The sequence below is a fragment of the Citrobacter sp. CK185 genome (genome assembly GCF_030333565.1).
Classification (GTDB): Bacteria; Pseudomonadota; Gammaproteobacteria; order Enterobacterales; family Enterobacteriaceae; genus Citrobacter_B; species Citrobacter_B koseri.
On record NZ_JAOWFR010000023.1, the window covers coordinates 1 to 57,671 of the forward strand.

Sequence of the window (57,671 nt, forward strand, 5' to 3'; positions counted from 1 at the left end):
TTTTTGCCGTCGGCAACGCGGTCATGACAGCCGTCGCATTTGGTCATGTGGCCTTTGGCGGCGTTGTACTGCGGCGCACCGTACGGGCAGGCCATATGGCAGTAGCGACAGCCGATGCAGACGTCCTCATCCACCACCACAAAACCGTCCTCGCGTTTGTGCATCGCGCCGCTCGGGCACACTTTCGTGCAGGCCGGGTCTTCGCAGTGGTTGCAGGAAATGGAAAGATAGTAGGCAAAGACATTCTGGTGCCAGACGCCGTTATCCTCCTGCCAGTCGCCGCCCGCATATTCATAGATGCGACGGAAGCTGACGTCCGGGGTTAAATCTTTGTAGTCTTTGCAGGCCAGTTCGCAGGTTTTGCAACCGGTGCAACGACTGGAGTCAATAAAAAATCCATATTGGGTTGTCATCGGTTACTCCTTATACCTTCTCAACCTGAACGAGGTTCGTATGGGACGGATTCCCCTTAGCGAGAGGAGAAGGACGCTGGGTCGTCAGGACGTTAATACATCCCCCCTGATCCACGCGTTTTGCATCCGGGTCATACCAGGCGCCTTCGCCCAACGCAACGACGCCCGGCATCATGCGCGGCGTCACTTTCGCCTCAATATGCAACTCGCCGCGACCGTTGAAGATACGCACTTTGTCGCCGTTGCTGATGCCGCGTTTTTGCGCGTCCATCGGGTTAATCCACATCTCCTGGCGGCAGGAAGCTTTCAGAACGTCCACGTTGCCATAGGTAGAGTGCACGCGAGATTTGTAGTGGAAGCCCGTTAATTGCAACGGATAGTCTTTGGTCAACGGATCGCTGTAGTTTTCGAAGCCCGGCGTATAGATCGGCAACGGATCAATCACATCGCCTTCCGGCAGTTCCCAGGTTGCCGCAATCTCTGCCAGCGCCTGCGAATAGATCTCGATTTTGCCCGACGGCGTTGTCAGCGGGTTAGCCTGCGGATCGTCACGGAACGCTTTATAGGCAACGTGATGACCTTCAGGATCGCGCTGCTTAAAGATGCCCTGCTTGCGGAATGCTTCGAATGTCGGCAGTTCGGGAATTGCCTGACGCGACTGTTCGTACAGATGACGCATCCACTCTTCTTGCGTACGCCCTTCGGTAAACTGCTGCTCCACGCCGAGACGCTTCGCCAGCTCGCTGGTCATCTGATAGATAGTCTTGCACTCAAAGCGCGGTTTAATGGCCTGGTCGGTGAAAATAACGTAGGACATGTTCCCGCAGGAGGCATCCAGCGCGAAGTCCATCTGCTCAGAAGCGGTGCAGTCCGGCAGCAGAATATCGGCATATTTCGCTGAAGAGGTCATATGACAGTCGATAACGACGATCATTTCGCACTTCTTGTCATCCTGCAAAATTTCATGCGTGCGGTTAATTTCGGAATGCTGGTTAATCAGGCAGTTACCGGCATAGTTCCAGATCATTTTGATGGGAACGTCGAGTTTATCTTTGCCGCGAACCCCATCACGCAGCGCCGTCATTTCCGGCCCGCGCTCAATGGCATCGGTCCATAAGAACATCGAAATGCTGGTCTCGACCGGGTTTTCCAGCGTTGGCATACGCTCAAACGGCAAATCGTAAGATCCCTCACGCGCACCGCTGTTGCCGCCGTTAATGCCGACGTTGCCGGTCAGGATCGCCAGCATAGAGATTGCGCGAGTAACGATTTCGCCGTTGGCATGACGCTGCGGCCCCCAGCCCTGGCTGATGTAAGCGGGTTTGGCGCTACCGATTTCACGCGCCAGTTTTACAATGCGCTCCGCCGGAATACCGGTGATCTGCGACGCCCACTCCGGCGTCTTCGCAATACCGTCTCTACCCTGTCCCAGAATATAGGCTTTGTAGTGACCATTTTTCGGCGCGCTGGCGGGTAAGGTTTTTTCGTCATAACCCACACAGTATTTGTCGAGGAACGGCTGATCGACCATATCTTCGGTGATCATGACGTATGCCAGCGCATTTACCAGCGCCGCATCCGTACCCGGGCGAATCGGAATCCACTCATCCTCACGACCCGCGCCGGTATCGGTATAACGCGGATCGATAATAATCATCCGCGCATTTGATTTTTGCCGTGCCTGTTCGAGGTAATAGGTTACCCCGCCGCCGCTCATACGGGTTTCCCCCGGATTGTTACCAAACAGCACAACCAGCTTACTATTTTCAATGTCGGAAGGACTATTACCGTCCGCCCAGCCGCCGTAGGTGTAATTTAACCCGGCGGCAATTTGCGCGGATGAGTAATCGCCGTAGTGGTTGAGGTAACCGCCGCAGCAGTTCATCAGCCGGGCAACCAGTGTTTTTCCTGGCGGCCAGGAGCGCGTCATCGTGCCGCCAAGCGTACCCGTACCATAGTTTAAATAGATGGATTCGTTGCCATAGTCTTTGATAAGACGCTGCATATTAGTGGTGATAATGTCATAGGCTTCGTCCCAGCTGATGCGCTCAAACTTACCTTCACCACGCTTGCCAACGCGCTTCATTGGATACTTCAGACGATCGGGGTTATAAACCCGGCGGCGCATAGAACGCCCGCGCAGACAGGCGCGAATCTGATGCAGACCGTCATAGTTATCATCGCCCGTATTGTCCGTTTCAACATATTTGATTTCACCGTCCACCACATGCATGCGCAGCGGGCAGCGGCTTCCACAGTTAACGGTGCAAGCGCTCCAGATAATTTTTTCGCTGGATGCGCTGGGGCTGATAGCGTCAGCCGCATTGGCGATCCGGGTAAATGGCAGAGTCAATGCGCTACTGGCGATTGCCAGTCCGCCTATTGCTGTCGTTTTTACCAGGCCTCGACGAGTTACCTCAGCTGCCAGTACAGCATCGGGGATATTCGTTTTCATGATGACTCACTTTGCTTGCTCACGATTGATAAAAGCCAGACACTTCGTTATGTAGTTATTTATACAGCGAATAAATCGCTATATAGTTTTGTATATAATGAATATGAGAAAAATCAGCGATAAATGCTAATCTTCATTCGAAGGTAGTATTACCCCCAAAGGGGTAACCATTCTTGTCCGGTGTCAAACAGGCATAAAAAAAAGCGCCCGGAGGCGCTTTTTAAGCAGAGAGAAGCGGGGATTAGCCGATATATTCCAGTCCGTTCATATACGGACGTAATACTTCTGGAACTTCGATGCGGCCATCAGCCTGCTGGTAGTTTTCCATCACGGCAACTAAAGTACGCCCAACCGCCAGACCGGAACCGTTCAGGGTATGAACCAGACGGGTTTTCTTGTCGGACTTACTGCGGCAGCGTGCCTGCATACGACGCGCCTGGAAATCCCATACGTTCGAGCAGGAAGAGATTTCACGATAGGTGTTCTGCGCCGGGATCCATACTTCGAGATCGTAGGTTTTACATGCGCCAAAGCCCATGTCACCAGTACACAGAACGATTTTACGGTACGGCAGACCCAGCAACTGAAGCACTTTCTCAGCATGGCCGGTCATCTCTTCCAGCGCATCCATTGACTCTTCTGGACGCACAATCTGCACCATCTCAACTTTATCGAACTGGTGCATACGGATCAGACCGCGCGTGTCACGACCGTAAGAACCCGCTTCAGAACGGAAGCATGGCGTATGCGCAGTCATTTTGATCGGCAACGCATCTTCGTCGATGATTTCATCACGCACCAGGTTAGTCAGCGGCACTTCCGCCGTCGGGATCAGCGCATAGTTGCTGCTGTCAGCCTCTTCTTCCAGCGGGCGAGTATGGAACAGATCGCCCGCAAATTTCGGCAACTGCCCTGTACCGTACAGCGTGTCGTGGTTCACCAGATACGGCACGTAGTTTTCACTGTAACCATGCTGTTCAGTGTGCAGATCCAGCATGAACTGCGACAGCGCGCGGTGCATACGGGCAATCTGCCCTTTCATTACCACAAAACGAGAACCGGTCAGTTTAACCGCAGCCGCGAAGTCGAGACCGGCGTGCATTTCACCCAGCGTCACATGATCGCGGACGTCGAAATCAAACTCACGCGGGGTTCCCCAACGGCTGACTTCAACGTTGTCGTTTTCATCTTTACCTACCGGTACATCATCAGCCGGTAAGTTAGGAATGGTCAGCGCGATATCGCGAATTTCAGCCTGTAAGCTCTCCAGCTCGGCTTTTGCCGCATCCAGCTCTTCGCCCAGCTTGTTCACTTCCAGACGTAAAGGCTCGATATCTTCCCCGCGCGCTTTCGCCTGGCCGATGGATTTCGATCGAGAGTTACGCTCTGCTTGCAGGTTTTCCGTGTTGACCTGCAAAACTTTACGACGCTCTTCAAGAGCGCGCAGCTTATCTACATCCAGCTTAAAGCCCCGGCGTGCCAGTTTTTCAGCGACTGCGTCTGGCTCATTACGCAGCAGATTGGGATCGAGCATGCTTATCCTGTGCTTATCGAATTAAAATAGGAAACGTGACCACAGCCTGCAGTCACAGGGATACAGTGCCAACATTACCGCAACGATCGCGCTAACGGTAGCGTTTTGTGGGGCTATTTTGATCCTGTTCAGCCAGCCAGGCGAGCTTTTCGCCAATCTTGCCTTCAAGCCCCCTGTTTGTGGGATGATAATAGCGTGTTTGCGCTATTTCCGGCGGGAAATAAACCTCGCCTGCGGCGTAGGCGTTTGGCTCATCATGCGCGTAGCGGTATTCCTGGCCATAGCCCATTTCTTTCATCAGTTTCGTCGGCGCATTGCGCAGATGCACAGGCACATCATAATCCGGGCGTTCACGGGCATCGGCCAGCGCCGCTTTGAACGCGGTATAAACCGCGTTACTTTTCGGCGCACAGGCCAGATAAACAATCGCCTGGGCTATCGCCCGTTCCCCTTCCGCAGGGCCAACACGGGTAAAGCAATCCCACGCAGAAATCGCCACCTGCATTGCGCGAGGATCGGCATTGCCGACGTCTTCAGAAGCAATCGCCAGGCAACGTCGGGCGACATACAGCGGGTCGCCGCCAGCGGTAATGATCCGGGCATACCAGTAAAGCGCCGCGTCCGGGGCGCTGCCACGCACCGATTTATGCAATGCGGAGATGAGATCGTAAAAGCGATCGCCTTTATTATCAAAGCGCGCGCTGCGCTCCCCGGCGATTTCGGTCAGTAATGCGGGCAATAATACTCGCTTACCGCTGTCATCCACTTCCGCCATGTCTGCCATCATTTCCAGCGTATTTAACGCCCGACGCGCATCTCCGTTCACCAGTTCGGCGATCGCCCGGCGCGTCTCGTCCGGCAGAACGATATCCTGGCCGCCATAACCACGCGCTTTGTCATCCATCGCCTGATTCAGCACCTGCTCAATATCTTCAGTCGTTAAGGATTTGAGGAGATACACGCGGGCGCGTGACAGCAAAGCCGAGTTCAGCTCGAAGGACGGGTTTTCGGTCGTCGCGCCAATAAACGTAATCGTGCCGTCTTCGATATGCGGCAGAAACGCATCCTGCTGGCTCTTGTTGAAGCGATGGACTTCATCGACAAACAGAATAGTGCGGCGCCCGGCATTACGGTTCTGGCGGGCGCGTTCAATGGCTTCACGGATCTCTTTTACGCCAGAAGTCACGGCGGAAATGCGTTCGACGTCAGCATTGGCATAGCGGGCAATCACTTCGGCCAGCGTGGTTTTGCCCGTACCGGGCGGCCCCCACAAAATCATCGAGTGCAGGTGCCCGGCCTCAATTGCACGAGGCAAAGGCTTACCCGCAGCCAGCAGATGCTGCTGACCAATATACTGCGCTAAATTTTCTGGCCGCATACGCGCGGCCAGTGGCTGAAAGGTATTATCAGAAAAATCGAGCGACAGATTGCTCACTCATGCGCCTCTACTTACGTTGGTCGTCTACCGTTACACCTTGCGGCGGAGTAAAGGTAAATTTTGATGCATCGACAGCGCTATTCTGCTGAGATTTCAGCTGATAGCTGCTGCGCTGATCGTCTTGTTCCACTGCGCTGAACTGATGAATAGTCCCGTCACGACCCACATTAATGGTGAACTGTTTCAGGTTACCGCTACTGCTTTTTGGCGTCAGCACAAAGTCATCGCCATTTTGTTTGATGTTGTACTGCTGCCAGTCGCTGGACTGGTTGCGGGCTATCAGCATAAACGGCGTATTGCCCGTCGCATCTTTTAACCAGGTCGCCGTTGCCTGCTCGACAAACGGGTTAAAGAACCATAGCGTTTTCCCGTCAGAGACCAGAATGCTCTCGTCGGGCTGCGTCATATGCCAGTTAAACAGATTAGGACGCTTAACCCATAAGTCGCCCTGGCCTTCCTGAACGGCGGCGCCGCTGCCGTCAGTCACTTTTTGTGTAAAGCTGGCGTGGAAGCTGCTGACTTTATCCAGACGGCTTTTCAGATCGCTGGCGGCATCCGCCCATACGCTGCTCACCACAAAGCCGGAGAGTAATGCGCAGGTGATTGCGATTTTTTTCATCATTATTCCTCAAAATACGTCACTCCCGATGGGGAGTTCCCTCTGCTCTCTATTCCAGGCCAAAAATCAGCATGAGGAAAGAAGAAAATACTGAATTCTTATTTATTTACCGATCTTTGCAATCATTCGAACGGCGGTGGCGCCAGCACCTCGCGGTTCCCGTTATGGCCTTGTTCGCTGACAATGCCTTGGGCTTCCATCTGCTCGACAATACGTGCCGCACGGTTGTAACCGATACGGAACTGACGCTGAACGCCAGAAATGGACGCTTTGCGTTTTTCGGTCACAAAGCTCACCGCCTGATCGAATAACGGATCCAGCTCCTCGCCGCCGTCAAAGCCGCCGCCGCCCCCTTCGCTTTCGCTATCCGAGGTGATGCCATCAATGTATTGCGGGCGACCACGCGCTTTCCAGTCCTGCACCACCGCATGCACTTCCTGGTCGCGGACAAACGCGCCATGAACACGTACCGGCATGGTCGAGTTCGGGCCGGAATAAAGCATATCCCCCATCCCCAGCAGGGATTCCGCGCCGCCCTGATCGAGGATCGTGCGTGAGTCGATCTTACTGGATACGGTAAAGGCGATACGCGTCGGAATGTTGGCCTTAATCAGACCGGTAATAACGTCAACCGACGGGCGCTGAGTCGCCAGCACCAGGTGAATACCTGCGGCACGCGCTTTCTGCGCCAGACGCGCAATCAGCTCTTCAACTTTCTTACCGACGGTCATCATCAGATCGGCGAATTCATCGACCAGAACCACGATATACGGCAGTTTTTCCAGCACCGGATGCTGGGCATCCATGCTGTCGCCCGGCTTCCAGTACGGGTCTGGAATCGGACGCCCCATCCGTGCCGCTTCGGCAATTTTCTCGTTATAGCCTGCCAGATTACGCACGCCAAGCGCCGACATCAGCTTATAGCGGCGTTCCATTTCATTAACGCTCCAGCGCAGTGCGTTGGCGGCGTCTTTCATATCCGTGACCACTTCGGTCAGCAGATGCGGAATGCCTTCATAGACCGAAAGTTCCAGCATTTTCGGGTCAATCATGATGAAACGCACATCTTCTGGCTGCGCTTTATACAGCATGCTGAGGATCATGGCATTGACCCCAACCGATTTACCGGAACCCGTCGTCCCCGCAACCAGCAGATGAGGCATTTTCGCCAGATCGGCCACAACCGGATCGCCAGCGATATCTTTACCCAGCACCACGGTGAGCGGCGACGGATTCTCGCGGAATTTAGCGTTATCCAGCACTTCACGCAGGTAGACGGTCTGACGTTTTTTGTTCGGCAGTTCGAGGCCCACGTAAGGCTTACCAGGAATCACTTCTACCACGCGTACCGCAACGGTTGACAGTGAACGCGCGAGATCGCGTGACAGGTTAGAAATACGCGCGGCTTTCACGCCCGGCGCCAGATTCAGCTCAAAACGGGTAATAACAGGCCCTGGGGAATAGTTCACCACATCAGCTTTAATGCGGAAATCCGCCAGACGCGCTTCGACCAGGCGTGCCATTTGTTCCAGCGCGAAAGTATCGACCGGTTCCACTGCGCTCGGCGGCGGCGTCAGCAGATCCAGCGACGGCAACGGCGTGGTAGGTTTCTGCAACGGACGACTGTCGCCATTACGCATCAACAACGGATGGATCAGGCTTTCCTGCGGCTGTGGCGCGGCCGGTTGTTGCGGTTGTTGATACAGTTGCTGCGGCACAACCGGCTGCTGCGGTTGTTGATACGGTTGCTGCGGTGCAACCGGCTGCTGCGGCTGTTGATACGGTTGCTGCGGCGCGACGGGCTGTTGCGGCTGCTGATACTGTGGCTGCGGCGCAACAGGCTGCTCAGGCATCACACCGGGAGTAAACAACGGCTCATGCGGGCCTTCATCCACCAGCGCTTTCATCGGCGAGAATTCAAAATCATCCAGCGAGAACGGATGGGCTCCCGCAGGCTGTTCCCCGGCATAGCGCTGCTGCTGTGAAGAGGCAAACTGGCGAGCCAGTTCAGCTTCTGCTGCATCCTCATCTTCTGCCTGAGGAGCATCATGTTGATATTCGGAACCATAACGATGCTGCTGAGACTGGGCGAACTGACGTGCCAGCTCATCCTGCTGCATCTCATCAATTTCATCATCGCTATACTGCGTTTCGGCATCATACTGATGACGCCCCGCCGCACGCGCTTTCTCTTCCGCGATACGCTGAGACGGTAATTTTATGCCATACGAGGCCAGCTCACGGCGGGTCGGAACGCGAACGCGGTTAGGGCGAGGCAGTTGCGGGCCAATCCCCTCTTTAACCTGTGGGCGTGGCGCACCACCGCTTACCGGGCTAAACGCAGGTGCAGCGGATGCCGCCGCTCCTGCGGCCAGCGTTGCATCTTTGACGCCTGCCGCCAACGGCGCAACCGCGGCAACGGATTCAACAGGCGGCACAGAAGCTGCTGTCGGTACCGATGGTTTAACCGGCTCCGGCGCTTTCGCTGGCTCAGGAATCGGCTGATACCATGCAGCCAGTTGCTCACGCTCACGCGCGCGTTTCTCTTCCACTTCTTCAAAGTAGTAGAGCGGCGGACGGGCGGGTTTAATTTCTTCTGCTACAGGCTCAGGCTCCACCGCAGACGGCGGCTCAACAGCGGGCTGCTGCTGATAATACGTATCCTGAACCGGTTCCTGCGGGTAAGCCGGCTGCGGCTCGAAAGTCGGCTCGTGTTGATAAACAGGCTCTTGCGGATAAACCGGCTCAGGATGCCAGGGTTGTTCCGCCGCAGGTTCCTGCGGCACAGGCTGTTCATACGCGTGTTCAGCGTAATACTGCGCTTGCGGCTCGGTCGGCGCAGGCTGCTGCCACGGTTCATGATGTGGCGCTTGCGGCTGCGCATATTGTGGTTGCGGCGGATAACTTTCCGGCGCGGGCGCAATGACCGGTTCGCCGGTTTGCGGCCCCGGAACAGGCTGCCATTCCACCACCGGTTGCGCAGACGCGGCTTCAGCACCCGGCACCGACGGTGCAGACATAACCGGATCAACAGGCGCCGCCCAGGCTTGCGTTGCCGTTGTCGCCGCAGCAGCGGAGGCAACAGGCTCCGTGACCGAATGCCCATTCAGCAGAGGATCGTATTCCTCATATTCCGGCTGCGTCGCACGATGGCCGGAGAACAGCACATCATCAGGATCGGCAGCCACGCCACGCGCGCTGTATTCGATATCGTCTTCATCATCCATACGCTTGCCGGAGAAAAGCGCCGCATCCGTGTGTCGCCCACGCGGATTGCTGAACTTCTCTGCCAGCCGCTTACGGCGCGCCAGGGCGCCACGAAGGATGCGCGCACGTCGGGATTCGCGCTGTGCGCCCACCGCTTCATCTTCTTCGTATTCGTCATCATCTTCATACTCGTCGTCATCGACCCAGGTGTCATCGCGGCGAGTACGGTTGCTGGCGAAGGTGAGAATATTCAGCAGCCAGCCACCCAGTTTTTCTGCAATGCTCACCCAGGACCAGCCGGTGAAGAGCGTCAGACCGGCTGCCCAGACGCACAGCAGCGTAATCGTTCCCCCGCTGCTGTGCAGCAGAGGCTGAAGCGTGGTGCTTAACAGGCTGCCAATGACGCCGCCAGACGCGAAGTACCAGATATCATCAGCATTAATTGCGGCTAATCCGCAGGAGGTAAGAATCAACGCCAGGACGCCGATAATGCGCAGCGACACGGCAAAATAGTCAATGTAATCGTCGTTGCTCTGGTGCCGCCAGGCAAACCAGCAGCCGCCAACGATAATCACCGGGATGGTGTAGGCCATCACGCCAAAGATAAAGAACAGCGTGTCAGCCAGCCATGCGCCCGGCGCGCCGCCCAAATTATGGATAGGCTCATGCCATGCGGTTTGCGACCAACTGGGATCTGAAGGGTTAAAGCTAAGTAAGGCTGCCATCAACCAGACGGCAAAAAGGGCAATAAGGATCAGCAACGCTTCCAGAAGTCGGCGCCCGCTGCTTAACTTTTTCAATGTGACTTCTTTGTCTTCAGTGTATTCCTGGCTCAAAAAAGGCTCTCCAGGTTTCGGGCTTTTCCTGCCCGATGCTAAAACGGACAACAGCACCGGGTTGCCCCGGCACTGTTGCTGTATGGATTAACAGGAGTGTAATCAAACTACGTCGATTTTGCACCTGTTCCGTGTTAGCGCGTCTTAATTACCAGACGATTGCTCTGTTTGACTTCTTCCATTACCACGTAAGTACGTGTGTCATTCACGCCAGGCAGACGCAGCAGGGTTTCACCCAGCAGCTTACGGTACGCTGACATATCCGGCACGCGTGTTTTCAACAGGTAGTCGAAATCACCGGAAACTAAATGACACTCTTGAATTTCTTCAAGTTTTTGTACTGCGGCGTTAAATTGTTCAAACACATCTGGAGCGCCACGATTCAGAGTAATCTCAACAAAAACCAGAAGTGATGCATCCAGATAATGCGGGTTTAACAGCGCCGTATAGCCCTGAATAAAACCCTGTCTTTCCAGCCGACGGACACGCTCAAGGCAAGGCGTCGGTGAAAGTCCCACTCGTTTAGAAAGCTCGACGTTAGAAATACGCCCATCCTTTTGCAACTCATTAAGAATGTTACGATCGATACGGTCGAGATCTTTGCCAGGGCGCTTCTTGCTATCTACCATTATTATTGTCTCTCTGTATTCCTTCCCTACTCCTGCCTGACTCTACTAACATCACTGTTCAGAGTCGATGCCCATCACAATAGACCGAACCCAGAGGGATTAACGGCGCGCAATGCCAGGGCCTATGGTGAGAAGACCGTTGCCGGATGGCAGCTATCGACATCACGAATGGCGTCTGTCCACGCCATGCGTAGATTTCACTAGCCCGGTAAACATGGTGCTTATATGCATGATTATGCAGCACACACATAACACTGTTTTTTTCTTCCAGAAGATGTTTTCGCAAAACAGCAGGGGATTGTCAAAGCAAAACATCGATTTTTAGTACAACATGCCAGTTATTCATTAAGAGCGGCGCTAAATCGTCATTTTATCACCTTATAACTGGCCGATTTTAAGTAGAAAGCGTTATATCGCAGCCCTAAATCCGCCCATTCATCGGTTCCTGCTATTACACATATTGTTAACAAAATCGCTATACTCTTTTTTTACGTCTGCAAATTCCCTACAATCCTGCCCATTGTCTGCCAACAACTATGGGGATCTCATGGGCACGACCAAACACAGTAAACTGCTTATCCTGGGTTCTGGACCGGCGGGATATACCGCTGCGGTCTACGCTGCGCGCGCAAACCTGCAACCGGTTCTGGTTACCGGTATGGAGAAAGGCGGTCAACTGACCACCACGACGGAAGTGGAAAACTGGCCTGGCGATCCGAACGATCTGACCGGCCCGCTGTTGATGGAGCGCATGCACGAACATGCGACGAAATTTGATACTGAAATCATCTTCGATCACATCAATAGCGTGGATCTGCAAAACCGTCCTTTCCGTCTGACCGGCGACAGCGGCGAATACACCTGCGATGCGCTGATCATCGCAACCGGCGCTTCCGCACGCTACCTCGGCCTGCCGTCTGAAGAAGCGTTTAAAGGCCGTGGCGTGTCTGCCTGCGCCACCTGCGACGGTTTCTTCTATCGCAACCAGAAGGTCGCGGTCATCGGCGGCGGCAACACGGCGGTTGAAGAAGCGTTATACCTGGCGAACATCGCCGCTGAAGTGCATTTGATTCACCGTCGCGACGGCTTCCGCGCCGAAAAAATTCTGATCAAGCGCCTGATGGATAAAGTGGAAAACGGCAACATCGTGCTGCATACCCACCGCACTCTGGAAGAGGTGACCGGCGATCAGATGGGCGTTACCGGTTTGCGTCTGCGTGATACGCAAAACCCGGACAACATCGAATCCCTTGACGTTGCAGGCCTGTTTGTCGCCATCGGCCACAGCCCGAACACCGCGATTTTTGAAGGTCAGCTTGAACTGGAAAACGGCTATATCAAAGTCCAGTCCGGCATCCACGGTAACGCCACGCAGACCAGCGTTCCCGGCGTGTTCGCCGCAGGCGACGTGATGGACCATATTTATCGTCAGGCAATCACCTCAGCGGGCACAGGTTGCATGGCGGCGCTGGACGCTGAACGCTACCTTGACGGTCTGGCTGACGCGTGCAAATAGTTTTTACAAATCAGTAACAAAAGTAAAAAAGGCGACTATAAGTCGCCTTTATTTTTGCCCCGTTGTAACATTGCCGTGCCAAAAATTCCGATAACTCACCTGCTAAGCGTGCAATGAATAAAACCCGTCAAAAAGAATTGACCCGCTGGTTAAAACAGCAAAGTGTAATTTCCCAACGTTGGCTGAACATTTCACGCCTGTTGGGTTTCGTGAGTGGCGTACTGATTGTCGCTCAGGCCTGGATCATGGCTCGCATTCTCCAGCATATGATCATGGACAATATTCCCCGCGAAGCCCTCCTGCTCCCCTTCATCGTACTGATGTTGGTGTTTGTCCTGCGCGCCTGGGTGGTCTGGCTGCGCGAGCGGGTGGGTTTTCATGCCGGGCAGCATATCCGATTTGAGATCCGCCGCCAGGTGCTGGATCGCCTGCAACAGGCAGGGCCAGCCTGGATTCAGGGTAAACCGGCTGGTAGCTGGGCGACGCTGGTGCTGGAGCAGATTGACGATATGCATGATTACTATGCCCGCTATCTGCCGCAAATGGCGCTTGCTGTCTGCGTTCCCTTGTTGATTGTGGCGGCGATTTTCCCGTCAAACTGGGCCGCCGCGCTGATTTTGCTCGGCACCGCACCGCTGATCCCATTATTTATGGCGATGGTGGGAATGGGCGCCGCCGACGCTAACCGCCGTAATTTCCAGGCGCTTGCCCGCCTGAGCGGGCATTTCCTCGACCGCTTACGCGGTATGGAGACGCTGCGCATCTTCGGGCGCGGTGAAGCAGAAACGGAAAGCATTCGTGTCGCTTCACAAGATTTTCGCCAGCGCACAATGGAAGTCCTGCGTCTCGCCTTTTTATCCTCCGGGGTACTGGAGTTCTTCACGTCGCTGTCCATTGCGCTGGTCGCGGTTTATTTCGGTTTCTCCTACCTCGGCGAACTTAATTTCGGCCATTACGGGACAGGCGTCACGCTTGCCGCCGGCTTCCTGGCGCTGATTCTGGCGCCGGAGTTTTTCCAGCCACTGCGCGATCTGGGCACCTTTTACCATGCCAAAGCGCAGGCGGTAGGTGCGGCTGACAGCCTGAAAACCTTTATGGAAACGCCTCTCGCTCACCCGGAACGCGGTGATGTCGAACTTTCCGGGAAAGAACCGGTAACCCTTGAAGCGCAGGATCTGATAATTACCTCGCCGGAAGGTAAACCGCTTGCCGGACCGCTGAATTTCACACTGGCCGCAGGCCAGCGCGCCGTACTGGTTGGTCGCAGCGGTTCAGGAAAGAGTTCACTGTTAAACGCGCTGTCTGGCTTTCTCTCTTATCAGGGCTCCCTGTGCATTAACGGCGTTGAACTTCGTGATTTATCCCCGGAATCCTGGCGAAAACATCTCTCCTGGGTGGGGCAAAACCCACAATTACCGGCAGGCACGCTCCGTGAAAACGTCCTGCTTGCCCGCCCGGATGCCAGTGAACAAGCGTTACAGGCGGCTCTCGACAGCGCCTGGGTCAGTGAGTTTTTACCTCTGCTGCCGCAAGGTGTAGACACGCCGACTGGCGATCACGCGGGTCGCCTTTCCGTCGGTCAGGCGCAGCGGGTTGCGGTTGCCCGCGCCCTGCTGAATCCCTGCAAATTGTTGTTGCTGGATGAACCCGCCGCCAGTCTGGATGCCCACAGCGAACAGCGTGTAATGCAGGCGCTGAATGCCGCATCAAAACGCCAGACCACGCTGATGGTAACGCATCAGTTAGAAGATCTTGCCGACTGGGACGTGATCTGGGTTATGCAGGATGGGCAGATCATCGAGCAAGGTGATTATGCCCAACTCAGCAGCGCCAACGGCGCGTTTGCGACACTATTGGCTCATCGTCAGGAGGACATTTAAATGCGCGCCTTGCTACCGTATCTGACGCTGTATAAACGTCATAAGTGGATGTTAACGCTCGGTATTATTCTGGCCATCGTCACGCTACTGGCCAGTATCGGTTTGCTGACGCTCTCTGGCTGGTTCCTCTCCGCTTCAGCCGTAGTCGGTGTGGCGGGTATCTATAGCTTTAACTACATGCTGCCGGCTGCTGGCGTACGCGGTGCGGCGATCACCCGTACTGCGGGCCGGTATTTCGAGCGTCTGGTCAGCCATGACGCCACCTTCCGCGTATTGCAACATTTGCGTATTCATACGTTCAGCAAGCTGCTGCCGCTCTCCCCTGCTGGCCTTGCCCGCTATCGTCAGGGCGAGCTGCTGAACCGCGTCGTCGCCGATGTCGACACGCTGGATCACCTCTACCTGCGCGTTATCTCTCCGCTGGTTGGCGCGTTTGTGGTGATTATGGTGGTCACGCTGGGGCTGAGTGTTCTCGATTTCACCCTTGCGATTACGCTGGGCGGCATTATGCTGCTGACGCTGTTTATTATGCCGCCGCTCTTCTATCGCGCCGGAAAAAGCACCGGGCAGAACTTAACCCATTTACGCGGTCAGTATCGCCAGCAGTTAACCGCCTGGCTACAGGGTCAGGCGGAACTGACTATATTTGGCGCCAGCTCGCGCTATCGGGCGCAAATGGAAGCCACGGAATTACAGTGGCATGAAGCCCAGCGACGTCAGTCTGAATTAACGGCGCTATCCCAGGCCTTAATGCTGCTTATTGGCGCACTGGCGGTAATGCTGATGTTATGGATGGCTTCCGGCGGCGTCGGCGATAACAGCCAGCCTGGCGCGCTGATAGCGCTGTTTGTCTTTTGCGCGCTGGCGGCATTTGAAGCGCTTGCCCCCGTTACCGGCGCGTTTCAACATCTTGGCCAGGTCATCGCCTCTGCGCTGCGTATTACCGAACTGACCGAGCAGCAGCCTGAAGTGACCTTCCCGGATGGCGAAGCAGCGGCTCCCCGGCAGGTAACGCTGACGCTGCGTGACGTTTCATTCAGTTACCCGGAGCAGCCGCAAAAAGCGCTGGATGCCCTTTCTCTGCAAGTCGCGCCCGGAGAACATATCGCTATTCTCGGACGCACCGGCTGCGGGAAATCGACATTGCTGCAACTGCTCACCCGCGCCTGGGACCCGCAGAGCGGCGATATTCTGCTTAACGATCAACCAATTTCAACGCTGGATGAAGCGGCCCTGCGTCGCACCATTAGCGTGGTGTCGCAGCGAGTACACCTGTTCAGCGCCACATTGCGTGACAACCTGCTGCTGGCAGCGCCAGACGCAAACGACGATACGCTCTCAGAGATGCTGCGCCGTGTCGGGCTGGAAAAGCTGCTGGAGGATGGCGGACTTAACAGCTGGCTAGGCGAAGGCGGACGTCAGCTGTCAGGCGGCGAGCTTCGTCGTCTGGCTATCGCCCGTGCCCTGCTGCACGATGCGCCGCTCATGCTGCTCGATGAACCCACTGAGGGGCTGGACGCGACAACCGAAAGCCAGATGCTTGAATTGCTGGCAGAGGTTATGCGCGGGAAAACCGTTTTAATGGTCACGCACCGTCTGCGCGGGCTGTCGCGTTTTGATCAAATAATAGTGATGGACAACGGACAAATTATTGAGCAAGGTAATCACGCAGATCTGTTAGCCAGGCAGGGTCGTTATTACCAGTTTAAGCAACGTCTGTAAGCTATTATTGAACGATCCGACTTGCGTACTGGAGTTCTGCGGTCATGCGCCTGGTTCAGCTTTCTCGCCACTCAATCGCCTTCCCCTCGCCGGAAGGCGCGTTACGTGAACCCAATGGTTTATTGGCGCTTGGTGGCGATCTCAGCCCTGCCCGCTTATTGATGGCCTATCAGCGGGGTATTTTCCCGTGGTTTTCACCGGGCGACCCGATTCTTTGGTGGTCACCCGATCCTCGCGCTATTTTGCAGCCTGAAACATTACACATCAGCCGCAGCATGAAGCGTTTTCACAAACGATCGCCCTATCGCGTCACGCTTAATTATGCGTTTGGTCAGGTTATTGAAGGCTGCGCCAACGATCGTGACGAAGGAACCTGGATCACGCGCGATGTGGTGGAAGCGTATCACCGCTTACATGAGCTGGGGCATGCGCATTCCATCGAAGTATGGCGACACAACGCGCTCGTCGGCGGCATGTATGGCGTTTCGCAAGGCACCCTGTTTTGCGGCGAATCGATGTTCAGTCGCCAGGAGAACGCCTCCAAAACCGCGCTGCTTGTTTTTTGCGCTGAATTTATTCGTCAGGGTGGAAAATTAATCGACTGCCAGGTGCTGAATAGCCACACGGCATCGCTTGGCGCTGTCGAAATTCCCCGCAGGCAATACCTTGAGCATCTGGGATCATTACGGCAACAGCGATTACCGGGTCATTTCTGGGTGCCGCGCACGTTATTTTCACCTCAGGCGTGAATGTTTTCGGCACATTTTTTGTCAGGGTGTTATAATTGTGCCGCAGAGCAGGTTATGCCCATTACCCCGCCGCCGTTAAGGAACCGTTCGCGTCAGGTAACGCCCATCGTTTATCTCATCGCTCCCTTATACGTTGCGCTTCAAGTGCGGCTTTGCCGTGTTTTTCGGAGTAATGCGCCAAACCTGATTTGCTGCGTTTTAAACGCGCAAATCTTTACTTATTTAAAGAACTTCGGCATTATCTTGCCGGTTCAAATTACGGTAGTGATACCCCAGAGGATTAGATGGCCAAAGAAGACAATATTGAAATGCAGGGTACCGTTCTCGAAACGTTACCTAATACCATGTTCCGCGTAGAATTAGAAAACGGTCACGTGGTTACTGCACACATCTCCGGTAAAATGCGTAAAAACTACATCCGCATCCTGACGGGCGACAAAGTGACTGTTGAACTGACCCCGTACGACCTGAGCAAAGGCCGCATTGTCTTCCGTAGTCGCTGATTGTTTTCACGCCCGGGTGGCGTAAAGATAAAAAAAGGTCGGTTTATCCGGCCTTTTTGTTGTCCCTTTCCTGCATGAATACCGTTGATGCGAATTAACGTTATTTTTATTCCCCGCAGCGTCCCTTCCTTCTACATTAAATACTGAACTGCCTGTACGGCAGTGAACGGAGCGTTCCGCCGTGGTTCTCCACGCCTGTTTTTCTAAGCTGCCTGTACGGCAGTGAACTTACTAACGTGCAGGATATGACGTTTGCGGGTTTTCTAAGCTGCCTGTACGGCAGTGAACAATGAATCCCCGATAAACATCATTGCAGCGGTATTTTCTAAGCTGCCTGTACGGCAGTGAACGCAGAGGGAATGCTGCTGTAGTCAAAGCTACTTTTCTAAGCTGCCTGTACGGCAGTGAACAGGAATAATATCAGACAATCACGTTGATTTATTGAAGAAAAACGCAACGTCTTCCTGTCAGCCCCTTTTTCACCCCAAGTTGTATATATAAAATAAAATCAATAAGTTAGTAACATAAAATAAAAAAGGGTATATTGCGCTCTGTTTTAATCTTCCACCATCCGCGCATACTCTTCTGTCAAAAAATCCACCAGTGCGCGTACGGACGGCAATAATCCACGGCGGGACGGGAATACCGCATGAATCACCTCTCTTCTGGGTTCCCATCCTTCCAGCAAGGCAACCAGCTCCCCCGCAGCCAGTTGGTCTTTCACCATTAAAACAGGTAACTGAACGAGACCGACGCCCGCAACGGCCGCTTCACGCAGCGCCAGCATGTCTGTAGTGATCAAACGCGGTGTAAAGTGAACTTCAGCACGCGCGCCCTGTGGACCAAAGAGTTCCCAGCGGTGGATATGTTTACCTGAAGCCAGGCTCAGTCCGGGCCAGTGATGCAGTTCTGCTGGCGAAGAAGGATTCCCCATACGCTGTACCAATGTCGGGCTGGCAAACAAACGGTGCCCCCTGTCCGCCAGCACGCGCATCACCAGATCGCTGTCTTCAAAAGGACGCGGCCGGACGCGAATTGCAACGTCAATGCCCTCGCCAACCACGTCAACACGGCGGTTGGTTGCTTCAAGTTGTAACGACACATCGGGATAACGCGCCATAAACTTCGCCAGCATTGGGCCGATATGAACATGTAGCAACGTCACTGGACATGTCAGTTTTACAATGCCGCGCGGCTCGACCTGTAAGGCGGCTATCGCATCCTGCGCCGCCTGTGCTTCCACCAGCATTGCCTTACAATGTTCATAAAAGGTCTGCCCGACTTCAGTGACATTAAATTGCCGCGTGGTTCGTTGAATAAGGCGAACGCCCAGCCGTTCCTCCAGTTGCGCAATACGTCGGCTAAGCTTTGACTTTGGTTCATCCAGCGCTCGCCCTGCCGCCGCAAATCCCCCCTCCTCGACGACATGAACAAACCACGCAAAATCATTGAGATCCGGTTTTGTCATTACATTGTCCTGTTTATAGAACGGTAAGGTCTATTTTAGCGACTACTCAGATCATTGTCATAGATATAAGCTTATTTACATCAAGACAACGCCACCGAGGAGACCACCATGAAACAGATTACAGGCGTCTATACCGCACCTCGCCCGCACTGGGTTGGCGATGGATTTCCGGTTCGTTCGCTATTCTCTTATCAGTCCCATGCAGAGCAGTTAAGCCCGTTCCTGCTGCTGGACTATGCCGGGCCGCATACCTTTTCCCCTGGCGCCGAAAACGAAAAACGTGGAGTGGGAGAACACCCGCATCGCGGTTTTGAAACCGTCACGATTGTTTACAGCGGCGAAGTTGAGCACCGCGATTCAACAGGCCGCGGCGGCGTCATCGGCCCTGGCGATGTGCAGTGGATGACCGCAGGCGCAGGCATTTTGCATGAAGAGTTTCATTCTTCAGCCTTTACCCAACAGGGAGGCGAGCTGGAAATGGTGCAACTGTGGGTGAACCTGCCCGCGAAAGACAAAATGGCGGTGCCGGGTTATCAAAGCATCAGCAGCGATCTCATCCCTGCCGTAACGCTGCCTGACGAAGCCGGAACCGCGCGCATTATTGCGGGCCGCTATCAGGATGTGAAAGGCCCGGCGCATACCTTCTCGCCGTTGAATGTCTGGGATATGCGCCTGCAACGCGATCGTCATCTTACGCTGCCCGTCGCTGAAGGGTGGAGCACCGCGCTGGTCGTCCTGAAAGGAAGTATTACGGTGAATGGCACAACACCGGTAAATGAAGCGCAACTGGTGGTGTTAAGCCAGGAAGGTGAAAACCTGTATCTCGAAGCCAGTAGCGATGCCAGCGTTCTGCTGTTATCGGGCGAGCCGCTGAATGAGCCCATTGTCGGTTACGGCCCATTTGTCATGAACACAAAACAAGAAATCGCAGAAGCCGTACGCGATTTCAACTCCGGCCGTTTTGGCCAAATCTAAAAACATTGAGGAGTACACAATATGTCCAGTCCTGCTAATTTTAATGGTTTGCGCCCGGTAATTGACGTTAACGATTCCGTTATGCTGTTAATCGACCACCAGAGCGGGCTTTTCCAGACCGTTGGCGATATGCCGATGCCTGAATTGCGCGCCCGTGCGGCCGCGCTGGCCAAAATGGCAACCTTGTCGAAGATGCCGGTCATTACGACGGCATCTGTACCGCAGGGACCGAACGGCCCGCTGATCCCGGAGATCCACGCCAATGCACCGCACGCGCAGTATATTGCCCGTAAAGGCGAGATCAACGCCTGGGATAACGCTGATTTCGTCCAGGCGGTAAAAGCGACCGGCCGTAAAACGCTGATCATCGCCGGCACGATTACCAGCGTTTGCATGGCATTCCCGGCGATTAGCGCAGTCGCGGAAGGTTATAAAGTGTTTGCTGTTATTGATGCTTCCGGCACCTACAGCAAAATGGCCCAGGAAATCACGCTGGCACGCGTTGTTCAGGCTGGCGTCGTACCGATGGATACCGCCGCAGTGGCTTCCGAGTTGCAGGGCACCTGGAACCGTGAAGACGCAGCAGAGTGGGCTGAGGTCTACACCAAAGTGTTCCCGGCGTATCAGTTGTTGATCGAGAGTTACAGCAAAGCGCAGGAAGTGGTGAAAAACGGTGAGATACTGGATTCACAGCGCTAATCGTATTCCCTGCTCCCCCAGGGCAGGGAATATGTTCATTGCGTAACCAAACGATAATTAAAGCGTAAATTCTGCTTGACCGTTTTAGCGCAACTCCCTATAGTAGCGCCCCGTTGCCCCCCAAGCGGTCAGGCAGCAATACAATATGGTGAGGTGTCCGAGTGGCTGAAGGAGCACGCCTGGAAAGTGTGTATACGGCAACGTATCGGGGGTTCGAATCCCCCCCTCACCGCCATATTCGGAAAAAGAGCTCGTACGAAAGTACGGGCTTTTTTTTCGCATATTGCACGTACTGTGGGGGGATGAGAACCCACGACCGGGGTTCGACAACTGGCGGCAGCCAGTTGGACAGACCGCGAACGCAGAGAGCGGGCTGCCCGCAGGGCGAGCGAAGCGAGTCAATCCCCCCTCACCGCCATATTCAGAAAAAGAGCTCGTACGAAAGTACGGGCTTTTTTTTCACCTGTTGCACATCGCCGGATGGCGGCGCACACGCCTTATCCGGCCTACGAGTGGCGCTCTGTAGGCCTGATAAGCGAAGCGCCATCAGGCTTCTCAGAACCAGGGAATGGTCGCCGTAGAACTTAATCCATAGCTTGTGAATGTCCCGCTAACAGGTTCAGAACGCAGTTCGCCGTGACGAATAAACACCCGAAATTGTTGCTGATTCGACAAGCTCTTAACGTTCAGGTAAGGCAAATCGCTATGCTGTTCGGTTGACTCCACCAGGCGCAGTTGCGCCTGCTCTTCCGTTAACCATCCCTTCCTGACGGAACGCCGCAATAACCGTTGTGGACTGCTTTTCACCTGCACCCGACTCACCGTGCGCCAGCCTTTTACAGCCGGAACAGGCGTTATCGCCATACACTGGCAATAATCATTCAGTCCCTTACGCCATGAACCGGCCTCAAGTTCCTGTAACGCTTTTCTAAGCTATCTGTACGGCAGTGAACTGAAGCTGTTCGTCGCTATCATGGTGTTAATAAAGAAAAATATAAACACATAAAAATCATAGCGTTAAAAAACACTCAAAAAAAGGGTTTCCAGGTATCCGGGGCATGGCGGCAAAAAAAATCCGTAACCTCAAAAGAGATTACGGATTTTAACGAGTTTATCTGAACGCGACTGGCGTTCAGATTTTACCGGTTACGAGATTAATGCGCAGCTTCCGGTTTGTGCTTTTGCGCACTCTGGAAGCCATACGTCAGCTCATTTTTCTCTTTATCCAGCGCAACGGTCACCTGGCCGCCGCCAACCAGCGAACCGAACAGCAGCTCGTTTGCCAGCGGTTTTTTCAGGTTGTCCTGGACGACGCGCGTCATTGGACGTGCGCCCATCGCGCGGTCATAGCCTTTCTCTGCCAGCCAGTCACGCGCTTCCTGACTCACTTCCAGGGAGACGCCTTTCTGATCCAGTTGAACCTGCAACTCGACGATAAACTTATCAACAACCTGATGGATCACTTCAGTAGACAGGTGATCGAACCAGATAATGTTGTCGAGACGGTTACGGAACTCCGGCGTAAACACTTTCTTGATTTCACCCATCGCGTCCGTACTGTTGTCCTGATGGATGAGGCCAATCGATTTACGCTCAGTTTCACGCACACCGGCGTTGGTGGTCATCACCAGCACCACGTTGCGGAAATCCGCTTTACGCCCGTTGTTGTCCGTCAGCGTGCCGTTGTCCATCACCTGCAACAGCAGGTTAAAGACATCTGGATGCGCCTTCTCAATTTCATCCAGCAGCAGAACCGCATGCGGATGTTTGATAACCGCATCGGTCAGCAGACCGCCCTGGTCGAAACCGACATATCCCGGAGGCGCGCCGATCAGGCGGCTTACGGTGTGGCGTTCCATATACTCGGACATATCAAACCGCAGCAGCTCAATACCCAGCGCTTTGGAGAGCTGTACCGTTACCTCGGTTTTCCCTACCCCGGTAGGCCCCGCGAACAGGAACGAACCGACAGGTTTATGTTCATGACCGAGACCCGCACGGCTCATTTTGATCGCTTCGGTCAGCGCTTCAATTGCCTTATCCTGCCCGAAGACCAGCATTTTCAGGCGGTCGCCGAGGTTTTTCAGCGTATCGCGATCGCTCTGCGAGACGCTCTTCTCAGGAATACGCGCGATGCGCGCCACCACGGACTCAATATCCGCCACGTTGACGGTTTTCTTGCGCTTGCTGACCGGCATCAGACGAGCACGCGCACCAGCTTCGTCGATGACGTCAATCGCCTTATCCGGCAGATGACGGTCGTTGATGTATTTCACCGCCAGCTCTACCGCCGCACGCACCGCTTTCGCCGTGTAGCGAACATCGTGGTGCGCTTCATACTTCGGTTTCAGGCCGTTGATGATCTGCACAGTCTCATCCACGGACGGCTCAGTGATATCAATTTTCTGGAAGCGACGCGCTAACGCGCGGTCTTTTTCGAAAATGTTGCTGAATTCCTGATACGTCGTGGAACCAATCACGCGGATCTTACCGCTGGAGAGCAGCGGTTTAATCAGGTTTGCGGCATCCACCTGGCCGCCCGACGCCGCACCCGCACCGATAATGGTGTGGATCTCATCAATAAACAGGATGCTGTTGGTGTCCTGTTCCAGCTGTTTGAGCAGCGCTTTAAAACGTTTTTCGAAATCGCCGCGATACTTGGTGCCCGCCAGCAGCGAGCCGATATCCAGCGAGTAGAGGGTGCAATCCGCCATCACTTCCGGCACATCGCCCTGGACAATACGCCAGGCCAGACCTTCGGCAATCGCCGTCTTACCGACGCCGGACTCACCCACCAGCAGCGGGTTATTTTTCCGGCGGCGACACAGCACCTGAATGGCACGCTCCAGCTCTTTTTCACGACCAATCAGCGGATCGATTCCGCCCACGCGAGCAAGCTGGTTAAGGTTAGTCGTGAAGTTCTCCATACGTTCCTCCCCGCCAACTTGTTCTTCGCTATTTGGCTGATTGCCGGGGTCAGAAGACTGACTCGGCTCGTCCTTTCGCGTCCCATGAGAAATAAAGTTCACCACGTCGAGGCGGCTGACTTCATGCTTACGCAGCAGATAGGCCGCCTGGGATTCCTGTTCGCTGAAGATAGCCACCAGCACATTCGCGCCAGTTACCTCACTGCGCCCGGAGGACTGAACGTGAAAGACCGCACGTTGCAGCACGCGCTGAAAACTCAACGTCGGCTGTGTGTCGCGCTCTTCTTCGCTGGCAGGCAGTACGGGTGTGGTTTGTTCAATGAAGGCTTCAAGTTCCTGACGGAGCGCCACCAAATCCACGGAGCACGCTTCCAGCGCTTCGCGGGCCGATGGGTTACTGAGCAACGCCAGTAACAAGTGCTCGACGGTCATAAACTCATGTCGGTGCTCGCGCGCTCTGGCGAAAGCCATGTTTAAACTGAGTTCCAGTTCTTGATTGAGCATAGGCACCTCCCCCAATTTTTACGCCTGCATTCAGGCTTTTTCCAGCGTACACAGCAACGGATGCTCGTTCTCCCTCGCATACTTGTTCACCATCGCCACTTTGGTCTCCGCGACCTCGGCGGTAAATACGCCGCAGATAGCTTTACCTTGATAGTGAACCGCAAGCATCAGTTGCGTTGCACGTTCTACATCATAAGAAAAGAATTTTTGTAACACGTCAATAACAAACTCCATTGGAGTGTAATCATCATTGACTAATATCACTTTATACATAGATGGCGGTTTTAGCGCGTCGCGCACCTTATCTTCCGCCAGCTGGTCAAAATCCAGCCAATCGTTCGTCTTACCCATTGTCAGTCGTCATCTTCGGTTACGGTTACCGGCAGAACGTACTGCCGCTGACAAGAGCCTATGCACGCAATCAATCTACCCCAATTAATAGATAACTATCATCTATCTCTGTCATCCGCGACATCTGTCACATTACCGGCAATAGCGTTAACTGCTTCAAATTTTTGATTCATTTTTACCCCATCCACCCCGCCTGGCGCTTGACGCCCCGCCTGATTTCTCTAAATTGTAGTTTCGAGAGTTGGCGAGGTTTTGAACAGCCCCCACTCCGCCACCGGTTCATTCCATCTTACTTATATAAGATTTACGAAGGATGTCGAAGCATGGAAACGGGTACTGTAAAGTGGTTCAACAATGCCAAAGGGTTTGGTTTCATCTGCCCTGAAGGCGGCGGCGAAGATATTTTCGCCCATTACTCCACCATTCAAATGGATGGTTACAGAACGCTTAAAGCCGGGCAGTCTGTCCGGTTTGATGTCCACCAGGGGCCAAAAGGCAATCATGCCAGTGTCATCGTGCCCATCGAAGCAGAAGCCGTTGCATAGCTCTTCTGTCTCATTGTGTACATCCCGCAGTCAAAATGCCAGTCCGATCGGCTGGCATTTTTATTTCTGCGCCATTGCTTTTTGCCGGATGGCGACGCTGACGCGCCTTACCCGGCGGACAAACATCCGGCAAGATTCACTCCCGCGCCAGCGCATCTACCGGATCGAGTCGTGCCGCATTACGTGCGGGCAACCAGCCAAACAGTATCCCGGTAAACGTCGAGCACAAGAACGCCGTCAGGAGCGCAACGGGCGAGAAGCCGATTTCCCAGCCGGGTAAAAACATCTGTAGCGTAAAGGCGATCAGCATCGACAGCCCGATCCCCAACGCGCCGCCGACCAGACACACCAGCACCGCTTCAATTAAGAACTGTTGCAGCACATCGCTGGCGCGCGCGCCTACCGCCATACGGATGCCAATCTCCCGGGTTCGTTCAGTGACGGAAACCAGCATAATGTTCATTACGCCGATCCCCCCAACCACCAGTGAGATCACCGCAACCAGCGTCAGGAACAGTTGAAGAGTACGTGTGGTCTTTTCGGCGGTTTTCAAGACGCCGTCCATATTCCAGGTAAAGAAATCCTTCTTCCCGTGGCGCAGCGTCAGCAGGCGGGTAAGCTGCTGCTCAGCCTGCGCGCTGTCAAATCCCTCTTTCACCCGAACGGTGATGGAGTTCAGCCATGACTGCCCCATCACCCGCCCGGACATCGTGCTGTACGGCAGCCAGACGCGGAGGATCTTACTGCTGCCGAACATAGACTGTTTCTCTTCGGCCACGCCGATCACCGTTGCAGGCATATTACCGACCAGGATCACTTCGCCCACCACTTTCGCTTTATTGGGGAAAAGTTGACGCCGCGTGTTGCTGTCGAGCACCACCACCTGTGCCCGGCCATTCAACTGCTCTCTGTTGAACGTGTTCCCCTCGCTAAAGGTCATGCCGTAGACGTTAAAATAGTCGCCGCTGACGCCATTGGCGCTGGCGGCCACGTCGATGTTGCCGTAGCGAAGCCGCAGATTTTGCGATACGGCAGGCGTCGCGGACGTTACCCACGGCTGCTTCTGAATCGCGTTCAGATCGTCATATTTCAGCGCCTGCTGATATTGCGGATCGTCGTCGCCGAAGTCTTTACCGGGGTAAATATCGATAGTATTGGTGCCAATGGCGCGAATATCCGCCAGTACCATCTGTTTTGCCGCATCGCCGACCACCACGATCGACACCACCGACGCAATCCCGATAATAATCCCCAGCATGGTGAGTAAGGTGCGCATTTTATTGGCGGCCATCGCCAGCCACGCCATCGTGAGCGCCTCACGAAATCCGCTGACAAACTGGCTCCAGCCAGAGGCCGTTTTGACGACGGGCTCCGCAATGCCTTGCCCCGCTTGCGTTTTCTGCGACGGCGGATTACGCACGATCTCGCCATCGTGGATTTCAATCACCCGTTCGGCCTGATCGGCAACCTGCGGGTCGTGGGTCACGATAATGACCGTATGCCCCCGATCGCGCAGTTGATGCAGAATCGCCATCACTTCATCGCCGGAATGGCTGTCGAGCGCCCCGGTCGGTTCATCGGCGAGGATCACCTGCCCGCCGTTCATCAGCGCGCGCGCAATACTCACCCGCTGCTGTTGCCCGCCGGAGAGCTGCGAAGGCTGATAATCCACCCGATCGCCCAGCCCCAGCCGTTGCAGCAACTCTTCGGCCCGCTCCAGCCGTCGTTTGCGCTCCGTACCGGCATAAACGGCGGGCACCTCAACGTTTTGCGCCGCCGTCAGATGTGAGAGCAAATGATAACGCTGGAAGATAAAACCAAAATGTTCGCGGCGAAGTTGCGCCAGCGCGTCGCTGTCGAGCGTGGAGACATCCCGCCCCGCAATCCGATAGGTGCCGCTGGTGGGTTTATCCAGACAGCCGAGGATATTCATCAGGGTCGATTTACCGGAACCGGACGCGCCGACAATCGCCACCATCTCTCCGGCATGAATTTGCAGGGAGATGCCCTTCAGCACCTCGACCTGTTCTTCACCTGACGGATAACTGCGGCGAATATTGCTCAGCTCAAGCAATGCCGTCATTGCGCGGCTCCAGGTTTGCTCTCGCTGATCACCACCTCATCGCCCTCTTCCAGTCCCTTGACGATCTCCACGTCGGTATCGTTACGCGCGCCAATCGACACCTCGCGTTCACGGGTTTCGCCGTTACGCAACAGCGTGACTTTGTAGCGGTTGTTGCCGACCGGGTCGCCAAGCGCCGCCAGCGGAATCGTCAACACGTTTTTAATGTCTGTGAGCTGAATATGCACCTGTGCGGTCATGTCCAGGCGCAAAATCCCTTTCGGGTTAGGAACTTCAAAACGCGCGTAATAGAAAATAGCGTCGTTCACTTTTTCAGGCGTGGGCAGGACATCTTTCAGCGCGCCTTCATAGCGGGTCTGAGGGTCGCCCAGCACGGTAAACCAGGCTTTTTGTCCGGGACGCAGGTGAATAACGTCCGCTTCGGAAACCTGCGCCTTCACCAGCATGGTGCTCATATCCGCCAGCGTCAGGATATTTGGCGCCTGTTGAGCGGCAATCACCGTCTGTCCCTGCAAGGTGGTGATTTGCGTCACCTCGCCTGCCATCGGGGCGACAATGCGGGTGTAATCCAGGTTGGTTTTTGCCGTATCAAGAGAAGCCTGATTACGTTTAATCTGCGCGTCAATCGTGCCGATCTGCGCCTGTTTGACGGCCATTTCCGTCGCGGCCGTATCCAGTTCCTGTCGCGAAATCGCCTGGGTTTTCGCCAGCTGTTGCTGGCGTGACAGGGTGACGCGCGCCAGTTTCCACTCGGCTTCAGCCTGTCGGCGCTGAGCGCGTAATTCCATCAGCGTGGCTTCCACCTCTTTGATCTGGTTTTCCGCTTGTTCAGGATCGATAACGCCAAGCAGCTGATCTTTTTTCACCTTGTCGCCAATTGCGACCGACAGCGTTTTAAGCTGGCCGCTGACCTGCGCCCCAACATCCACTTTGCGCAGCGCATCCAGTTTCCCCGTCGCCAGCACACTCTGCTGGAGGTCGCCCGGACGGACAATCAGCGTTTGATAGTGGGGTAGCGGCGCATTTAACGTTCGCCAGAGCGTAAACATCGCCACGATGATAATGAGGGCGATGAGAAGATAGCGCTTTTTCATTTTTCCCTTGAGCTTCATAACGATCCAACATTCCCCGAGATATCCACCAGAGTGGGAAGATAAACCTTAACGGTAAATAAACAAACACTGAAAAACGCGCCGAATATCGCCGTCGCTATCCATTGCTGGACTGCATTCCGCCACAGATGTCGCGGCTGTTTCGCCGTTAATCCGCTCTCCCGCGCGCCAGCCAGAGTACGCGGGAGAACATTTTTTTGAACAGCGTCGGCACCGCGTCAACGCCGCGTCGCCCGGCCTCCATCGCCACTTCAATGGCTAAATCAGGCTTTGACGAGCGGTGGATCGCCTTCGAGATAATTTTCCGCATATTCATTGGAACGTTTTCCGGTATTTGCGCCACCCGATGAAAGACATCAGCAAATCCTGACCGATACATAAAATGTTCCATATCCAGAGCAGGCAATGCCGTCAGGTGCTCACGCTCTTCTTCCCGGTCGTTATTCAGCAAACCGCGCACCGTTGCGGCATATTTTTTCCCGGCTTCGTCGCCATCCACCAGCACATGCCACTCAATCCCCATCCGGCGGGCGAATTTTACCAGCGGTCTCAGGCCTGACTGGGCGAATTCGATCACTTTAATCCCTTCGGCATCGAAGTGGTGCCCACACTGGCGCGCCAGTTCGTTGATAACCCAGGTTTCCGTTTCGCCCTCCACCAGCAGCCAGCAGCGGGAAAACAGCGACGAGGCCCGGTTAAAACGAATATGAAAGGCGATGCGGCGACCATCTTCCGCGCTCAGCCCGCCAGGCCCCAGTCGCCAGGCCGCGACCCGTGAAGATTCACGCACCAGACGGACAACGTGCTCCACAGGCGTCAGCGACAGCAGCTCGCCGGAATTGGTCGTTGCCACACGTTGCAGCGGTAAAAGATTCAACAACTGCCATGCCACCGACAGCATAATCGGATGCAGACGCGTTTCCGGGTCTTCAACCAATAATAATGGTCGGGCATCTTTATCCAGCCGCAGCGTCCCTTTCGCCTGTAACAGCGTGGAGAACAGCCCCAGCAGGATCACGCGATGCGTTCGGCCGCCGGGTTTGTCGATCATCCGGTTAATAATGTCCAGATAGCGCCAGCTACGCTGCTCGTTGTTCGAACGGCGACGCATCAACCGATGACGGGATTGCCCCGCGCCTTGCTCGGAAAAGTAGTGCTCCAGCAGCTGTACCATCGCCGAAAGCCCCTGGCGGATCTGCCCGTCCGTTAAATTCTGCGGACGGGTCGCCAGCTCTCGCGCCAGAAAGTCCAGCTGGCAGGCGGTAACTTCAACATCGGGAACATCGGGCACCGTACCGTTACGGATGCGTCGCATAAAGCGCGCATCGCGCAGGCGCAGTACCGGCATCAAACGAATGAGATGGTGTGCCTGGCGATTAATATCATCGATCGGTAGCGGGTGGCCGTCGCCATCAAGGAAGCTGCGCAGCGTCATCACGCTGCCATCTGCCGCGCTCTCCCCCTCCAGACGGTAGAAAATACGGTGAAAGCCATCCTGACAGGGAGACCAGCATGCCTCCAGCGGGCGGTATCGACGCACCCGATGGCGGCCTGGCTGAGATTCACGGAAAGTGAGGATAATATGCAGATGATGTTCACGTCCCTGAATATCTCCGGGGGGAAACCAGAAATCCTCGCGGATGAAATGATACAGTTCCGATTCTGGCGACAGCAGCAGAGTTAAGGCATCCAGCAGGCTGGATTTCCCCCACGCGTTCTCCCCAATCAGCACGTTGTTTTGCTCCAGCATCAACGATAATCGATTGATCCCGCGAAAACCCACAATCTCAACGCGTTCGAGAATCATGTATCCTCCAGAAATGAACAACTTATCCTTTCCGCAGTATAACGACAAAATCCGTTGCATGGCGTGATAATTGCAGCATTAAGTCCGTGCACTACACTCTTTATTAAGACAAATCAGAACAAGGATTCACACCACATTGCCCTAAATCAAACTAACTGAATTTTTTTAACTGGTGATTGGGTGACGTTCGTTCTTAAAATACAGTTTCCTGCATTATGTCGTCACCCTTTTATGACGATAAAAAAACAGCCGCATATTCAATGTGGTTAATTTTATTATTTGAGGTGGTTATGTTTAGAAAATTAGCAGCCGAATGTTTCGGTACATTCTGGCTCGTTTTCGGTGGCTGCGGAAGCGCCGTTCTGGCTGCGGCATTCCCTGAACTGGGAATTGGTTTTGCGGGTGTCGCGCTGGCTTTTGGTCTGACCGTACTGACAATGGCATTCGCCGTAGGTCATATTTCCGGCGGACATTTTAACCCGGCAGTGACATTAGGTTTATGGGCTGGCGGTCGTTTTCCGGCAAAAGAGGTCATTGGCTATATTATCGCTCAGGTTGTCGGCGGTATTATTGCCGCGGCGGTGCTGTATCTGATTGCCAGCGGTAAAGCAGGCTTTGATGCCGCTGCCAGCGGTTTTGCCTCTAACGGTTACGGCGAACATTCCCCTGGCGGTTATTCCATGCTTTCCGCCATCGTCATTGAAATCGTGCTGACCGCCGGTTTCCTGCTGGTCATTCATGGCGCGACGGACAAACACGCCCCGGCGGGTTTTGCCCCGATCGCTATTGGTCTGGCGTTAACCCTGATTCACCTGATCAGTATTCCGGTCACCAACACCTCTGTGAACCCGGCGCGCAGCACCGCGGTTGCGATCTTCCAGGGCGGTTGGGCATTACAACAACTGTGGTTGTTCTGGGTGATGCCGATTATCGGCGGTATTCTGGGTGGCGTGCTGTACCGCACGCTGCTTGAAAAACGCGATTAATTGAGTGAAGTCCGTGGTGTCGGGTGGCGACTACGCCTTACCCGACCTGCGATACAGTACAATAAGCAGGCCGGGCAAGCGTTAGCGCCACCCGGCTTTTTTTGCTCCTTTACCTGACCGCCTTTATTGGGTAGTGTCATTGCGCTGTCTCGCATATAAAGGACCCGGTTGTTCATGTTTTCAGGACTTTTAATCATTTTGGTTCCACTGATTGTGGGCTACCTCATTCCGCTTCAGCATCAGGCCGCATTAAAACTGATCAACCGGCTGTTAAGCTGGATTGTCTACGTCATTCTCTTTTTTATGGGGATCAGCCTGGCGTTCCTGGATAATCTCGCCAGTAATTTGCTCGCTATTTTTCATTATTCCGCTGTCAGTATTACCGTTATTTTGCTGTGCAACATCGCGGCATTATTCTGGCTGGAACGTTCGCTACCGTGGCGACACAACCACCAGCAGGAGAAATTACCTTCACGTATCGCGATGGCACTTGAGTCACTTAAATTATGCGGCGTCGTGGTGCTGGGTTTTCTGCTTGGCCTCAGCGGGCTGGCATTTCTCAAACACGCTACGGAAGCCAGCGAATATACGCTGATCTTCTTATTATTCCTGATCGGCATCCAGTTGCGAAACAATGGCATGACCTTAAAACAGATTGTGCTGAATCGCCGGGGGATGATTGTCGCCGTGGTGGTGGTCGCCAGCTCTATGCTCGGCGGGGTTATCAATGCGCTCATTCTCGGCCTGCCGATCAAAACCGCGCTGGCAATGGCATCGGGTTTCGGCTGGTATTCCCTGTCCGGCATTTTATTGACCGAATCGTTCGGCCCGGTAATTGGCAGCGCCGCTTTCTTTAACGATCTGGCGCGCGAGCTGATAGCGATTATGCTGATCCCCGGTCTGGTTCGTCGCAGTCGCTCCACCGCGTTAGGGTTATGCGGCGCTACGTCGATGGACTTCACGTTGCCGGTGCTTCAGCGTACAGGCGGTCTGGAGATGGTGCCTGCCGCCATCGTTCACGGTTTTATCCTCAGCCTGCTGGTGCCGATCCTGATGGCCTTTTTCTCAGCCTGATACCTCCCTGGCGGTAGAACCCTGCCGCCAAAATTGCGCTAAATCAATCTCCCTGTAAATTATGTAAGAAATCACTTTTATCCCTTTGCGCGCAGGCATAACCTTAAACATGTATATTAAATATAACTTTAAAAAAGGTGTGACCATGTTTTGTGTGCAATGTGAACAAACCATCCGTACTCCGGCGGGGAACGGCTGCTCCTACGCGCAGGGTATGTGCGGTAAAACAGCGGAAACGTCCGATCTCCAGGATCTGCTGATTGCGTCCCTGCAAGGTCTGTCTGCATGGGCTGTTAAAGCCCGTGAATATGGCATCATCGATCATGACGTTGACAACTTTGCCCCGCGTGCATTTTTCTCTACTCTGACCAACGTTAACTTCGATTCTCCGCGTATCGTCGGCTATGCCCGTGAAGCGATCGCCCTGCGCGAATCGCTGAAAGCGCAGTGCCAGAACATCGATGCAAGCGCCACGGTAAACAACCCGATGGCCGACCTGCAACTGGTCAGCGACGATCTGGGCGATTTGCAACGTCAGGCCGCCGAGTTCACCCCGAACAAAGACAAAGCCGCTATTGGCGAGAACATCCTCGGCCTGCGTCTGCTTTGCCTGTATGGCCTGAAAGGTGCGGCAGCGTATATGGAGCACGCCCACGTTCTGGGTCAGTATGACAACGACATCTACGCGCAGTACCACAAAATCATGGCGTGGCTGGGCACCTGGCCTTCCGATATGAACGCTCTGCTGGAATGTTCTATGGAAATCGGCCAGATGAACTTCAAAGTGATGAGCATCCTGGATGCCGGTGAAACCACCAAATACGGCCACCCGACCCCGACTCAGGTTAACGTGAAAGCGGTTGAAGGTAAGTGCATCCTGATCTCCGGTCACGACCTGAAAGATCTGTACAACCTGCTGGAGCAGACCGAAGGGACTGGCGTGAACGTCTATACCCACGGTGAAATGCTGCCCGCGCACGGTTACCCGGAACTGCGTAAATTCAAACACCTGGTCGGTAACTACGGCAGCGGCTGGCAGAACCAGCAGGTTGAATTCGCCCGCTTCCCTGGCCCTATCGTGATGACCTCTAACTGCATCATCGACCCGACCGTTGGCGCGTATGACGACCGTATCTGGACGCGCAGCATCGTCGGTTGGCCGGGCGTAAACCACCTGGAAGGTGAAGATTTCTCTCCGGTTATCGCCCAGGCGCAGCAGATGGCAGGCTTCCCGTACAGCGAAATCCCGCATCTGATCACCGTTGGTTTCGGTCGCCAGACGCTGCTGGGCGCAGCAGACAGCCTGATCGATCTGGTCAGCCGCGAAAAACTGCGTCACATCTTCCTGGTGGGCGGCTGTGACGGCGCGCGTGGCGAACGTAACTACTTCACCGATTTCGCGACCAGCGTACCGGATGACTGCCTGATTCTGACGCTGGCCTGTGGTAAATACCGCTTCAACAAACTGGAATTCGGCGACATCGAAGGTCTGCCGCGTCTGGTTGACGCCGGTCAGTGTAACGACGCTTACTCCGCCATCATTCTGGCCGTCACGCTGGCAGAAAAACTGGGCTGTGGCGTAAACGACCTGCCGCTGTCTCTGGTGCTCTCCTGGTTCGAACAGAAAGCGATCGTCATCCTGCTGACGCTGTTGTCTCTGGGCGTGAAAAACATCGTGACCGGGCCGACTGCGCCAGGTTTCTTCACCCCGGATCTGCTGGCTGTCCTCAACGAGAAATTTGGCCTGCGTCAGGTCACCACCGTTGAAGAAGATATGCAGCAACTGTTGAGCGCGTAAGGAGTTTTAGAATGACGATGCCAACCACTCAGTGTCCGTGGCGGATGCAGGTACATCACATCCATCAGGAAACCCCGGATGTGTGGACTCTCTCATTACTGTGTCACGATCACTATCCGTACCGTGCCGGTCAGTATGCGCTGGTCAGCATTCGCAACTCTGCGGATACGCTGCGGGCCTACACCATTTCGTCCACGCCGGGCGTGAGCGAGTACATTACGCTGACGATCCGTCGCATTGATGAAGGCGCAGGTTCACAGTGGTTAACCCGCGAGGTGAAACGCGGCGACTATATCTGGCTGTCCGATGCGATGGGCGACTTTATCTGTGAAGACAAAGCCGAAGACAAGTTCCTGATGCTGGCGGCCGGTTGCGGCGTCACGCCAATTATGTCGATGCGTCGCTGGCTGGCAAAATACCGCCCGCAGGCAGATGTGCAGGTGATCTTCAACGTGCGTTCGCCGCAGGATGTGATTTTCGCTGAGGAATGGCGTCAGTACCCGGTCACGCTGGTGGCGGAGAACAATGCGACCCACGGTTTCGTGGCGGGTCGCCTGACCACTGAATTACTGAAAAACGTGCCGGACCTGGCATCGCGCACCGTCATGACCTGCGGCCCGGCGCCGTATATGGACATGGTTGAGCAGGAAGTGAAAGCGCTCAGCGTAACGCGCTTCTTTAAAGAGAAGTTCTTTACGCCGGTTGCCGAAGCGGCAACGGAGGGTCTGAAGTTCACCAAACTGCAACCGGCGCAGGAGTTTTACGCGCCTGTCGGCACCACGCTGCTGGACGCGCTGGAAAGCAATAAAGTTCCGGTGACTGTGGCATGTCGTGCTGGCGTGTGCGGCTGCTGCAAAACCAAAGTGGTTTCCGGTGAATATACGGTCAGCAGCACCATGACGCTGACCGATGCGGAAATCGCCGACGGTTATGTGCTGGCCTGCTCCTGCCATCCGCAGGGCGATTTAGTTCTGGCATAAGCTCTCATTGCCGGATGACGCTTCGCTTACCCGGCCTGCCATTTTTCGCCAGGCCGGGTAAGGCATTTACGCCGCCATCCGGCAATTCTTCACCGCCAGGCCGAATTTCCCGCAACAGAGAACCGCCCCGCTCCCAGAAACGCCACCGCCAACGCGCCAATAAAGAAATAAACTAAACTTTCTATCGCCCATGCGCCGACGGCATCCAGTTGCCAGGTTTTCCCGGTGCCGACCATTAACCACGCCACCACCATCGTCAATGCCAGCACCAGCGCGGCAGGACGCGTAAGAATACCCAGCACAATCAGGCAAGGCGCAATCACCTCGCCCACCAGCACGCCATAGGCGATAAACCCGGGCAATCCTTTTGCAATCAGCATATTGCTAATGCCATCAATACCGTCGAACAGTTTATGCAGGCCGTGAAACAGCATCAGCCCCCCTACTGCGAGGCGTAACAGAAACTTGCCAAAATCTTCATGCGTCAGCATACGGTTCACTGCATTTAATAACGTTGTAACCATCTGAATTGACTCCTGGTTCCGGCTGGTTTGCCATTAAATTACGCGTTCTGTCGGTTGAAATATAGCTGCTGAAAATAAGGGGTGATGACAAAGCGTAACGATTATCTTCATCTAAACTTGTAACCGGTATCACATTACAGGAGATGGAAAACCATGAAACAAACCGTTGCCGCTTACATTGCAAAAACACTTGAACAGGCTGGCGTGAAACGTATCTGGGGCGTGACGGGCGACTCCCTGAACGGCCTGAGCGACAGCCTGAACCGGATGGGGACAATTGACTGGATGTCGACGCGCCATGAAGAGGTCGCCGCCTTTGCCGCTGGCGCGGAAGCACAACTCACCGGTGAACTGGCGGTGTGCGCGGGTTCATGCGGGCCTGGCAACCTGCATTTGATTAACGGTCTGTTCGATTGCCACCGTAATCACGTTCCGGTTCTGGCTATCGCCGCCCACATTCCTTCCAGCGAAATCGGCAGCGGCTACTTTCAGGAGACCCACCCACAAGAGCTGTTTCGCGAATGCAGCCACTATTGCGAGCTGGTTTCCACCCCGGAGCAGATTCCGCAGGTACTGGCGATCGCCATGCGTAAAGCGGTGCTTAACCGTGGCGTCTCCGTCGTGGTGCTGCCGGGCGACGTTGCGCTGAAACCGGCGCCGGAAAGCGCCAGCACCCACTGGTATCATGCCCCGCTGCCGATCGTGACCCCGGCCGAAGAAGAGCTGAAAAAACTGGCACAGCTATTACGTTACTCCAGCAATATCGCCCTGATGTGTGGCAGCGGCTGCGCGGGCGCGCATAAAGAGCTGGTGGAATTCGCCGCCAAAATTAAAGCGCCAATTGTTCATGCGCTGCGCGGCAAAGAGCATGTAGAGTACGACAACCCTTACGATGTGGGCATGACGGGATTGATCGGCTTCTCATCCGGTTTCCATACGATGATGAATGCTGACACCCTGATCCTGCTCGGCACCCAGTTTCCCTATCGCGCCTTTTACCCGACCGACGCCAAAATCATTCAAATCGATATCAACCCGGCAAGCATTGGCGCGCACAGTAAAGTCGATATGGCGCTGGTCGGCGATATTCGCTCCACGCTCGCCGCGTTATTGCCGATGCTGGAAGAAAAAACCGATCGTAAATTCCTTGATAAAGCGCTGGAGCACTATCGCGACGCGCGCAAAGGGCTGGACGATTTAGCCAAACCGAGCGAGAAAGCGATTCACCCGCAATATCTGGCGCAGCAGATCAGCCATTTCGCCGCAGATGACGCCATCTTTACCTGCGACGTCGGCACACCGACCGTATGGGCGGCGCGTTATCTGAAAATGAACGGTAAGCGCCGTCTGCTGGGATCGTTTAACCACGGTTCAATGGCCAATGCCATGCCGCAGGCGTTAGGCGCCCAGGCCACCGAACCGAGCCGTCAGGTGATCGCCATGTGCGGCGACGGGGGATTCAGTATGCTAATGGGCGATTTCCTCTCTGTCGTACAGATGAAGCTGCCGGTAAAAATTGTTGTTTTCAACAACAGCGTGCTGGGCTTTGTGGCAATGGAGATGAAAGCGGGCGGCTACCTCACCGACGGCACCGAGCTGCACGACACGAACTTCGCCCGCATTGCTGAAGCCTGCGGCATTACAGGGCTCCGCGTTGAAAAAGCCGCCGACGTCGACGAGGCGCTGCAACGTGCACTGTCTATCGACGGTCCGGTACTGGTCGATGTGGTCGTGGCGAAAGAAGAACTGGCCATTCCGCCGCAAATCAAACTGGAGCAGGCCAAAGGGTTTAGCCTGTATATGCTGCGCGCGATCATCAGCGGGCGCGGTGATGAAGTGATCGAACTGGCGAAAACCAACTGGCTAAGGTAAAACAATGCACATCGCCTTTTAAACTATAGGGATGTGCAATGATCGATTTACGTAGTGATACCGTCACCCGGCCAAGTCGTGCCATGCTCGAAGAAATGATGGCCGCCCCGGTCGGGGACGACGTGTACGGAGATGACCCAACCGTCAACGCCCTCCAGCAATACGCCGCTGAGCTTTCCGGCAAAGACGCGGCGATTTTTTTACCCACCGGCACTCAGGCTAACCTGGTCGCTCTGCTCAGCCACTGTGAACGCGGCGAAGAGTATATCGCCGGTCAGGGCGCGCATAACTATCTGTACGAGGCAGGCGGCGCGGCGGTGCTGGGCAGCATTCAACCGCAGCCCATTGATGCCGCCGCAGACGGTACGTTGCCGCTGGATAAGGTCGCCGCGAAGATCAAGGCGGATGATATCCATTTTGCCCGCACTCGCTTACTCAGTCTGGAAAACACCCACAACGGTAAAGTGCTGCCGTGAGAATATTTAAAACAGGCGTGGGAATTTACCCGCGAGCGCGGTCTGGCGTTGCACGTTGACGGCGCGCGTATTTTTAACGCGGTCGTCGCCTACGGCTGCGAACTGAAAGACATTACCCAATACTGCGACTCATTCACCATTTGCCTGTCAAAAGGTCTGGGGACGCCGGTAGGCTCACTGTTAGTCGGCAACCAGGATTACATTAAGCGCGCCATCCGCTGGCGCAAAATGACCGGCGGCGGTATGCGTCAGGCCGGCATTCTGGCGGCCGCCGGGCTGTACGCGTTGAAAAATAACGTCGCACGTTTACAGGACGATCACGACAACGCGGCCTGGATGGCGGAGCAACTGCGTGAAGCCGGCGCGGATGTTATGCGTCACGACACCAATATGCTGTTTGTCCGCGTTGGTGAAGAGAACGCGGCGGCGCTGGGCGAATACATGAAGGCGCATGACGTGCTGATTAACGCGTCGCCGATCGTGCGTCTGGTGACGCATCTGGACGTATCGCGTGAACAGCTTGCTGAAGTCGCCGCCCACTGGCGCGCCTTTTTAACCCGCTAAGGAGACGGACGTGCCGCAACGTATTTTGGTTCTTGGCGCCAGTGGTTACATTGGTCAACATCTGGTGCGGGCGCTCAGCGCGCAAGGGCATCAGATTCTGGCGGCGGCACGTCGCATTGAACGGCTGGAAAAACAGCAACTGGCTAACGTCAGTTGTCATAAAGTCGATCTCAACTGGCCGGATAATCTGCCCGCGCTGCTCCGCGAGGTCGACACCGTCTATTATCTGGTGCATGGCATGGGCGAAGGCGGCGATTTTATTGCCCATGAGCGCCAGGTTGCGATGAACGTGCGCGATGCGCTGCGTGAAGTACCGGTCAAACAGCTCATATTCCTCAGCTCGTTGCAGGCGCCGAAACATGAGCAGTCTGACCATTTGCGCGCCCGGCAGTTAACTGCGGAGACGCTGCGCGAATCCGGCGTGCCGGTGACTGAACTGCGCGCCGGCATTATCGTCGGCGCAGGTTCAGCCGCCTTCGAAGTGATGCGCGATATGGTCTACAACCTGCCAGTGCTGACGCCGCCTCGCTGGGTGCGCTCCCGAACCACGCCCATCGCGCTGGAAAATTTGCTGCATTATCTGGTGGCGTTGCTGGATCACCCTGCCCGCGAGCACCGGGTTCTCGAAGCCGCCGGGCCGCAGGTCTTAAGCTATCAGGAGCAGTTCAAGCACTTTATGGCCGTCAGCGGCAAACATCGCCTGCTGATCCCCATCCCTTTTCCGACCCGCTGGATTTCAGTCTGGTTTTTAAATGTCATTACGTCCGTTCCGCCGACCACGGCAAAAGCGCTGATCCAGGGGCTGAAACATGACCTGCTGGCCGATGATACCGAACTGCGGGCGTTGGTCCCCCAGACGCTCATCTCCTTTGACGATGCCGTGCGTCGCACGCTGAAGGAGGAAGAAAAACTGGTCAACTCCAGCGACTGGGGATACGACGCCCAGGCGTTTGCCCGCTGGCGACCAGAGTATGGCTATTTTGCCAAACAGGCCGGATTCACGGTTAAAACCTCCGCCAGCCGGAAAGCCCTGTGGCAGGTGATCAACCGTCTCGGCGGCAAAGAAGGCTATTTCTTTGGCAATATTCTCTGGAAAACGCGTGCGGCAATGGATCTGCTGGTGGGGCATCGGCTGGCAAAAGGCCGACCTGAACACGCGCTTCTTCAGACCGGCGACACGGTGGACAGCTGGAAAGTCATCATTGTCGAGCCGGAAAAGCAGCTGACCTTACTGTTTGGCATGAAAGCGCCGGGCCTTGGCCGTCTGAGCTTTACCCTTGAAGATAAAGGCGATCACCGGCAAATTGACGTGCGCGCCTGGTGGCACCCGCACGGGATGCCCGGCCTTTTCTACTGGCTGCTGATGATCCCGGCGCATCTCTTTATTTTCCGGGGCATGGCAAAGCGAATCGCCCGGCTTGCAGAACAAATCACAGATTAATCATAAAAACATACTGTATTCTTTCATGTTTCCCATTGCATACCGACGTAATTCACGGAAGAATGCGCACGAAGTTCTATTAACCACAGTGGATTGATATGAAGGTACTGGTTACCGGCGCCACCAGCGGCTTAGGTCGAAACGCGGTTGAGTTTTTGCGCAATAAAGGCATCAGCGTCAGAGCTACCGGTCGCAATGAAGCGATGGGCAAGCTGCTGCAAAAAATGGGAGCGGAATTTGTCCATGCGGATTTGACCGAGCTGGTCTCTTCGCAGGCAAAAGTGATGCTCGCAGGCATTGATACGCTGTGGCACTGCTCCAGTTTCACCTCGCCGTGGGGAACCCAGGAAGCCTTCGATCTGGCGAACGTCCGCGCCACCCGACGCCTCGGCGAATGGGCCGTCGCCTGGGGCGTACGTAACTTTATTCATATCTCCTCTCCGTCACTCTATTTTGATTATCACCACCATCGCGATATCAAAGAGGATTTTCGTCCGCACCGCTTCGCCAACGAATTTGCACGCAGCAAAGCGGCCGGTGAAGAGGTGATTAACCTGCTGGCGCAGGCCAACCCGCAGACGCGTTTTACCGTCCTGCGCCCGCAAAGCCTGTTTGGCCCACACGATAAAGTCTTTATTCCGCGTCTGGCGCATATGATGCACCACTACGGCAGCGTTCTGTTGCCGCACGGCGGCAGCGCGTTGGTGGATATGACTTATTATGAAAATGCCGTCCATGCGATGTGGCTGGCAAGCCAGGAAAGCAGTGACAAGCTGCCTTCTGGTCGGGTCTATAACATCACAAATGGCGAACACCGGACGCTGCGCAGCATTGTGCAAAAGCTGATTGATGAATTAAACATTGATTGCCGAATCCGTTCGGTTCCGTATCCGATGCTGGATATGATCGCCCGCAGCATGGAGCGTTTCGGCAATAAATCGGCGAAAGAGCCGACGCTGACGCACTACGGCGTTTCCAAGCTGAATTTCGATTTTACGCTGGACACCACGCGCGCCCAAGAAGAACTGGGCTATCAGCCCATCGTCACGCTGGATGAAGGCATTGAGCGTACCGCCGCCTGGCTGCGCGATCACGGCAAGCTACCGCGCTGACCGGCGCACAGTGAACACAAAAAACGGCAACCATCAGGTTGCCGTCAGATCGTTGTTGTACCGGATGGCACAATAGATACGACTCACCCGCCGCAGGCCCGATAAGCCTTCGCCATTGGGCATTTCAGGCGTTGTCGTTTTATATTGTCATTACAGCGCGCTCCACGCGTCAGACCATGCCAGACCCGCGCCGGGTTCATAATAGGCCGGCGCCGTATTACACCAGCCGCTATACGGGAATGGTTTGCACTGGAACAGCTTACCGTGGTTATTCACGATATCGCCCGCATTGTACTTGCTGTTCGCGCTCCATGCCGGATACGAACCCGAATCGCCGTCGTCCTGAGATGGCGTTGCCGCTTTCGCTTTCACGTTGAGCAGATAAGAGGTGGTGCTGCTCAGCTCACCATCACTGACGGTCAGACTCACCTCGTACTGCTGAGCGGTCGCCGCTTCCGGCGCGGCGAAGGTTACGACCGCTTTGTCTTCGCCAGACACGGTCTGACCATCCTGAGCACGCCAGGTGTAGGTCAGCTTGTTGCCGTCTTCGTCAGTCGAACCCTCCGCGCTCAAAGAGACCTGCGCCCCCGCATCTACCGCGCCAATCGGCCCTGCGATATGGGCTACCGGCGCATGGTTAACGGTGGTCGGCTCTGCTGGCGTTTCATCCGGCACTGGCGCAGGTGCGGGCGTATCATCAGCCGGTGTTGGCGTTACGGGCTCTTCATCCGGTTTAGTCGAAGAACCGTCATCATTAATGATGTTCACATTGTAGAAATGCTGTACACATTTCGTGTAATCCCCCTCTTTAAACGCGCTGAATGGCGTCTGATAACCCACCAGTTGGCAGGCATAGGTTTTGCCGTCCGGCGTATCCGAACTCCATCCCCAATCTTGTTCCCAGTAGATCTTCAATGCGCCCGCGCCGCCTTCATCGAACTGCTTCATGTTGGCGCAGCCCAGCACTTCATCTGCCGGAACCGGTACTTTCAGGTAGTTAGCGAACTCTTTGTAGTATTTGATACGGTTCTGCGACTGCGCGATTTCCGTCGGGCCGCCGCATTCAACGCCGCCGTTGATAATCTGGGTGGTGACGCCAAAGCCGGGCACCAGACCGTTAGCCTTATCGTGCGCGTTCGGCTGCCAGGTGCCATCGATGACCTGCAACATGCTAGGTTTCGGCGGCTGCGGGTAGGCGAAGAAGAAAATAGCGCTCGCCAGGTTCAGCCAGGTATCGGCAACCAGCTCCGGTTTATCCAGCAGCGTGCGAACGTCACCATACATCGCTTCGGAGAACGGCCCGTAGTTGTAGTTATAGGACAACTGTTTCGCACCGCGGCCAAAGTAACTCAGGAATTCGCCATCTTTGTCTTTGCCGCACGGCCAGGTTTGCCCCTGCCAGACGCTCGGGTTACATTCGCCGTTATAGCCACCTTTCTGCCCTTCGCTCCAGCCCATTTCACGCACATATACCAGCGCCTGACGCCATTCGGCCTCTGGACGCCAGCTCTCATGGCCGCCGGTTTCCTGCGCAAAGTGGGCGAACATCGTTGCCAGCTCTTTGCGGCAAATCGCATCACTGTCGCGACCATCGTTATAGGTCTTACACAGCGCCGGGAATTTGCCGACTGCTTTCAGGAAATTGCTGTAGGTATATTCTTTAGCACGCAGCGGGAAAAGATATTCCCAGTCGCTGGCTTTGATGATCCCCTCAACGCGTTTGACGTTTTCCGGGTTGGCGGCGCGACCGGGTTCAATGAGTTCTACCTGGGCATTATCCAGCGTCTGGATCGTCTCTTTCACCGAAGCCATCAACGGGAAATTTGTCAGCTCCTGCTCCTTTTTCGCCAGATCGCTGGCTTTTATGGTGTAAGGCTCACTGCTGCTGGCCTGCAATGTATTTGCTTGCGCCATAAACGGCACCGTACAGGCACCCGCAATGAGTACACTCAATAATGTCCTTTTGCTCATTTCAATTTTTCCTTTATATACAATAATGATTAATTCAAATTCTGCGTTGTCCATTAACAACACGAATAAACAAACGTCAGAACCTGGGGTTTTACTTTTCGAAGAACACCAGCAGGAATTCTTCAAAAAATAAAAGCGGCTGGATTTATTTATATTGCGTGGTCATTTTTATACGCTGGTATGTTTCCCAGACTTTATGCGCGTAAATCATGCGCTGCGGGTAATTCTCTTTTTTAACCCCGGCGTTATATGCGCCTACCGCCTCCCAGTTATAACCATATACTTTGATCATATCGGATAAGATCGACGCGCCGACCATAATAGATGTACAGAGTTCCAGCATCAGTCGATACTCATCAATGCCACGGCGTTTCAGCGCTGAAAAATGCGAGCTATTTATTTGCATCAACCCGACATCTCTTGTTCCGTCGTGGTTTCGTCCTACCGCATAGGGATTCATGCCAGACTCAACTTGCGCAATGGAAAATAATAAATACGGGTCAACATGATAATAATTTGCGGCTCTGTCCCAGCAGTTGGCAAACGCGCTTTGGCTTAACATCAATAACAACAAAATTAAACGTTTCATATTTTTATCCGGTTGTCGGGGTGATCTGCTCCTTGTTCGTTATGCACATTATTTTTTAGAGATGGCCGCCCCCAGACAGGGGCGGCTACCCTTCGCGGATAGATAACGTATCCGCATTATTAAGGTAAGAGGATTATTGACAGTCTGCGGCGGCGCCTTCTTTCACCCACACATCGCTGTTGCCGGGTTTATCACCCTGCGTCCACCATTTGGCGCGGTATACAGACCCCTGATAGGTGGTAGTCTCACCGCCGTTGTAAACCACATCGGAACGCCAGTTGAATTTCACCTGGCTGACCAGTTCCCACGCGTCCACGCCAAAGCCTGGCTGATTGCCCTGCGTCCAGTACTTCGCTTTCCACACCAGGTGATCGAAACTCACGGTATCGCCATTGTTGTAGATTTTGCTGGCGTCCCATGCCGCGTAGTGGCTGGCATTGGCATCAACCGGGCTGTCGCAACCGCCGGTTGCCGCGCCTTCATCAGACGGCGTCGTCCCCTCATCGGCTGGCGTGGTGCCTTCATCAGACGGTGTCGTCCCTTCGTCGGACGGCACCGGCGCTGCTTTTGGCGTAACGTTAATCTGCACGTTGGACTGCACGCTGGTTTTACCATCGCTGACCACGACGCTGACGGTGTAAGTCGAGGCGGAGCTCACTTCCGGCGCGGTGATGGTCACGCTGGAGGTGTCCGTCCCCGTCGCGTTCATGTCGCCCGGTACGCTCCAGGCGTAGGTCAACGCGTCGCCATCAGGATCGGCAGCCTGCGCATTCAGCGTGTAGGTTGCGCCTGCTTCAAGCGACACCGTTTCCAGCGGATTCACAACCGGAGCCTGGTTCGCTTTTGGCGCTTTGTTCACAACCTGAACGTCAATGGCGTTACTCAGACCTTTCGCATCGGTAACGGTCAGACGGAACGCCAGATTCTGATTGCTGGAGACGGCGGCGACGTTAAAGCTCGCTTTCGCGCTGGTGCTCTTGTTCAGCGTTACGGACGGACCGGAGATCTGCGTCCACTTATAGGTGATCGCATCGCCATCCGGGTCGGTAGAGGCAGAACCGTCCAGCGTGACCGTCGCCGGGCCGGTGACGACCTGGTCAACTGCGGTCGCGACTGGCGCATGGTTGGTTACAACCGGCTCAACCGGCGTAGAACCCCCACCCAGCAAGCTTTCGTTCATCGCGTTCAGAATGTCGCCGTTATCAGAGTCGATAGACCAGGAGAACAGGCCGCCGAGGTTGTTAGCCAGGACGTATTTACCTTTCGCCGCCGCAGAGCGGGCGTCTTCATAGGTAATCAGGTCGCCGGTGGATTTATTGAAAATATACGGCGCTTCCGCCGCAGCGTCGTAACGGTATTCCCAGCCTGGTTTACCTTTGTATTCGTTAACAATCTGACGATAATCAACCACGCCCGGCTCCCAGGTGCCTTTCACCGGGCCGGTAGCCGTACCGGTAAACGGATTGTCGCCGGTATAGCCATGCACGCCAGTCCAGCCGCGGCCATACATCCCCGCGCCCACCACGATTTTGCCTGGCTGCACGCCCTGCGCCAGCAACGCATTGACGCCATTTTCCGTGGTATATTTGGTGTCCGGTTTCCACTCTGCGCCGTGCAGCGCCGCCTGGTGCCCCAGATCGGTGTTGCTCCAGCCGCCGTAGAAGTCGTAGCTCATCAGGAAGATGTGATCCATATACTGCTGCGCCTGGGCGTAGTCCACGTCTTCGATTTTGTCCTGACCGGAACCGATAGCGGAGGTCAACTCGTAAGTCCGACCGGTTTCGGCAGACAGTTCGTTAAGCATAGTGCGCAGATCGTGCATCAGTGCCGTGTAGGTCGCTTTATCCTGCTGCGGGTTGCCCAGCGTTTCATTCTGACCGCCGCCGCCCGGGAATTCCCAGTCAATATCTACGCCGTCGAAGAATTTCCAGGTCTTCAGGAAATCCTTAACGGAAGCAACAAACCGCGCGCGAATCGCGCTGTCATGCATCTGGAAAAACGGATCGGAAAGCGTCCATCCCCCAACCGATGGCAGGATTTTCAGATCCGGGTGCGCTTTTTTCAGCGCCATCAATTGACCGAAGTTGCCTTTATACGGGTCATCCCAGTTAGAGACGCCAGCCTGCGGTTTTTGCAACGCCGCCCACGGATCGTGGATCGCCACGGTATAGTCCTGTCGGCCATTACAGGCGCGTTTCAGCGCTTCAAAACTGTTGCCACCTTCGATGGATTTCAGGCTGTCATTGATGCCGTCGCCGCCGCAAATGGGAATAAAGCCGTACAGGATATGGTTCAGGTTAGCCGCCGGGATCTTATCCACCGGGAAATTACGGCCATACACGCCCCATTCCGGGAAGTACGCGCCCACCACTTTATCGGTATGCTGAGCAAACGTTTTATTGTTTTCCTTCATGGTGGTATTCAGCGGCAGCAGATGGCTACCGTCGGTATCCGCCACAATAATCAGCTTGCTGGCGCTTTTCGTACACCCGCTGGTATTACATAATTCAACCTGCTCCTGATAACGACCGCCTTTTTTGACTTTGAAGGTCGCAGAACCGGCAGCGCTACCTGCGCCAGACCATACGGTCTTACCATCCAACAGCACTTTCGCGGAGGTCGGCGCATCGCCGCTCCAGACGTTCCATTCCACCTTGACGTCCACGCCATCGTTATGAACTTTCACCAGGTTGTTATAATCCTGCGCAGCCTGATCCACTTCCACAATGGCGAATTTATCATTGCCGCTGGTAATAGACGGCGTACCCGGCGCAGCGGCAAAAACCGGACTTGTCGCTGCTGCCACAAAAAGTGCCAGATATTTAGGCTTCATAAATTTCATTATTAATTCCTGATAATTTTATTCGTGAATATTTAACAGCCATGCATTCCTTAGAGCATGGACGAATTTCAAACAGCAATTTATTTAAGACAACGGAAACCAACCCATTATAAAAATGAAATAATCTATTTCGCTTTACGCTCCTCCCTAAAATGGCATAAGCATTAATTCTATTAACTTATGCGACAATGATAATCTGGAAAATAAATAAGTTCCCTTTATTCCCTCGGCGAAAGAATTTAAAAAAACACTTGACCAGCCGCGTCAGAATGTGAATTGCAATGTCTGGAAGATAAACATCGCCATTCCCGAAAAGGCCAGACAGGGACCAAAAGGAATTTGCCCCGCTTTATTTACGCCAGAGTAAAAAAGGCCATACAGCACAATACCGCTTAATGCCGCAACCAGAATTAATAACGGTAACGCCTGCCAGCCGCACCACGCCCCCAGCGCCGCCAGTAGCTTAAAATCGCCCTGTCCAAGCCCTTCCCGCCCCGTCAGCAGGCGAAAACTCCAGTACACCAGCCACAGAATGAGATACCCTGCAACGGCGCCATATAACGCGCTCGCCAACGGCATCGTGTGGAAAACGCAATGCAGCAGCAGCCCAGCCCACAGCAGCGGCTGCGTGAGACAATCCGGCAACAGCATATATTTCGCATCAATCATCGTGAGCGGCAGCAAACCGCACCATAAAACCCACAGCGCGATCAGCGTGACAAAGGAAGGGAGCGCCGCCGCCGTTGCCGCAAAAAAAAGCGCACTGGCTAACTCCACCAACAGCAAGCGCAGGGGAATCACAGACTGGCAATGGCGGCAGCGACCGCGCAGGCAGCACCAGCTCAGTAACGGAATATTTTCCCACCAGGCCAGTTGATGCCCGCAGTCCGCGCAGTGCGAGGCAGGAAAAAGTAAATTCCCCGCCCCTTCCTTTTCCATCACCATTGCGGGAACGCGCTCGCTGACTACGCCAAGAAAACTGCCGAGGATTCCGCCCAGACAGGCGCTCATTATGCAAAACCCAATCGGCCAGCTTTCCCGAAACAACATGATCGTATTCATGCGTTTTTATTCCAGCTTAGCGTAATATTGGCTTTCACGTCGCTTTGACGATCGACCGGCTGCAAATCCATTTTTTGCAACTGAACGCCGGACGTGATATTCACTTCACGTAGCCAGTTTTTCAGTTCATAAATATTGACCTGTTCAACAACAAAAGAGAGTGAGCGTTCATCCTGACGAATATCAGACAACGCGAGATGGATCTCTTTCGCGCTCTCTTCAATAACCGTTCGCGGGTTGTTCGTTTTTAAGACTTTCGCCTGTAAATGATTTTTATCGATTTCGTCCCGCATCCAGCGCAGCGTCTCTTTTTGCCGCATTAACGTGGACTGGCTGTTTTGAATCATATGATCCAGCGGAATAATGCCGCCGTAATAAATTACCGCGCAGCACATCGCCGCCGCACATAGCGTAATAAGACCACGCTCGCGATCGCTGTAGTTTTGATAGCGTGCTTTTAATTGTGCAATTCGCTCTTTCATTTATATTTCCCCGTCACGATCGCCGTATAGGGTGACTGGTTCGAAACCGGTTGTAACGCAAAGTCAAAATGGGGAGTGGCCTGCGTAACGAAATCCTGTAGCGCCTGCGCGTTCGGCGAGGCCGCATTCAGCGTCAACACATTCTGCGCGTTGTCATATTCCACTTCATTTATCTCAATAGCAGGCACAGACTGTTTAACCTGTTCCAGCGCCTCAAGTTGCAGAAAAATACCTTTGCTCTGTTTTTTAATATTCTGACCAAAATGGTATTTGATATTGGTTTTCTGCCGCAGACTCGGGAAATAGTGTTGAGCGACCTGGGCAATCTCGGCCTGTACCTGATTTTCCTGCTGAACCAACATCCATGCCATTGCCACGCGCGGGCCAATCAGCAACCCCATCGACAGCAGCGCAGACACCGCCATTGCTGTCCTCAGATGACGAAATCGCCCCACCTCTTTGCCGCAGGCGGCAAATGCGCCATGCAGCATATTGGCGCGACACGCTTTCCATTGCGGCTGAATCAATACCAGCGGATGCTGCCACGGCAGTTGTTCAGTGACATCGATACCCGCAGGCGCTTCGCCGTAGCAGCGCACTTCGCCATCGCCGCCTTGCGCCAGCAACAGCGGCAGCAGCGTAGCATCCGCTTCGCAGGCGCCGAACGGCGGAAAGCGCAGCCACCAGCTTTCGTCACAGGAAACCAGCGTACTGCCGCCTTCGTTTACCGGCAGCAGAATGGCGTCCGGCAATACCTGAATCACCTTCAGTCCGGCCTCTTCGCACAGCGCAAGCCAGCGCTCAAAGCAGGTGGCGTCAATAGCCACGGCATCCACTTCCCGCCCTTTTTTCCGCAATACCGTCCAGTGCAGCGAGTCCACATCGCCGATCAGCGTCTCTTCCGCCAGCCATGAAAACGGTGTGGAGGCCGTCGATAACCCTTTTTTGGGCAGGGTAAAATGACGGAACACCATCTCACTGGCGGGCAACAGCAAACAAACGCGTGTCGCCAGGGGATTTACGGCAAGCGTTCTCAGCGCATCCCGGCTTTCCAGCGTTGCCACCTGCTGGCTACCGGAGACGCACCACTCGATTTTCCCGTCCACGTTTTCATCGGGACGAATAAAAAGTACCTGTTTCATAGACTATGACTTTTCTTATTCAATCATTCGGTAACGGCGTTGCCAGGTTCTCACCTCGCCAGAGTCACGATCGACATGAATCTGGCTGACAACGCGCAGCGTTAAATCATCAGTATTACCGGTACTCTCGACCCGGAAATAGTGACTGTTCACCGCAACAAACGCCTGCATCTGCGCGAGGATCGCTTTGCTCTGCGGATAGTTTGTTTCGAGCGTTTTACTGAACGCGTCAACCGACGCCCACCCTTCTTCCGGGCGCGAGGCAATCAGCCGTGCTGCGTCATCCTCACTTAACGTCCCCGCAGACATCGCAGACAACAGCGGCGCCTGCCCGGGCTTCAGGGTATTCACATCCACTTTGCTCTCCGTATCAGGCAGCGCGCACAGCACCTTGCTGACGCGGGGATATGCCGCCACCGGAAAACCCGGCAACCGTTTTATCTCGCTGATGGTGCGCATCATCTGATTCGCAGGAAGGCGCTGCGGCGTCACGCCCGCCCAGGCATCGCTTTCCAGAGCCTCTTTTGCGGTTGTGCTGTCAGCGTCCAGATAATCCACCAGTTGTTGATAAACCTCTTCCGCCGCTGCCGTACTGATGCCGCTGTCGATCAGCAACTGTTCAACGATCTGCTCTTTCACCGGCTTTGTCGGCTGCGCGGCGGCGCTATCCGCAGGAGGCGCAGGGTCAATGGCCAGCAGACTGTTCACGTTAAAGCAGGTCTGGGCGTCCTCAATCTGGCTCACGACGGTATAGTTCTCACCCTGAGTTTCCAGCGGTTCGTGCCACGCGCCTTCTGGCGACAATCCATTGCTCTCACCGCTGGCGTCGGTTTGCAGACGATCTTTTATCGCCGCAGCCTGGCCTTGCATCGCCCAGCGCAGCTGCTGCTGACTGACCTGATAGCGGGTTTTCTGCAAATTTCGGCAAAACTGCTGACCGATCTTTGCCGCCAGCGCTGACATCATCACCAGCAAAATCAACACCACCAGCAGCGCGACGCCGCGCTGTTTTTGCGCCGATTGCGTGTTCATTGCTGTTCTCCACCGCGTGCTGGCGGAACCGATGCCGTAACGTCAGCAGGCGTGGGTTGTGCAGCCTCAGCGCTTTCGTCTTTCTTTGCTCCCTGGATTTCCGGCATGTCTCCCGGCGTCATAAACACCCAGCGCCAGGTATCCCCGTTTTCCATCGTCAGCGTCAGTTCGGCGCCTTCCGGCTGATGGGCGGTTTCAACCCATGTCGTCTGCCAGCCCTGTCGCCAGAATCGCCACTTCATCGCTTTAACGTTGCTTAAAATCGGTACTTCTTCTGGACTCACGTCAGCCGGACTATCAATGTCAGGCCAGACATCACGCCACAGGCGATGCGCCTCCAGCCGCCAGCGCACGCGTTCCAGCTGAATTTGCCCACTGACGCCGCTTACCGTCGTCAGCTCAACGGCATGTTGATCCAGACGGAACACATCCGTTTCATTGCGCGGCGCGCGCGGCTGGAGCTGAGAGAAATCGCGCTCCAGCAGGTTACAGGCTCGCTGAAGCTGATTAAGCGTCGTCGCAGCAGCATCCGTTGCCGTGGTGGTGCGCATCGCGCCGTCAAGGATTTGCCAGGCAAGGGTGCTGATCACGGCAAAAATCGTCAGCGCAATCATGATCTCCAGCAGCGTAAAACCTTGCTGGCGACGGAGTGGCGTATTCATTTGCGCTCCTTCGGCGGGACAACCCGCAGCGTGATGACCGGCTGGCCCTCTTCGCCTTCGGCATACACCTGGACTTCATCGGCAAACGCCTTGTCATCGGTTTTCACCCGCTGTTTTCGCCAGTTCCAGTTGCGTCCACCCATCGTTTCACTGCCTTCTTCAGCGACGTCGGGAAAAACGCTTTTTGCAAGCTGCGCTTGCGCGAGCTGGTTTTCCGCAACCCAACTGGCCTGTAGCGTATCGGCAAGACCGTGCGTAAAACGCACATTCAGCGAGACGGAATTCATCAACGCCAGCGCGGCGGTAGAAAAGATCACCAGCGCCACCATGACTTCCAACAGCGTCATGCCCTGTTCTTTCGCTTCCGGTTTAGTCATTGTTCTCTACCAAAACGGGTGAAGCGCCCTGCGACACCACGCGGAAATGGTGCTGTTTGTCATAGCTCTGCAACGTCAGCGTGAATCGGCTAATTTCCCCATCCGGTAAAAAGAGCACCTGCGGATCGGCATCAGGCGTGGCCGCCAGACGCTGGGGAGCGAGCGAAACGTGCATCTCTTCAGGAAACTGTCCGTGGGTGAAAATACGCCCGGCTGTCAGCGGCGCCCAATGACGCCCGCCGTTTTCCCCGGCCCACTTCACCAGCTGGTATTCCGTTGGCGTCATCACCAGCCCGACTATATTTCCGTCCATCACTGCCCGATCAGAACCATATTCAACGAGGGATTGTAATTGCTGGCCTAATATATCTGCGCCGCTGCGTGAGGGTATTGTCGAAACCACCATCATGGCGCAGCTGGCAAAAATAACCAGCGCCAGAATAATTTCCAGCAATGTAAATCCACGTTGCTTATTCATTACTTATCTTTTTTATCTAAAGACCAGTTCGTTATATCATCGGCGGTATTCGCTTCACCATCCGGGCCGGAGGAGAAAACATCTACCGCGCCATGTTCGCCAGGGCTAACCAGAATGTAATCATTTCCCCACGGGTCCTGCGGCAGACGGCGAATATAACCGTCAGCACGATAGCCGTTGGGAATCGGCGCGATCTCCGGCTTCGTCACCAACGCCTGCAACCCCTGTTCGGTGGTTGGGTAGCGATGGTTATCGAGCTTATACATATCCAGCGAGCCTTCCAGTGCGACAATATCGCTGGTCGCTTTTTGCGCATCCGCTTTCTCTTTATTCCCCATCAGATTCGGCACCACCATGCTGGCCAGAACACCAAGAATAACGATGACCACCATTAATTCGAGCAAAGTAAACCCGGCCTGACCTTTCAGGCTATTTTTTTTCACAGACATAATTAACCCACCATATTATTGAGCTGAAGAAGCGGTTGTAATATTGACAGTACGATAAATAAAACCACCGTCGCCATCGTCACCACCAGCGCCGGTTCAAATACCGACAGCGTTAATGTAATGCGATGTTGTAATGCCGACTCCTGGTTTTCGGCGGCGCGATCCATTAATGAACCGAGTTCGCCGCTCTCTTCGCCAGAAGCAATCATATAAAGCATGGTTGGCGGAAATAATCTGGCCTGCTCCAGTGCGTTATATAATGACGCGCCCTGACGCACGGTATCCGCCGCCTGTTCCAGTACCTGACGCGCATACAGATTCTCAATACCGTCCATCGCGATATACATACCTTCCAGCAACGGCACGCTACTGGCTTGTAAAATGCTCAGGGTGCGGATGTAACGGGCACTGTTTATTGCACAGACCAGTTTTTTCAGCGGCGAACGGTTCACCAGCCAGCGGTGATATGCAAAACGATGACGCTCTTTTTTAAGCCAGGCGTTAAAAGCGATAAACGATCCGACAAGGCCGCCGCCGATAACCATTCCGTAAGCCTGCAAAAAATCGCTGACCGCAATCAGGGTACGGGTGGTGACGGGCAACTGCTGCTTCATATGCACAAACTGTTCGATGACCTGCGGCACCACCGCCACCAGCAGAATGGAGATAACCGCAATCGCCACCACCGTCAGGGTGATGGGATAGACCATCGCCTGCGACAGCTTGCTTTTCATTTTCTGTCGCTGTTCGTTGTATTCAGCCAGCTTTTCCAGCACGCCGCCGAGATGCCCGGTCTTTTCCCCTGCCATCACCAGCGTGCAATAGAGCTTGTCGAAAGTACGCGGAAACTGGCTGAAAGCGTCGAAAAGCGTGTGCCCTTCCACCACTTTATCGCGGATCTCACCGACCATCACCGCCAGCTTTTTGTCTTCCGTCTGCTTAGAAATCGCCTTCAGCGCACTCTCCAGCGGCAGTGCGGCATTAACCAACGTCGACAGCTGGCGGGTAAACATTGAGAGCACCGGTGTCGAAAGTTTTGCGCCTTTCTGAGCCCCCTTTCCGGCGGCGCGCTCGCGGGTGAGCGTAATGCTGATCGGCATCAGCTTCTGTTCGCGCAGCGTCTGGCGCACCTGCTTTGGGCCTTCAGCCTGCAAGGCGCCGCGCCGGGTTTTCCCGGCGGCATCCGTAGCCGTCCATGCGAACCAGGCCATTATTCGTCACCTCCGCGCTCGGCGGTAACACGCATCACTTCCTCCAGCGAGGTGACGCCGGAGATCACCTTCAACAAACCATTTTCCCGCAGGCTGTAGGCCTGCTTAAACAGCTGAGTTTCAATCGACATTTCGTCTTTATCTTCATGAATAGCGCGGCGCATCGCGCTGTCCACCAGCAGAAACTCATGAATACCGGCGCGTCCCTGGTAACCGCTCTGGCGGCACTGTTCACACCCCACGGCGCGATAAATCACGTCGGGGGGGCTCTCCATAAAGCTGAACAGCGGTTTTTCATTATCATCCAGCGGACTGACGGCGCGGCAGTGAGGACACAGCCGACGAACCAGACGCTGGGCAATGACGCCAAGCAGCGATGAACCAATTAAAAACGACTCCAGCCCCATATCGCGCAACCGGGTAATCGCTCCCGCCGCGCTGTTGGTATGCAGCGTAGACATGACCAGATGGCCGGTAAGCGACGCCTGAACCGCAATCTGCGCGGTTTCGCCGTCACGAATTTCACCGATCATCACCACATCCGGGTCCTGACGGAGGATCGCGCGCAGGCCTCGGGCAAACGTCATATCCACTCGCGGGTTAACCTGCGTCTGCCCCACGCCTTCCAGTTCATATTCGATCGGATCTTCAACGGTAAGAATATTGCGTTCATGGCCGTTTAGCGCCGAGAGGATGGCGTAAAGCGTCGTGCTCTTACCGGACCCGGTCGGCCCGGTCACCAGGATAATCCCATGCGGGCGGCCAATCAGTCCTTTGAGCTGTTCCAGTTCTTCGTCGATCAGCCCCAGCTTATTGATATCCGGCTTCAGGTTGCTTTTATCCAGCAGACGCATGACCACCCGCTCGCCATACTGCGACGGGATGGTTGAGACACGCACATCCACCGCCTTACGCCCAATGCGCAGGGAGATGCGACCGTCCTGCGGCAGGCGTTTTTCGGCGATATCCAGTTTAGACATCACCTTAATCCTCGATACCAGCAGCGGCGCCAGCTTACGCGCGGGCTGCAATACAGGACGCAGCACGCCATCAACGCGAAAACGGATACTCAGCGTGCGCTCAAAGGTTTCGATATGGATATCCGACGCGCCATCCTTCACCGCCTCGCCAAGAATGGCGTTAATCAGACGGATAACCGGCGAGTTTTCATCGTTATCCAGCAAATCCTCGTTATCGGGGATCTCCTCGGTTAACGCCATCAGATCGATATTGGCATCCATATCATCAACCAGCTGCTGCGAAACACCGCTATTCTGCTGCCAGATTTTAGCCAGCATCTCTTCAAACGCTTCTGGCGTTAATGTTACCGGCATAAAGGCACGCCCCAGCACGCGACGCATCTCCAGCAGGGCAAACGCGGGCGCATCCTCACGGATATATACGTCGTTGTGATAAAGCAGCACACCGTTGTCTTTTGCGAAGCTGCTGCTGCACAAATTTTTGCTTAATTCATCCACGCGACACCCCCGGCTTACTCTTTAAACGGATTGCGCGACGCCGTGGCTGGCGCAGCAGTGCTGGTGTTTACGGGCGACGGGAACGCGGGCAGAATGGCGTTATCACCCGGCTCCAGGATGCCCATTTTTTTCTCCTCCATACGCTGCTGCTGGCGCGCGCGCACCTGGTCGTATTTCTCTTTCGACGCGGCGCTGTAGTTGTCGTCATCGCGCAGAACGGTGGTATGGATAAAGACCATCAGGTTTCGTTTGGTGGTATCCTGCGAGGTGTAGCGGAACAGTTGCCCCACCAGAGGAATATCGCCAAGCAGCGGCACTTTCGACACATTCTGTTTGGTGACATTTTCGATAAGCCCTCCCAGCACTACCGTCTGCCCGCTATGAACCATCACTTCGTTATTGATCGTGCGGGTGTTAAAGGTGGGGCCTAAAGACGAATCCTCCGTCGAACTGGCGTCCACGCTGGAAACTTCCTGCTCGATCTTCATGTGGATCATGTCGCCGTCATTAATCTGCGGCAGGATCTTCAACTTCGTCCCCACCGTCTTACGCTCAACGGTGTTAAAGACGTTGTCGCCCGTCGTCGTCTGCGAACCAGAAAGCACCGGCACATCCTGACCAACGTTAAACGACGCTTCTTTGTTATCCAGCGTCACCACGCTCGGCGTGGAGAGAATGTCGTTTTTGCCGTTGGTCGACAGCGCCGTCATCAGCGCGCCGAAATCGCCGTTAAAGAAACCTGTCGCCATACCGGTAAAATTCACGCCTTTTATCGTCCCGTTCTTAACCTGGCCGATCGGCAGACCGGTTGCGCCAAACTGTACGCCGCCGTGTTTGCTCGTCCACTGCACGCCGAGATCGGTTCCGGCGCCATCCTGCACTTCAGCGATAATGGCTTCCACCAGTACCTGGGGACGGCGAATGTCCAGCTTGTCGATCACTTTCTCAAGCGAGTTCATCACGTTCGGCTGCGCGGTGATCACCAGTGAGTTTGTCGACTCGTCGGCAGTAATATTCAGATCGGTCGCGGCAACCGGCGATTTACTTTTCGCCGCGCCCGGCTTGTCCTTCATCTGCTCTCCAATGCCCGTTAACACCGGCACCACTTTGGCGGCATTGGCATATTTCAGGTAGAAGACGCGGGTATTCCCCTCGTTATTCTGCTCGCGATCAAGCTGCGCTATCAGCGTGCGGGTACGCGCCCGCGCTTCTTCGCTGCCGCTAATGACCAGGCTATTCGTCTCCTCATCCGCCACCACTTTGGTCGCCAGTTGCGGTGCGTTCTGCCCTTTTTGCTCTTCGTTGTTGAGGTTATTCAACATATCCGAAAGTTCCTTCGCGGAGGCGTAATGCAGCGGAACGATTTCGCGCCGCTGTACGCCGGAACGATCGACGCGCTGAACCAGATCGACCAGGCGGTTCACCACCGAGGCTTTACCGGTGAGCAGCAGGACGTTCGACGGCTCAAAGTGCACCACGTTGCCGATACCGGTCGCATCGTTCAGCTGGCGCAACAGCGGCGCCAGTTCGCGTACCGGTACATTTTCCATCCGCACGACGCGGGTAATAACTTCATCCCCTTTACCGGGATTTTTGCTGTCGGCAATCGGCGTTCCCGCGGTTCTCGCAACGGATGAACGAACCACTTTCACCATGCCGTTATCCATCGGAATCACGGAAAGTCCGTACAAATCCAGCACGCTGAGGAAAAACTGATAGTATTCATCTTCGGTCAGGACGTTATACGTCCGAACCGATACGGTTCCCTGTACCGACGGATCGACCAGAATCGTTTTATTGAGATTACGACCAACCGTATCAATAAACTCACGAATATCAGTATTTTTAAAGCTGGCGCTAAAATTCGCCGCAAAGAGCGAACTGGAATATAACGCCAGAGTTGTCAGCGCCACGCACGCCCACGGAAATTTCTTCATGGCAATTCACTTGTTAGTTGTTTAAAACATTGACCTGAATATTTTCCAGGTGAGCGTGACGTCTTACGACTACCGCCGCTTCTTTCATTTTTGACCAGCCAGCAATGATGCTTTTCGCCTGTTCTTCTTTCGTCATATCGGTACTGTTCACCTTCACAACCACATCGCCCTTCTCCAGCCCACTGTTCTGAAAGAAAGACGAAGCATTGCGCGGGTTGATTTCGTACCCTTCCAGACGACCTTTTTCAATAAACGGTTTTAGCACCAGGACATCATTAAGATGCAGGCTCTCTGCACCGGCATCATTTGTCGGTTTTTGTAGCGGGCCGCTTTCAACACCGCCTCTGAAATAATCAGGTTTCTTTAATGCCAGTACCTGCGTAGTACCTTCATAATTAACCACCACATTGTCGTTATTGATCTCCTCAATACAGGCGTTACTCACTCCCACGAGGCTTTCGCCTTCGCGATAACTTTGCTGTCCCGCAGGCGTTTTAATAACGGCAAACGATAGCCATTTTTCATCGCTGCTGACGATGCCTTCAATCTCGGCAGAGAGCGGCGATTTAACCGCTGCTGGCGTATTTCGCTGCCAGACGGCAGGTTGAAAAAGCGCAAATGACTTTTCTTTTTCGTCATTTTTACGCACGTTAATTTTTCTGTTATTTAACTTGTTTGTAACCTTATTATAGTTTTTAAAAACGACATACCCTTGATGCCCGCTGAATATCAGTAAAACAAACATCACGCAGGGTGCAATCAATCGGGAGAAAAGCTGCATCCTCATTATTTAAATGCCTTTAATAAAGCTAAATTTCGCAGCACCGGCTGCGCCAATCGGTGCGGCAAATAGTAATGAGCGGCAAGAAAGTCGACCACTCGCTTTCCCGGCAACTTTATTGCAGAAAAACATTGACGATTTCACTTACTGGTGTTAGCGAAAATAATCAGAGTAATTTTCTCCTGTCCGGTATTTGCCCGAATAAACCCGCTCAATTATTTTTAGCGCAACGTTTCCAGAAGCCAGAAAGTACAGCGAGACACCATGTATCAGCATCATTTTAAATTTTCCGCTCAGCCGTTTGGCAAACTCACCCGGCGAACGGGGGAGTTTTTCGTTCATTATCATCAGGACATCTTTTCCCTGTTGCAGGAAAAGA

46 protein-coding genes, 1 tRNA gene, 1 other RNA gene, 2 pseudogenes and 1 CRISPR repeat array (1 of these 51 running past the window's edge) are annotated in these 57,671 nt (G+C 54.6%); of the genes and pseudogenes, 19 read left to right on the forward strand and 31 right to left on the reverse strand.

Going from position 1 to position 57,671, the window contains the following annotated elements; all coding sequences use genetic code 11:
* The 7 genes from OGV79_RS07695 to lrp all read right to left on the reverse strand — a co-directional run.
* On the reverse strand, nt 1-413 hold a 413-nt coding region (locus OGV79_RS07695; RefSeq protein WP_286468209.1), incomplete at its 3' end, for a DMSO/selenate family reductase complex B subunit.
* Between the two features lie 10 nt (nt 414-423).
* Nucleotides 424-2,868, reverse strand: coding sequence for a dimethylsulfoxide reductase subunit A (gene dmsA / locus OGV79_RS07700; RefSeq protein WP_200075424.1), 2,445 nt, complete (start codon nt 2,866-2,868; stop codon nt 424-426).
* Nucleotides 2,869-3,109: 241 nt separating this feature from the next.
* Nucleotides 3,110-4,402, reverse strand: coding sequence for a serine--tRNA ligase (serS, locus tag OGV79_RS07705; protein WP_012133033.1), 1,293 nt, complete (start codon nt 4,400-4,402; stop codon nt 3,110-3,112).
* 91 nt (nt 4,403-4,493) lie between these two features.
* Nucleotides 4,494-5,837, reverse strand: a complete 1,344-nt coding sequence (rarA, locus tag OGV79_RS07710) for a replication-associated recombination protein RarA (RefSeq protein ID WP_024130481.1) — start codon at nt 5,835-5,837, stop codon at nt 4,494-4,496.
* Between the two features lie 10 nt (nt 5,838-5,847).
* Nucleotides 5,848-6,459 carry an outer membrane lipoprotein periplasmic chaperone LolA gene (gene lolA, locus OGV79_RS07715; protein WP_024130482.1) on the reverse strand — a complete coding sequence of 204 codons (612 nt, stop codon included), beginning with the start codon at nt 6,457-6,459 and terminating at the stop codon, nt 5,848-5,850.
* A 122-nt stretch (nt 6,460-6,581) separates the two neighbouring features.
* Entirely contained in the window at nt 6,582-10,502 is a 3,921-nt protein-coding gene (locus OGV79_RS07720) for a DNA translocase FtsK (RefSeq protein ID WP_114848453.1), read from the reverse strand.
* A 134-nt stretch (nt 10,503-10,636) separates the two neighbouring features.
* Nucleotides 10,637-11,131: a leucine-responsive transcriptional regulator Lrp gene (gene lrp, locus OGV79_RS07725; RefSeq protein WP_000228469.1), complete on the reverse strand. Its 495-nt coding sequence runs from the start codon at nt 11,129-11,131 to the stop codon at nt 10,637-10,639.
* A gap of 547 nt (nt 11,132-11,678) precedes the next feature.
* Here lrp and trxB point away from each other — a divergent pair.
* The 5 genes from trxB to infA all read left to right on the forward strand — a co-directional run bounded on the left by trxB (nt 11,679) and on the right by infA (nt 17,501).
* Nucleotides 11,679-12,647: a thioredoxin-disulfide reductase gene (gene trxB, locus OGV79_RS07730; RefSeq protein WP_049011457.1), complete on the forward strand. Its 969-nt coding sequence runs from the start codon at nt 11,679-11,681 to the stop codon at nt 12,645-12,647.
* Between the two features lie 113 nt (nt 12,648-12,760).
* A complete protein-coding gene (gene cydD, locus OGV79_RS07735) occupies nt 12,761-14,527 on the forward strand; it encodes a heme ABC transporter permease/ATP-binding protein CydD (RefSeq protein ID WP_071259507.1) in 1,767 nt (588 codons plus the stop codon).
* Nucleotides 14,528-16,249 (forward strand): heme ABC transporter ATP-binding protein/permease CydC, encoded by a 1,722-nt coding sequence (gene cydC / locus OGV79_RS07740; RefSeq protein ID WP_058668953.1) that lies wholly within the window; start codon nt 14,528-14,530, stop codon nt 16,247-16,249.
* Nucleotides 16,250-16,293: 44 nt separating this feature from the next.
* A complete protein-coding gene (aat, locus tag OGV79_RS07745) occupies nt 16,294-16,998 on the forward strand; it encodes a leucyl/phenylalanyl-tRNA--protein transferase (protein WP_012133041.1) in 705 nt (234 codons plus the stop codon).
* A 284-nt stretch (nt 16,999-17,282) separates the two neighbouring features.
* Entirely contained in the window at nt 17,283-17,501 is a 219-nt protein-coding gene (infA, locus tag OGV79_RS07755) for a translation initiation factor IF-1 (protein WP_001040187.1), read from the forward strand.
* 139 nt (nt 17,502-17,640) lie between these two features.
* Nucleotides 17,641-17,911: direct repeats of the CRISPR family, unit length 29 nt; unit sequence TTTTCTAAGCTGCCTGTACGGCAGTGAAC.
* A gap of 146 nt (nt 17,912-18,057) precedes the next feature.
* Here infA and OGV79_RS07760 read toward each other — a convergent pair.
* A complete protein-coding gene (locus tag OGV79_RS07760) occupies nt 18,058-18,969 on the reverse strand; it encodes a LysR family transcriptional regulator (RefSeq protein WP_058668952.1) in 912 nt (303 codons plus the stop codon).
* 108 nt (nt 18,970-19,077) lie between these two features.
* On the opposite strand from OGV79_RS07760, the gene OGV79_RS07765 reads away from it, so the two are divergent.
* From OGV79_RS07765 to OGV79_RS07780, 4 genes are all read left to right on the forward strand, one after another.
* Nucleotides 19,078-19,944, forward strand: a complete 867-nt coding sequence (locus OGV79_RS07765) for a pirin family protein (protein WP_200075427.1) — start codon at nt 19,078-19,080, stop codon at nt 19,942-19,944.
* Nucleotides 19,945-19,965: 21 nt separating this feature from the next.
* The gene (locus OGV79_RS07770; protein WP_012133047.1) at nt 19,966-20,643 is read left to right on the forward strand and encodes an isochorismatase family protein; all 678 of its coding nucleotides are present in this window, start codon (nt 19,966-19,968) and stop codon (nt 20,641-20,643) included.
* 147 nt (nt 20,644-20,790) lie between these two features.
* Nucleotides 20,791-20,878, forward strand: a tRNA-Ser gene (locus OGV79_RS07775).
* Nucleotides 20,879-20,925: 47 nt separating this feature from the next.
* Nucleotides 20,926-21,061, forward strand: a non-coding RNA gene (locus OGV79_RS07780) — RtT sRNA.
* Nucleotides 21,062-21,198: 137 nt separating this feature from the next.
* Here the strand turns inward: OGV79_RS07780 and cas6f are convergent.
* The 4 genes and pseudogenes from cas6f to OGV79_RS07800 form a co-directional block, all read right to left on the reverse strand.
* Nucleotides 21,199-21,567 (reverse strand): annotated as a pseudogene (cas6f, locus tag OGV79_RS07785) (type I-F CRISPR-associated endoribonuclease Cas6/Csy4); the annotation flags it as partial.
* Nucleotides 21,568-21,797: 230 nt separating this feature from the next.
* Nucleotides 21,798-24,074 (reverse strand): ATP-dependent Clp protease ATP-binding subunit ClpA, encoded by a 2,277-nt coding sequence (clpA, locus tag OGV79_RS07790; protein WP_012133049.1) that lies wholly within the window; start codon nt 24,072-24,074, stop codon nt 21,798-21,800.
* 30 nt (nt 24,075-24,104) lie between these two features.
* Entirely contained in the window at nt 24,105-24,425 is a 321-nt protein-coding gene (gene clpS, locus OGV79_RS07795) for an ATP-dependent Clp protease adapter ClpS (RefSeq protein ID WP_012133050.1), read from the reverse strand.
* A gap of 98 nt (nt 24,426-24,523) precedes the next feature.
* Nucleotides 24,524-24,598 (reverse strand): hypothetical protein, encoded by a 75-nt coding sequence (locus tag OGV79_RS07800; protein WP_213164981.1) that lies wholly within the window; start codon nt 24,596-24,598, stop codon nt 24,524-24,526.
* Between the two features lie 150 nt (nt 24,599-24,748).
* Here OGV79_RS07800 and cspD point away from each other — a divergent pair, with 150 nt between their 5' ends.
* Nucleotides 24,749-24,970 carry a cold shock-like protein CspD gene (gene cspD, locus OGV79_RS07805; protein ID WP_000447499.1) on the forward strand — a complete coding sequence of 74 codons (222 nt, stop codon included), beginning with the start codon at nt 24,749-24,751 and terminating at the stop codon, nt 24,968-24,970.
* Between the two features lie 136 nt (nt 24,971-25,106).
* On the opposite strand, the gene macB is transcribed toward cspD, so the two are convergent.
* The 3 genes from macB to OGV79_RS07820 form a co-directional block, all read right to left on the reverse strand.
* The gene (gene macB / locus OGV79_RS07810; protein WP_286468210.1) at nt 25,107-27,053 is read right to left on the reverse strand and encodes a macrolide ABC transporter ATP-binding protein/permease MacB; all 1,947 of its coding nucleotides are present in this window, start codon (nt 27,051-27,053) and stop codon (nt 25,107-25,109) included.
* Nucleotides 27,050-28,147 carry a macrolide transporter subunit MacA gene (gene macA, locus OGV79_RS07815; protein WP_371417097.1) on the reverse strand — a complete coding sequence of 366 codons (1,098 nt, stop codon included), beginning with the start codon at nt 28,145-28,147 and terminating at the stop codon, nt 27,050-27,052. Before macA ends, macB begins: the two co-directional genes overlap by 4 nt.
* Nucleotides 28,148-28,313: 166 nt before the next feature.
* The gene (locus tag OGV79_RS07820; RefSeq protein WP_049009763.1) at nt 28,314-29,972 is read right to left on the reverse strand and encodes an ATP-dependent endonuclease; all 1,659 of its coding nucleotides are present in this window, start codon (nt 29,970-29,972) and stop codon (nt 28,314-28,316) included.
* Nucleotides 29,973-30,262: 290 nt separating this feature from the next.
* Here OGV79_RS07820 and aqpZ point away from each other — a divergent pair, with 290 nt between their 5' ends.
* From aqpZ to hcr, 4 genes are all read left to right on the forward strand, one after another.
* Nucleotides 30,263-30,958: an aquaporin Z gene (gene aqpZ, locus OGV79_RS07825; protein ID WP_024130486.1), complete on the forward strand. Its 696-nt coding sequence runs from the start codon at nt 30,263-30,265 to the stop codon at nt 30,956-30,958.
* A 174-nt stretch (nt 30,959-31,132) separates the two neighbouring features.
* Nucleotides 31,133-32,032 carry a LysO family transporter gene (locus OGV79_RS07830; RefSeq protein ID WP_012133055.1) on the forward strand — a complete coding sequence of 300 codons (900 nt, stop codon included), beginning with the start codon at nt 31,133-31,135 and terminating at the stop codon, nt 32,030-32,032.
* Between the two features lie 145 nt (nt 32,033-32,177).
* Nucleotides 32,178-33,830 carry a hydroxylamine reductase gene (hcp, locus tag OGV79_RS07835; RefSeq protein WP_071260105.1) on the forward strand — a complete coding sequence of 551 codons (1,653 nt, stop codon included), beginning with the start codon at nt 32,178-32,180 and terminating at the stop codon, nt 33,828-33,830.
* Between the two features lie 11 nt (nt 33,831-33,841).
* On the forward strand, nt 33,842-34,810 hold the full coding sequence (gene hcr, locus OGV79_RS07840; protein ID WP_275166481.1) for an NADH oxidoreductase: 969 nt from the start codon (nt 33,842-33,844) through the stop codon (nt 34,808-34,810).
* Between the two features lie 89 nt (nt 34,811-34,899).
* On the opposite strand, the gene OGV79_RS07845 is transcribed toward hcr, so the two are convergent.
* Nucleotides 34,900-35,334, reverse strand: a complete 435-nt coding sequence (locus OGV79_RS07845) for a DoxX family protein (RefSeq protein WP_024130489.1) — start codon at nt 35,332-35,334, stop codon at nt 34,900-34,902.
* A 153-nt stretch (nt 35,335-35,487) separates the two neighbouring features.
* Between OGV79_RS07845 and poxB the strand changes: the two genes are divergently transcribed.
* The 4 genes and pseudogenes from poxB to OGV79_RS07865 all read left to right on the forward strand — a co-directional run bounded on the left by poxB (nt 35,488) and on the right by OGV79_RS07865 (nt 40,799).
* Nucleotides 35,488-37,206, forward strand: a complete 1,719-nt coding sequence (gene poxB, locus OGV79_RS07850; RefSeq protein WP_130028212.1) for a ubiquinone-dependent pyruvate dehydrogenase — start codon at nt 35,488-35,490, stop codon at nt 37,204-37,206.
* Nucleotides 37,207-37,244: 38 nt separating this feature from the next.
* Nucleotides 37,245-38,246: pseudogene (gene ltaE / locus OGV79_RS07855) on the forward strand (low-specificity L-threonine aldolase).
* A gap of 10 nt (nt 38,247-38,256) precedes the next feature.
* On the forward strand, nt 38,257-39,687 hold the full coding sequence (locus OGV79_RS07860; protein ID WP_286468211.1) for an SDR family oxidoreductase: 1,431 nt from the start codon (nt 38,257-38,259) through the stop codon (nt 39,685-39,687).
* 98 nt (nt 39,688-39,785) lie between these two features.
* Nucleotides 39,786-40,799, forward strand: coding sequence for a 3-beta-hydroxysteroid dehydrogenase (locus OGV79_RS07865; RefSeq protein WP_012133064.1), 1,014 nt, complete (start codon nt 39,786-39,788; stop codon nt 40,797-40,799).
* Between the two features lie 150 nt (nt 40,800-40,949).
* Here OGV79_RS07865 and OGV79_RS07870 read toward each other — a convergent pair whose 3' ends face one another.
* From OGV79_RS07870 to gspC, 15 genes are all read right to left on the reverse strand, one after another.
* Nucleotides 40,950-42,770 carry a glycoside hydrolase family 19 protein gene (locus OGV79_RS07870; protein WP_286468212.1) on the reverse strand — a complete coding sequence of 607 codons (1,821 nt, stop codon included), beginning with the start codon at nt 42,768-42,770 and terminating at the stop codon, nt 40,950-40,952.
* A gap of 145 nt (nt 42,771-42,915) precedes the next feature.
* Entirely contained in the window at nt 42,916-43,359 is a 444-nt protein-coding gene (iagB, locus tag OGV79_RS07875; protein WP_286468213.1) for a type III secretion system invasion protein IagB, read from the reverse strand.
* A gap of 133 nt (nt 43,360-43,492) precedes the next feature.
* Nucleotides 43,493-46,201, reverse strand: coding sequence for a glycosyl hydrolase family 18 protein (locus OGV79_RS07880; protein WP_012133067.1), 2,709 nt, complete (start codon nt 46,199-46,201; stop codon nt 43,493-43,495).
* Between the two features lie 264 nt (nt 46,202-46,465).
* On the reverse strand, nt 46,466-47,263 hold the full coding sequence (locus tag OGV79_RS07885) for a prepilin peptidase (protein ID WP_114848464.1): 798 nt from the start codon (nt 47,261-47,263) through the stop codon (nt 46,466-46,468).
* Entirely contained in the window at nt 47,260-47,745 is a 486-nt protein-coding gene (locus OGV79_RS07890; protein ID WP_286468214.1) for a type II secretion system protein M, read from the reverse strand. Before OGV79_RS07890 ends, OGV79_RS07885 begins: the two co-directional genes overlap by 4 nt.
* Nucleotides 47,742-48,887 (reverse strand): type II secretion system protein GspL, encoded by a 1,146-nt coding sequence (gene gspL, locus OGV79_RS07895; RefSeq protein WP_286468215.1) that lies wholly within the window; start codon nt 48,885-48,887, stop codon nt 47,742-47,744. The genes OGV79_RS07890 and gspL overlap by 4 nt, the downstream gene beginning before the upstream one ends.
* A gap of 15 nt (nt 48,888-48,902) precedes the next feature.
* Nucleotides 48,903-49,919 carry a type II secretion system minor pseudopilin GspK gene (gspK, locus tag OGV79_RS07900; protein ID WP_286468216.1) on the reverse strand — a complete coding sequence of 339 codons (1,017 nt, stop codon included), beginning with the start codon at nt 49,917-49,919 and terminating at the stop codon, nt 48,903-48,905.
* Nucleotides 49,916-50,581, reverse strand: a complete 666-nt coding sequence (gene gspJ / locus OGV79_RS07905; RefSeq protein WP_047457854.1) for a type II secretion system minor pseudopilin GspJ — start codon at nt 50,579-50,581, stop codon at nt 49,916-49,918. Before gspJ ends, gspK begins: the two co-directional genes overlap by 4 nt.
* A complete protein-coding gene (gspI, locus tag OGV79_RS07910; protein ID WP_104868858.1) occupies nt 50,578-50,958 on the reverse strand; it encodes a type II secretion system minor pseudopilin GspI in 381 nt (126 codons plus the stop codon). The genes gspJ and gspI overlap by 4 nt, the downstream gene beginning before the upstream one ends.
* A complete protein-coding gene (gene gspH, locus OGV79_RS07915; RefSeq protein ID WP_012133074.1) occupies nt 50,951-51,436 on the reverse strand; it encodes a type II secretion system minor pseudopilin GspH in 486 nt (161 codons plus the stop codon). Before gspH ends, gspI begins: the two co-directional genes overlap by 8 nt.
* Nucleotides 51,436-51,885 (reverse strand): type II secretion system major pseudopilin GspG, encoded by a 450-nt coding sequence (gspG, locus tag OGV79_RS07920; RefSeq protein ID WP_012133075.1) that lies wholly within the window; start codon nt 51,883-51,885, stop codon nt 51,436-51,438. The genes gspH and gspG overlap by 1 nt, the downstream gene beginning before the upstream one ends.
* Nucleotides 51,886-51,887: 2 nt before the next feature.
* Complete coding sequence (gene gspF / locus OGV79_RS07925; protein ID WP_104868859.1) at nt 51,888-53,096, reverse strand: type II secretion system inner membrane protein GspF; 1,209 nt, start codon at nt 53,094-53,096, stop codon at nt 51,888-51,890.
* Nucleotides 53,096-54,574, reverse strand: a complete 1,479-nt coding sequence (gspE, locus tag OGV79_RS07930) for a type II secretion system ATPase GspE (protein ID WP_114848469.1) — start codon at nt 54,572-54,574, stop codon at nt 53,096-53,098. The genes gspF and gspE overlap by 1 nt, the downstream gene beginning before the upstream one ends.
* Before the next feature lie 14 nt (nt 54,575-54,588).
* Nucleotides 54,589-56,511: a type II secretion system secretin GspD gene (gene gspD, locus OGV79_RS07935; protein WP_114848470.1), complete on the reverse strand. Its 1,923-nt coding sequence runs from the start codon at nt 56,509-56,511 to the stop codon at nt 54,589-54,591.
* A 13-nt stretch (nt 56,512-56,524) separates the two neighbouring features.
* Nucleotides 56,525-57,256, reverse strand: coding sequence for a type II secretion system protein GspC (gene gspC / locus OGV79_RS07940; protein ID WP_047463719.1), 732 nt, complete (start codon nt 57,254-57,256; stop codon nt 56,525-56,527).
* A gap of 300 nt (nt 57,257-57,556) precedes the next feature.
* Here gspC and OGV79_RS07945 point away from each other — a divergent pair, with 300 nt between their 5' ends.
* Nucleotides 57,557-57,671: the start of an ExeA family protein gene (locus OGV79_RS07945; protein ID WP_286468217.1), read on the forward strand. It continues 1,463 nt past the right edge of the window; only the first 115 of its 1,578 coding nucleotides appear in the window; the start codon lies at nt 57,557-57,559; its stop codon lies beyond the right edge, outside the window.

Excerpts from the sequence above, each read along its gene's own strand:
- dmsA (WP_200075424.1), bottom strand. The coding sequence starts at position 2,868 with ATGAAAACGAATATCCCCGATGCTGTACTGGCAGCTGAGGTAACTCGT.
- serS (WP_012133033.1), bottom strand. The coding sequence starts at position 4,402 with ATGCTCGATCCCAATCTGCTGCGTAATGAGCCAGACGCAGTCGCTGAA.
- lolA (WP_024130482.1), bottom strand. The coding sequence starts at position 6,459 with ATGAAAAAAATCGCAATCACCTGCGCATTACTCTCCGGCTTTGTGGTG.
- lrp (WP_000228469.1), bottom strand. The coding sequence starts at position 11,131 with ATGGTAGATAGCAAGAAGCGCCCTGGCAAAGATCTCGACCGTATCGAT.
- trxB (WP_049011457.1), top strand. The coding sequence starts at position 11,679 with ATGGGCACGACCAAACACAGTAAACTGCTTATCCTGGGTTCTGGACCG.
- cydD (WP_071259507.1), top strand. The coding sequence starts at position 12,761 with ATGAATAAAACCCGTCAAAAAGAATTGACCCGCTGGTTAAAACAGCAA.
- cydC (WP_058668953.1), top strand. The coding sequence starts at position 14,528 with ATGCGCGCCTTGCTACCGTATCTGACGCTGTATAAACGTCATAAGTGG.
- aat (WP_012133041.1), top strand. The coding sequence starts at position 16,294 with ATGCGCCTGGTTCAGCTTTCTCGCCACTCAATCGCCTTCCCCTCGCCG.
- infA (WP_001040187.1), top strand. The coding sequence starts at position 17,283 with ATGGCCAAAGAAGACAATATTGAAATGCAGGGTACCGTTCTCGAAACG.
- OGV79_RS07760 (WP_058668952.1), bottom strand. The coding sequence starts at position 18,969 with ATGACAAAACCGGATCTCAATGATTTTGCGTGGTTTGTTCATGTCGTC.
- OGV79_RS07765 (WP_200075427.1), top strand. The coding sequence starts at position 19,078 with ATGAAACAGATTACAGGCGTCTATACCGCACCTCGCCCGCACTGGGTT.
- OGV79_RS07770 (WP_012133047.1), top strand. The coding sequence starts at position 19,966 with ATGTCCAGTCCTGCTAATTTTAATGGTTTGCGCCCGGTAATTGACGTT.
- clpA (WP_012133049.1), bottom strand. The coding sequence starts at position 24,074 with ATGCTCAATCAAGAACTGGAACTCAGTTTAAACATGGCTTTCGCCAGA.
- clpS (WP_012133050.1), bottom strand. The coding sequence starts at position 24,425 with ATGGGTAAGACGAACGATTGGCTGGATTTTGACCAGCTGGCGGAAGAT.
- cspD (WP_000447499.1), top strand. The coding sequence starts at position 24,749 with ATGGAAACGGGTACTGTAAAGTGGTTCAACAATGCCAAAGGGTTTGGT.
- macB (WP_286468210.1), bottom strand. The coding sequence starts at position 27,053 with ATGACGGCATTGCTTGAGCTGAGCAATATTCGCCGCAGTTATCCGTCA.
- macA (WP_371417097.1), bottom strand. The coding sequence starts at position 28,147 with ATGAAAAAGCGCTATCTTCTCATCGCCCTCATTATCATCGTGGCGATG.
- OGV79_RS07820 (WP_049009763.1), bottom strand. The coding sequence starts at position 29,972 with ATGATTCTCGAACGCGTTGAGATTGTGGGTTTTCGCGGGATCAATCGA.
- aqpZ (WP_024130486.1), top strand. The coding sequence starts at position 30,263 with ATGTTTAGAAAATTAGCAGCCGAATGTTTCGGTACATTCTGGCTCGTT.
- OGV79_RS07830 (WP_012133055.1), top strand. The coding sequence starts at position 31,133 with ATGTTTTCAGGACTTTTAATCATTTTGGTTCCACTGATTGTGGGCTAC.
- hcp (WP_071260105.1), top strand. The coding sequence starts at position 32,178 with ATGTTTTGTGTGCAATGTGAACAAACCATCCGTACTCCGGCGGGGAAC.
- hcr (WP_275166481.1), top strand. The coding sequence starts at position 33,842 with ATGACGATGCCAACCACTCAGTGTCCGTGGCGGATGCAGGTACATCAC.
- OGV79_RS07845 (WP_024130489.1), bottom strand. The coding sequence starts at position 35,334 with ATGGTTACAACGTTATTAAATGCAGTGAACCGTATGCTGACGCATGAA.
- poxB (WP_130028212.1), top strand. The coding sequence starts at position 35,488 with ATGAAACAAACCGTTGCCGCTTACATTGCAAAAACACTTGAACAGGCT.
- OGV79_RS07865 (WP_012133064.1), top strand. The coding sequence starts at position 39,786 with ATGAAGGTACTGGTTACCGGCGCCACCAGCGGCTTAGGTCGAAACGCG.
- OGV79_RS07870 (WP_286468212.1), bottom strand. The coding sequence starts at position 42,770 with ATGAGCAAAAGGACATTATTGAGTGTACTCATTGCGGGTGCCTGTACG.
- iagB (WP_286468213.1), bottom strand. The coding sequence starts at position 43,359 with ATGAAACGTTTAATTTTGTTGTTATTGATGTTAAGCCAAAGCGCGTTT.
- OGV79_RS07880 (WP_012133067.1), bottom strand. The coding sequence starts at position 46,201 with ATGAAATTTATGAAGCCTAAATATCTGGCACTTTTTGTGGCAGCAGCG.
- OGV79_RS07885 (WP_114848464.1), bottom strand. The coding sequence starts at position 47,263 with ATGAATACGATCATGTTGTTTCGGGAAAGCTGGCCGATTGGGTTTTGC.
- OGV79_RS07890 (WP_286468214.1), bottom strand. The coding sequence starts at position 47,745 with ATGAAAGAGCGAATTGCACAATTAAAAGCACGCTATCAAAACTACAGC.
- gspL (WP_286468215.1), bottom strand. The coding sequence starts at position 48,887 with ATGAAACAGGTACTTTTTATTCGTCCCGATGAAAACGTGGACGGGAAA.
- gspK (WP_286468216.1), bottom strand. The coding sequence starts at position 49,919 with ATGAACACGCAATCGGCGCAAAAACAGCGCGGCGTCGCGCTGCTGGTG.
- gspJ (WP_047457854.1), bottom strand. The coding sequence starts at position 50,581 with ATGAATACGCCACTCCGTCGCCAGCAAGGTTTTACGCTGCTGGAGATC.
- gspI (WP_104868858.1), bottom strand. The coding sequence starts at position 50,958 with ATGACTAAACCGGAAGCGAAAGAACAGGGCATGACGCTGTTGGAAGTC.
- gspH (WP_012133074.1), bottom strand. The coding sequence starts at position 51,436 with ATGAATAAGCAACGTGGATTTACATTGCTGGAAATTATTCTGGCGCTG.
- gspG (WP_012133075.1), bottom strand. The coding sequence starts at position 51,885 with ATGTCTGTGAAAAAAAATAGCCTGAAAGGTCAGGCCGGGTTTACTTTG.
- gspF (WP_104868859.1), bottom strand. The coding sequence starts at position 53,096 with ATGGCCTGGTTCGCATGGACGGCTACGGATGCCGCCGGGAAAACCCGG.
- gspD (WP_114848470.1), bottom strand. The coding sequence starts at position 56,511 with ATGAAGAAATTTCCGTGGGCGTGCGTGGCGCTGACAACTCTGGCGTTA.
- gspC (WP_047463719.1), bottom strand. The coding sequence starts at position 57,256 with ATGTTTGTTTTACTGATATTCAGCGGGCATCAAGGGTATGTCGTTTTT.